Raw genomic sequence first — 57,671 nt, 5'->3', positions numbered from 1 at the left:
AATCCCAAGTCCTTCAATATCAATTTAATGGTATTCCAAGTCGATTCTTTCAATGATTTGAGTGTTTTCCGAGCTACGACAGCCCGGATGTTATCGAAACGGATACAACTGCTTATCAACCATACACTCCCCAGATAACTTTTGCCCCCGCCCGCAGAGCCGCCCCCCAGTATAAGTTGAGGTAGGTTCTGATTCAGGCATTTAATGCATTGTGGTTTATATTGTGGGTTCCGGTTAATATCATATCCGATCAATACTTGCTGGATTCCTGCACCGTATAGAGGACAAAAATCAGGTTGAAGTAGTTTCCATAACTCGTATTGACGAGGCGATGGCTTAAAATCAATGCGGACAGATTTAGGCGGTTTTAGTTTGTTACTCGCCATTACACTATCTCGATTGTTATCTCTTTCTGATTATTGAGTTTTGTGTTTAGTTTATCGGAAGTAAATCTCGATTGAAGTACTTTTCCTTTTACTGTATTGAAGCCTACGATCAGGCAACCTGCACTGTCTTTCTCATTAATGCCTGAATGAATTAATATCCCTATAAAGTGTGGTACACAGTATTGATCAAAAACGAAAAGTTTGACTACTCAGGAACGATAGTTCTCACAGTAGCACTCATCAGTTTAATTTACCCACTGACTCAAGGGCGGGAGCACAATTGGCCTTTTTGGTGTATTCTATTGCTGATACTTTCGGTTTGTTTGTTTTATTACTTCATTAAAGACCAGATAAAGAAAACCAGGACAAATAAGTCGCCTTTGATTGATGTCAGGTTGTTTAAATACAGCAACTTCAATCTTGGCCGGGCTTTTATATGATGCTCGATTCTTTTTTTCTGATGTTAAGTCTCTTCTTTCAGGATGGGCTGGCTATGAATGCCATAGATGCCGGTACTGTCATTGTGGTGCAGGGAGTAGGATTAATGGTATCGTCGGTGCTTGCGATCCGGTTTATAGCTAATCATGGAAAAAGGATACTTCAAGCAGGGGTAATTCTGATTATCATATCTATAGTCTTGCAGATAGTTGCTTTTAGGAATGAGTCTATTTCTTACGGGCTTATATGCTTTTTGCTGGCTATACATGGTTTTGGTGTAGGGCTAGTATTGCCTTCGATTGTGAATGTGGCATTGAGAGGTATTCCATCTGAATTTTCCGTAGCGAAACAATCACCTAGCGGATAACACTTTAGATACAGTTAATTTCATTGCTATGTATTTTATTGTACATTAGCATCCTATTTAAAAAAAGGTTTTTTCTACATTATTGATAGTATGCAGGATAACTAAAGCCTTCCCGATCATTTTTTTTATGCGATAATATGTAGAAGTATGCAAAAAAATATGTGATCTTTTGTTTCTTAAACAGGGAAGACTTTTTTATCTTTTGATCTGTATTTTTATTTTACATTGTTTTATACTCCCAAGTGTATATAAAAAACGTTTTAAACTAATTCAAAATTACTTTAAATAAAGCTAAATTTAACGCATGGATATCAATAATTGCTAATATCAGCATAATATATATGATATACACATTATATAATAGCTTATATAGCGTATGCCTATTATCGTATCAATAATATTTATGATAACACTTTATTTCCGGGATTACACAATAGTGAAAAACTATTAATCTATTTTAAAAGGTTTGCCTCCTCGATTATTTTAGATAATAAAAATCAATTGACTCGACAGATATAAAAATGCATACTTCCACATATTATCAAGTAATATTTAACATAGGCATATGAAACAAATAGACAATCTCACCTCAAATAAAGGGAGTATCACAAGAGTCGATTTACTCCCTTTTATATGCTTTTTAAACACCCTTTAAAGCAACTTCAGCTAAAGAGTGACTAAGTTTATGTTTTATCAGCGACTAGCTGAAATAAGCCGCATTATTGTTTACCAACCAAAAGTGAATAAGTCACATGTTATCAAAGCACAAATAAAGATAAATTTATGTAGAATGCTCTAATTCATGCTACTTATATTTATCATTAGACATACAGGCAAGTTAATATAATATTCGATTCTTACTATAAATGTCTATTTTTTCAGAAGGCAGCCATGGAAAGGCAGAGAACTCTACCCAAGTAATATTCATTGACCATCGGGTTAAGCTTACATTTACACCTTATTCAACGAATATCTATGGTTAAAAATCTAAAACAAAAACGAACTCTAATTGTTATATTTATGTTTTATAAACGATCTGTAGATATTGTTTATATATATATTTAATTACAATGTTATTTCAAAGATAGGTAACCTTATCAACATCCGGAGTAAATCATAAATATGAAAAAAATTATAATCATTGGCTCTGGATTTTCCAGCCTTTCTGCCGCTTGTTATTTAGGCAAAGAAGGTTATCAGGTAACAGTTTTAGAAAAAAATGAAATGATCGGAGGTCGAGCCAGACAATTGAAAACACAGGGCTTTACTTTCGATATGGGTCCTACATTCTATTGGATGCCCGATATATTCGATTCGTTCTTTGGTGATTTCAATAAAAAAACATCCGATTATTATAAGCTGATACGGTTAGATCCCGGCTATGAAGTTTACTTCGGCAAAAATGACTCTTTGTCTATTTCGGCAGATTTGAATAAAATATACCAACTATTTGAAAAGGAGGAAGCCGGAAGCAGTGAATTTTTACAAAAGTATTTGAAAGAAGCTCATTTCAATTATGATGTAGCCATCAATAAAGTTGTTTATAAACCGGGAAAGAGCATATTTGAGTTGATTATGCCTGCTACTGCTATGCGTGCATTCCAATTCCTACAAAGCATCAGCAGCAAGATCAGAAAAGGTGTAAAAAGCCCTAAGCTCAGACAACTCTTAGAATTTCCGGTACTTTTTCTGGGAGCAAAACCCGATAAAACACCGGCCTTTTATTGTTTTATGAATCATGCCGATATGGTATTGGGCACGTGGCACATACAGGGAGGAATGTTCGAATTGGTAAAAGCGATGAAGCAATTGGCAGAAAGCTATGGCGTAACAATAAAAACGAACAGTCCCGTCGAAAAAATAAATGTGGAGAATGATTTAACAACAGGAGTTACAGTAGATGGCGTATTTTATCCGGCAGACTTAGTAATATCGGGAGCCGACTATCAGCATACCGAAAAACTTCTCGAAAACAAATATCGCAATTATAGCCAAGAATATTGGAAGCAGCGTGTGTTTGCACCGTCTGCCCTGATGTATTATGTGGCACTCGATAAGAAACTGAAAAATGTATCTCATCACACATTATTCTTCGACTCTAATTTCGAGATACACGCTTCGCAAATATACGACAAAGCCGCATGGCCCGACGATCCGTTATTCTATGCCAGCTTTCCCAGTATCACAGATGCCACTGTTGCCCCTGAAGGCAAAGAGGCAGCCATCTTTTTAATACCTATCGCTCCCGGATTGAAAGATTTGGAGGAAATCAGGCAACTGTATTTCGATCGGATAATAGAACGTCTCGAAAGGCTGACTAACCAATCGGTAAAAGAATCGATCATCTTTCATCAGAGCTTCACAACAAGCGACTTTGTTCGTGATTATAACGCATATAAAGGAAATGCTTATGGTTTATCAAATATATTATCACAAACAGCTTTCTTAAAACCCAAAATGCAAAACAAAAGAATAAGAAACTTATTTTATACAGGACAGTTAACCGTTCCGGGTCCCGGAGTACCTCCGGCAATTATTTCAGGTAAAATTGTTTCAGGATTAGCAAATTCTTATTTAAAGGAAACAGGTTATGGAAAAACTATTTAACCGAATCTCGTTCGAGACCAGTAAAATGGTAACCAAGCAATACAGTACCTCTTTTGCTATAGGAGTCCGTTGCCTGGATGAGTCTATAAGAGATGCAATATATAGTATATACGGATTTGTAAGATTTGCCGATGAAATAGTCGATACATTTCATAAGTATGATAAAGAACTTTTACTCGATAATTACGAAAAGAGCTACTACGAAGCGTTGAGAGATGGAATTAGCCTAAACCCTATACTTAATTCGTTTCAGCAAACAGTAAAGGCTTATTCTATAGAAGATGACCTGATACAATCGTTTCTGAATAGTATGCGAAGCGATTTAAGAAAGCAAAAATTTGACGATCAGGAAATCAACGAATACATCTATGGTTCGGCAGAAGTTGTAGGGCTTATGTGTCTGAGGGTTTTTGTAAAAGGCGATAAAGAATATTATGATGAACTCAAACCTTATGCCATGCGATTGGGAGCAGCCTTTCAGAAAGTCAATTTCCTAAGGGATTTACAGCATGACACAGAAGAACTTAAAAGGACTTATTTTCCGATACTCAAACATCAACCGTTGAATAAAAAGACAAAAGATATAATATTACAAAATATATACAAAGATTACGAACAAGCGATGATAGGTATAAAAAGATTGCCAAATGAATCAAAACTAGGTGTGTATACAGCTTATCTGTATTACCTTAAATTAACTGAGATGATTGAAAAGACAAAGCCCGACGAACTAATGAAGAAACGAATCAGTGTACCTAATCATCAAAAACTATTTCTGCTTTGCAGAGCATACATAACGACGAAATTAAACTAAAAATATGGTAATTCTTGTCAATGAAAACGACGAAACGATTGGATATATGTCGAAACTTGAGGCACATCAACAGGGGTTGTTGCATCGTGCGTTTTCAGTACTAATATTTAATTCGAAAGGGCAACTATTACTTCAACAACGTGCAACCGGAAAATACCATACGCCGGGCAAGTGGACCAATACCTGTTGCAGCCATCCTTATCAGGATGAAACACCCGAAGAGGCGGCTCACAGAAGGCTCAGGGAAGAGATGGGAATAGACACGGCACTACAATTTTTATTTAAGTTTCAGTACAAAGCCCCTTTTGACAATGAATTGACCGAGCATGAAATAGATCATGTTTTTATTGGATTTACGGATGATGTACCTTTGATAAACAAAGAGGAAGTAAACGATTTTAAATATATGTATCTGAATGACATCAGAGAAGATATAGTAAGAAACCCCGACGGATACACCCCGTGGTTTAAAATTATCATAGAAGGATACCATGAATATATAGAAAGGCACTTGGTATGAATATAGCAATTATAGGATCGGGTATTGGAGGGCTGGCTTCGGCTATCCGCTTGGCAAATAAAGGGCATAAGGTAGTGGTTTACGAAAAAAATACAACTGCCGGAGGTAAAATAGCCGAAATAAAAGAGAGAGGCTATCGTTTCGACACAGGCCCCTCGTTGTTTACACTACCCCATCTGCTGGAAGACCTTTTTGCTGAAAGCGGTGAGAATCTGAAAGATTATTTGCCCTATGAATTACTTGATAATAATTGTAAGTATTTCTTTCCCGATGGTATGGAGTTCAACTTTTACCACGATAAAGAAAAGCTAAAGGCAGAAATTGAATCGAAAACAATTGAAAAATACGAACATATACAAAAGCGTTTACTGGAATCGGAGGAATTATACAATGCAAGTGCCCCCGTTTTTCTGTTTAACGATTTTCACAAATTATCGAATTTCAATAAGCCTCCTTTCAGGAATATAGTATTCAAATTGCATAAGCTGAATTTTACCAGAACAATGCACGAGGCAAACCAAAAATCGTTTAACGACAAAAGGCTGGTGCAACTGTTCGACCGATATGCAACCTATAATGGTTCTGACCCGTATAAAGCTCCTGCTACGCTGAATATGATTGCCCATCTCGAAAATAATATAGGAGCTTTCTTCCCCAAAATGGGAATGTATGCCATTGTGCAAAGCCTGTACGAACTGGCAATAAAGAAAGGCGTAGAATTCAGATTCAATAGTTTAGTTACTGAAATTGTGGTTGAGAATAAGAAGGCAACAGGCATTCGGGTAAACGACAAGATACATTCATACAATACAATTGTATCGGACGTTGACGCTAAATATCTGGCTAATAATATGCTGAATCATCCATTGAAGAAGCGGTTGAACAATGCCGTGCCTTCTTCGTCGGCTATGATATTTTATTGGGGCATAAAAAAAGAATTCAGCGGTCTCGATGTGCATAATATTCTCTTTAGCAATCGGTATAAAGATGAGTTTACCCATATCTTTAAAAGCAAAACTATAATTGACGACCCTACGGTATATATATTTATCAGTTCGAAGGCCGTACCATCCGATGCCCCGAAAGGCTCCGGAAATTGGTTTGTGATGATCAATGTCCCTGCCGACTGCGGTCAGAATTGGGACAAGCTGATAAGTGATGCACGGAAGAATATTATAACAAAAATAAATAAGGCTTTAAACACCAATATTGAGGAGTATATGGAGTTTGAACGCATCGGGTCGCCACTCACAATAGAGAAAAACACGCTCAGCTACGGCGGTGCTTTATACGGAACGGCATCCAATTCGATGTTCTCCGCTTTTTTGCGACATCCTAATTTGCTTAGCAGCATAAAAAATCTATACTTTGTAGGAGGAAGCGTACATCCGGGCGGTGGTATTCCGCTTTGCATTGCCAGCTCCGAGATAGTATGCAAAGAAATACCCGCTGCAACTAAAATTTAATAGTTACAAGTTATAAGTTTTGTTAACTGTTAACTGATAACTGATAACTGAAATGACAAGTATGAAAAATAAAGTCTTACAGAAAATGATTTCGGAAGAAGAGCTGCCAAAGACCTTCTTACGTTTTTATTTTGTCGGCTTGTTACTATTTATAATACCTTACACCCGGGAATTATTTTTCAGCATTACTGCTTTTACACTTATATTGGTTATTGCCTGTATACTTTTCCATCATAAAGAGTGGAATAAATCTACTGTCTTAGTATTTGCTTTCATTGCTTTCAGTTCGTTCTTTCTCGAAGTGGCAGGCGTCAATTCAGGTCTTCTTTTTGGTGAATATCAATACGACGTAAGTTTGGGATTGAAATTGTGGAATACCCCTCTCATTATCGGACTCAATTGGGTATTTCTCGTATATGCTTCGCAGTCTATTATCTCTCGTTTTACAACTAACGCATATCTCAGAATAGCAGGTGGAGCTTCGCTAATGATTGGCTATGATTTAATATTAGAATTGGCTGCACCTCCGATGCAGATGTGGCATTTCAAGACATTCTATCCGCCTGTCGAAAATTTTGTAACATGGTTTGTTGCCGCATTATTTTATCACAGTTTGTTAGTCTCATGTAAGATTTCGGTCGATAATAAATCCGCAGGAGCCTTGTTTTGGATTCAAATGCTATTTTTCGCCATCATCAGTATTTTTAGCTTATTGTTCATCCAATGATAAAAGCCAATAAAACATATCTGGGAGTTCTGTTCTTTGATCTATATGCAAAAATACAACTCAAGAGGTATTTTAGAGAAATCACAGTAATAGGTGATTTTGAAGATAATGGGAAGCCCGTTCTCTTAATTGCAAATCACTTCTCGTGGTGGGATGGTTTTATACAATTGTGGCTTAACAAGAGAGTTTTCAAGCGAAAACTGTATGTAATGATGCTCGAAGAACAGCTCCGAAAATTTATGATCCTTAATAAAGGAGGAGCTTTTTCGATCCGAAAAAGCAGCAGAGATATTGTTGAAAGCTTGGCATATACAACTGATTTATTAAAACACAAAGAAAATGTATTGCTGATTTTTCCTCAGGGAGAAATACAGACACTGTATACACACGATTTTGTTTTTGAGAAAGGACTGGAATATATTTTAAAGAAGCTGAACGGAGAAGTACAAATCGTTTTTAATGTAAATTTGGTGGATTACTTCTCTTATAAGAAGCCTTCATTGAATATCTACTTCACACCGTATACTTTGGGGGACACGATAGACATCGAAACTATTCAGCAAGACTTTACCCGTTTTACGCACGAATGTATTAAAAACCAGACTGAGAAATGATATATATAGGATATGCCATATTGTTTTTAGGGTTCATAAGACTACTCGTATCTGCCGTAAATCTGTTGACAAATGTGTATCTCCCGCAGGGCGTTCGTCTTGAAAATCATCCGAAAGTTTCGATACTGATACCTACCCGAAACGAAGAAGCAAATATAGGTAAACTGTTAGCTGATATTGAGAATCTATCCTACACTAATTATGAAGTAATCGTATACAACGATTGTTCGACCGACAATACTGTCAATATTGTAAAACAGGCAATGCATAACAACCCCAATATAATACTTATAGAGGGAGGAGAGTTAGAAAAAGGATGGCTAGGGAAAAATTTTGCCTGCCAAAACCTGTCTTTAAAAGCCACAGGAGAGTACTTTCTATTTTTAGATGCAGATGTAAGGGTAAAGCATCAGTTGATAGAGCAATCGGTTTATTTGATGAAGAAACAAAAGCTAAAGCTATTGTCTATCTTCCCCAAGCAAATTATCAGCAGTAAAGAAACGCTGCTCGCCATTCCTCTGATGAATTGGATATTATTGAGTTTGTTACCTCTTATATTGATTCGCTGGTCAAGCTGGACTTCTTTTTCGGCTGCCAACGGGCAATTTATGTTCTTCGAGGCACAAGCTTACAAGCAGCTAGCACCACACTCGATTCATAAGGCAAACAAGGTGGAGGATATTGCTATTTGCAGGTATTACAAAAAAAAGAAAATGCGTGTAAGTACTATTCTTGGCAACGAAGATATACAATGCAAAATGTATAACACGTTAGATGAATCTATTGATGGGTTTTCGAAAAACGTATTCGATTTTTTTGGTGGAAGCATTGTAACAGGGTTATTGTTTGCCGCTTTCACTACCTTATCTCCTGTAATACTGTACTTTTTGCTGGGAGGCTACGCATCGGCAATGTACGTCTGCTCTATCGTTCTGATAAGAGTGTTTATATCAAAAGCGAGTAAACAGTCTGTGAAAAGCAATCTCTTATATATGGTGCATCAGCACTTTATCTTTTTGAAAATTATGTGCATCGCTTTGTTACATCGCAAACATAAGTCGCTGACATGGAAAGAACGCGATATTTTTATCGACTAGCTTACATTTTTTTCTTTAGATTTGGTAACAACTCGTTCTTAACATAAGAATAATTGGGTTCTTTAGCCAATATCTTATCGTAAGTTTGTTTTGCACTCTTAAAGTCCTTTTCTTCCTCTTGTATTTCGGCTATCTTGGTAAGCAGGCTTAAATACAACCAATTTTGTTTTAGTAGTGTAGGATTGTTCTCGAAAAGAGATACTGCTTTTTTGTAATACTCTTTTGCCTTTGCCTTATCGCCGCCAAAAGCGGATGGGGAATAATACAGAACATTTGCCTGTTCTATATTTCCTTGAATATTATCTCCGTCTATGGCAAGTGCTTTTTTAGCATTTTCGCCGCTCGATTTGCCGATAAAAGGTGCTTTGTAAGGCGATAATCCTATCTTGAAACCAACCAAAGCTGCCTTATAGGCATATACGTCGGCAACATTTGGACTCAACTTGGTTAATTCATCCAAAATGGTTTCCATCTTATCGACATATATTGCTGCCTCTTTCTTTTTTTTCACCCCCAGATTATAACCAATGTAGCCATAATAATAATTTACAAGTTCCAGTTTATCGGAGACAGAAGTTAATTTGCGAGATTCAATATCCGTTATAATAGTTTTCCACTCTGCCATATTTCCGGTTATAAAGGCATTATAAATAGCCTCTTTATTATTTGTGGCATTTATGGATAAGGACATAAATAGTACTACTAGTACTGAATAATATTTATTTACTGTCATTCTTGATTTTATTGAGTACTTACTTATACATTCAATGCAAATTAGATACTTTATTTTTCATTTACTTTTTTGATAAGAGCTCTAAGCCTGTCTGCATAAAATATACGTTGTATACCATACAATATGAGTGAAAAAGCGAAAACAGTAATAAGAAACCCACTCGCAAATACAGGGTTAGTAATAAGCATGAAACCTAAAATTACACCTAATATGGAAAGAAATAACATTAAGCCCCAATTTCTTACACCATTGCGTTGAAGTTCTATAGCCGAGCCAATACTCAGGATGGAATGAAAGAGAATCCAGAATCCTACAAAAAACATAAGGACTAAAATACTGGCTACAGGCATTGACAAAAGCAGAAGACCAAACAATAGGTCGATAATACCACTTATAAATGTCCAACCCCAACCGTTAAGTGTTTTTCTGTTAAGTAAGGCAAAAGCCAATTCAAACAAACCGCTTATAATAAAGCTAAAACTAAAAATAAGAGATAATGTTAACAGCGTTTTCTCTGGACTAACAGTAGCCCACATACCTAGTAATATGGCTATAATACCTACAATCAGCGATGTCCACGAATACTTAACTGATTGTTTCTCCGATTTAAAAGCATCATTTTTCATAAAGTTTCAATTTTTATATTTTATAAAGAGTAAACAAATCGAGTCTGTTATTTGTTTTTGTTCTAAATATTTATTTTTCAACTTATTACTAAACACTAATGTTCTATTTCTTAAACAAATCAAGCAGGTGAGAAATTCAGAATTAATATATGAAAAGAATATATATTAGATGATTATCTTTGTGTTAGCACAAAAAACATGAAACAATGAATAATATAAAATGTCAACGTATTGAATCTGATGATGTTCTCAAAGATTGTGCCGAGGTGCTTGTCAAAGCATATAACAGTGAACCCTGGAACGATAATTGGACAAAAGAAAAAGCACTTGAAAAATTGGAGTGTTTCTACAATTCTCCAAGGTTTATAGGGCTTATGGTATGGGAAGAAGATAGTCTTGTGGGATGTTGTATCGGAAATATAGAGCCGTATTATATGGGGGATTATTACTATGTCAAAGAGATGTTTGTGTCGCCCGAATATCAGAATAAAGGAATCGGTCGAAAATTAATGGAGTCTATAAAAAAAGAACTAAATGAAATAAACATCAAAACGATTATACTATTTACGGGTAAAGATTTCTTTCCTTATAGATTTTATCTGAAGTCAGGATTTTCTGAAATGGAAGAGATGCGTATGATGAGTTTTGGAGAAACCGAATAATGGGCACACGTATATTAATAACCGGAGCAACCGGGAATGTAGGAATTGAAACCATAAATTTTTTGTTCCAGTATTTATCAGATGAAGAGATAATTGTAGGAGTAAGAAATGTAGAGAAGGCTCGATGCCTTTATCCTGAATTGAAAAACCTGATGTACAGGTATTTTGATTTTGAAGATGCCGATAGCTACAAATCTGCATTTGAAGGAATAGATATATTGTTTTTACTGCGCCCTCCACAGATCGCAAATGTAGATAAAGTATTCCTTCCGATGATTGAATCTGTTTGTCAATGTGGGATTAGTAAAGTAGTTTTCCTTTCTGTTCAAGGGGCTGAGAAAATGAGTTTCATTCCTCATGCTAAAATTGAAAAACTAATTCGGAAAAATAACTTGCAATATGTTTTTTTGCGTCCTTCTTACTTTATGCAGAATCTCACTACTACACTTGCTGACGATATTAAGAACCGAAAAATAGTTCTCCCTGCCGGTAAAGCAAAATTCAATTGGGTAGACGTTATCAATATCGGCGAAGTGGCAGCAAAAGTTTTATTGGATTTTAGACGGTACTGCAATCAGGCTTTGGAGATAACAGGGAGCGAAAACTTGAGTTTTGACGAAGTAGTGTCGATTATAAATTCGACATTAAACACCGACTTAAAATATGAAAGTCCGAATTTAATTCGTTTTTTCTGTTATAAAAAAAGTCAAGGTGTAGTCGCACCTATGGTTATGGTGATGATAATGCTCCACTTCTTACCGCGATTTCAGAAGCCTCCTCATATTAGTAATAATTATCTGAAAATTATGGGTAAAAATCCGACCCTTCTCTTAGAATTTGTAAGTAGGGAGAACCTTTTTAAGTAGTTCAAAAAGAATCTTCAGATAGAATCATGGAGTCCTTTCGCACACGACGCAGGTGTTCTTAATAATGAACTTCTGAAAGGTATTGCCGACAAATACAATAAGAGTGTAGCACAGGTGATTCTGCGTTGGTTGGTTCAACGTGATGTTGTGGTTATCCCAAAATCGAAGTCAAAAGAACGTATTATTGAGAATATCAGTATATTCGATTTTGAACTTACTGCCGAAGATATGGCTGCGATTACTACACTTGGCACAGGAAAAAGTTCAATTTTTGATCATCACTATCCTGCAAGCATAAAAGGGATTTGTGAAGCTAAATTCAATATTTGATGATAATTCTATCCCACCCAATATATAAGAAATTTGGTGGGATAGTATAGTGGTTTATATACTCTTTTTTGTAATATCCTTTATTCTTAATAACAGTAAACGTACAAGCGACACGCTTTGCTCTGATAGTGTTTAAAACAGACATCTTTTTTCCTTTGATAATTTTTCTGTCGTAATAAATTCTAAATTCACTTTTTTTATTTTGGATGGCTGATAATACAGCTAAATGTAACAGAGCTTTAATTTTTTTATTTGATAAAAGTGGTACTTGACTACTGTCTGACAAACATCTAAATGGTACAACACCTATATGAAAACAAAATTTTCGACTGCATGTAGATCTTGTCAAAGCTTGTGTTTCCAATATCATCATAAAAGCTGTTTTATGCCCAGTGCCTTTAATGCTCATTAATAAATTCATCTGATGATGTAATAATTCACCGTTAATTACTATAGATTCTATTTCTGTCTTGATTGATTCGATAGCTTTATCAAGTTACTTTATAAGGGCAGATAACCGTTTCGCTTTCATTTTATAGATACTGTCAGTGATATATTCTTTCTGATCTGAGAGTTGGACTTGAAACTCTCCATTTGTTCTATTATTAGAAGTATTAAAGAGCATAGCGTGGAACATATCATTACTTAATGATACCGAAAGTAAGATATAAAAATGCCATAAATATGGTATTTCCCAGTCATTATCAAACCCTAACTTTGCATCACATTAAATGTGATTGATAATGAATAATTTATTCAATAAACGGGAACGTTTTAACCTGTATTCCCAAAAAGTATTTTCGCACTTTGAATCGATTAATTCTAGACCTTCAAATATTTTTGCTTTTCAATAAAACATTAGAAAGAATGTTTATCTTTGGTGTAGAGTTATTTGAACAAATGAAAAATAAAGCAGATCAAAGTCAGAGTTCTATTACTAAACCATTACCCATTGGATTTTAGCCATGTTTTAAAATGCTGATATTTAGATGGTTGTTTTAAAATAAAAGAAATGTGGCAAATGTATGACGTGCTACATGAGTGGATAAAGTCCGCTTTAAACCACATAAATCTGCAATTTCCTTCAGGTATTCGTTCATCTTTTGGTTGGTGGAGACAGGGAACAACCTTCCACCATGCAATTTACCTTGTTTACTGTATTTATCTATAATTGCTAATGGTATATCCAAAAGCATAACATTTACTTTTTCGTTCGTTTTCTTCTGTTCGGTCATTATCCAAAGGTTCTTATCGAATGATCTTCGGATTTCATCTTCTTGGAGCTTCAGCACATCGCTGTAAGAAAGACCTGTATAACAACAAAATATGAAGATATCCCGCACTTGCTCCAACCTTTGGGTGGAGAATTTTTTATTGTAAATCAGGTTTATTTCTTCCTGTGTCAACACTTCCCGATGTACTTTTTCTGTATGAAATTTAAAATTGGCAAAAGGGTTTATCTTTATTTCAGCTCCCAAGTTGACACAGAAATTGAATACAGACCTGAACCGCTGAATAAACTTCATGGCTGTATTATTACTGCAATCATGATCGTTACGCAGTAAGAGGTAAAATTTCTCAACGAATAGGAAATCTATTTCAGGAAGTGGAATATCAGATAGCTTATATTCCTTTTTAATAAACTCCTCAATACGTTCTTTGGTCAGTTCATATCTTGAGTAAGTTATCTGACTGGTAGTTTTACCTACTTTGAGTTTGTACTGCTCATTATGTAAGGTAAAATATTGAAGAAGTGTTTTTCTTTCAGGATCAATACCAAATAGAATATTTTTTATAGTTTCGGGCAAAGCATATCCTTTTGTATCCATCAGTTTATTATAGATTTTGTCCATTTTTGTCCGCAGGTTGTCCAAGAGCCTGTTCAGATTAGTCGCATCTGCATTACGACCTTTTACTTTGCCTAGTTTGGTATCCCATATATCCGGATTGACTTCCAATTTTGTATTGAATTGGGTTATTTGACCATTTACGGTTATCCTCGCCATGATCGATACAAGTCCGTTACTGTTCGGGCGATTTTTTCTGAGGTAGAAAAGTGTTCTAAAAGTTGCCTTCATAATGTTTACCTTTTTGTTTGTAAAAATACTTTATACTTTCATAAACATCGTGGACAAAACAGAGGCAATAATCGACAAATCAAGGACTTATTTAATAAATCGTTACCATTTTTTTACCGATATATCGGGTAACGATTTGGTAACGATTTTTTGTCCGAATTTGATATTATACTGTCTTAGAGGTGTCTTTACAGAAAAGAAAAAACCTCTATAAATCATTAATTTATAGAGGTTTGTCTTGTTTTGGCTTTGAACTGTCTTTTAGTTCTGTTCCGTTAAGTGATCCGGCTAGGATTCGAACCTAGGACCCTCAGCTTAGAAGGCTGATGCTCTATCCAGCTGAGCTACCGGACCATCTTTTGCTTAATAGCGAGTGCAAAGATAGTATTTTTTGAATAAATAAAAATAATTTAAGCGAAAAGTTTCACATTTTGTTTCTACGAAAGGGACTAAAATAAGAATATGTAAATTTAGGAGGCTTTAAATCAGTAGGTAAGCTACTTTTTTCTAAAAGATCGAGACCATATTTCTAAGATATCACTAAGTGACTACAACTCAAAAATGTTATTGAAGATTGTAATATGTCTTTCAATTCCTCAAAATATGGCTTTTTAAACAAATTATACCTTAAAAAGCTTTATTAACCAAACAAAATATTTTACTTTTGTGTTGCCTTTCAAAAAAGGTAACTATTTGAATTTAAGCACTTATAAATATAATTTATACACACATAGATAATGGTGTTGCAATAGATTAAGAATCAATAAAATACAAGATATACCTATACATTAAAACAAATTTAAAAATCATGGCTAATCAAAAAGAAAAGCTTTTTTCAAATTTTCCTCCAGTCTCTACCGAAGAGTGGATGGCGAAAATCACTGCCGATCTGAAAGGTGCTGACTTTGAGAAAAAACTCGTTTGGAGAACAAATGAAGGTTTTAACGTGAACCCGTTTTACAGAAATGAAGACATTGAGGGTTTAAATACGCTTGAATCTCTTCCCGGTGTATTCCCTTACGTTCGTGGAACTAAAAAAGACAACGACTGGTATACACGCCAAGACATTAATGTTATAGACTTTAAAGCAGCAAATGCTAAAGCCCTAGATGTTCTGAACAAAGGTATCACTTCTCTTTCTTTTGCAATAAAGAGCGAAGACGTAACAGCAGACAACATCAAGACATTATTGAAAGACATTTGTCCTGAAGCAGTAGAACTGAATTTCTCTACATGTCATAAGAAATCTGTGGAATTAACTAAGATCGTAGCCGATTACTACAAAGAACTGGATGTAGATGTAATGAAATGTTTTGGCTCTATCAATTATGATGCATTCAAACCTTTATTAAAGAAAGGTAAAGATTGTGGCGATTGGGTAGAACAGGCAGCAACTATAGTGAAAGCTTCGGCTTCGCTTCCGCGTTTCCGCGTACTAAGTGTAAACGCTCATCTTACAAGTGATGGTGGTGCATACATCTATCAGGAATTAGGATATGCGTTGGCTAATGGAAATCAACTATTAAGTAAACTTATCGAAGCTGGATTAGATGCCGCACTTGTTGCTAAAAAGATCAAATTCAATTTTGGTATTAGCGGCAACTATTTCATGGAAATAGCTAAGTTCAGAGCTGCACGATGGTTATGGGCTGAAATTGTTGATGCTTACCAACCACTTTGCAACCACGACTGTCCTAACAAGTCAGAAGGAGGTTTTTGTCGTTGTGCTGCTAAAATTTATACACATGCTCAAACATCTATGTTTAATAAGACTATTTATGATGCGCATGTAAACTTACTTCGTACTCAGACAGAAGCAATGTCTGCAACTCTCGCAGGCGTTAACTCTCTGACTGTACGTCCGTTTGACGAAACTTATAAAGAATCGGATGACTTCTCTGAAAGAATTGCCCGTAATCAGCAATTACTTCTGAAAGAAGAGTGTCATTTTGATAAAGTGACTGATCCGTCTGCAGGTTCTTACTATATTGAAAATTTAACTGTTTCAATAGCTGAACAAGCTTGGAAGTTATTCCTTGAAGTAGATGAACTAGGATTCTACAACGCATTGAAAGCTAACACTGTTCAAACTGCGGTAAAAGCTTCGGCTAACAATCGAGTTAAAGCATTGGCTACTCGTCGTGAAGTGCTATTGGGAACTAACCAATATCCTAATTTTACTGAAGTTGCTGCAAGCAAAATAATGAAAGAAACTTCAGGTTGTGGTTGTGGATGTTCTTCGGAAGGTGCTCCATACGAAGCATTACCTGCCGATCGTCTCGCTACTTCATACGAAGAACTTCGTCTTGCAACAGAAAAATCGGGTAAAACCCCAACTGTATTTATGTTAACTATCGGAAATCTGGGTATGCGCCTTGCACGTTCTCAGTTCTCAGCTAACTTCTTCGGTTGCGCAGGATATAAAATTGTTGACAATTTAGGATTTGATACAGTAGAAGCCGGTGTAAAAGCTGCTCGCGAAAAGAAAGCAGATATTATTGTACTTTGTTCAAGTGATGATGAATATGCAACACTTGCTCCGGAGGCATACAATTTAGTGAAAGGAAAAGAAATCTTCGTAGTAGCAGGTGCTCCTGCTTGTACAGAAGAACTTAAAGCTCAAGGTATCGAAAACTTTGTGAATGTAAAAAGTAATGTACTTGAAACATTAAAAAGCTTTAGCTCTAAATTGGGAATCTAATAAATTAATAGCGAACAGCATAAAAAAAATAGTATGAAACCAAATTTTAAAAATATAGACATCAAACAATCCGGATTTGCAGCGATAGACGCGGCAAAATGGGTTGCTGATAACGGTATCGAGGCTACTTGGAAAACACCTGAACTAATCCCGGTTAAGCCTGTTTATACAAAAGAAGACCTTGAAGGCATGGAGCATCTGAACTATGCATCGGGTATTCCTCCATTCTTACGCGGACCATACTCTGGTATGTACGCTATGCGTCCTTGGACAATCCGTCAGTATGCAGGATTTTCTACAGCAAGCGAATCAAATGCATTCTACCGTCGTAACCTTGCATCAGGACAAAAAGGCCTTTCGGTAGCATTCGACCTTGCTACACATCGTGGATACGACGCAGATCATCCTCGTGTGGTTGGTGATGTTGGTAAAGCCGGAGTATCTATTTGCTCGGTAGAAGATATGAAAGTACTATTCGATGGTATTCCATTGAACCAAATGTCAGTATCTATGACAATGAATGGTGCAGTACTTCCTATTCTTGCTTTTTATATCAATGCAGGATTAGAACAAGGTGCTAAGCTGGAAGAAATGGCTGGTACAATTCAAAACGATATTCTAAAGGAATTCATGGTGCGTAACACATATATCTACCCACCAGAATTCTCAATGCAAATCATTGCTGATATATTTGAATATACATCTCAAAAGATGCCTAAGTTCAACTCTATCTCTATTTCGGGCTATCACATGCAAGAAGCAGGTGCAACAGCAGACATCGAGTTAGCTTATACACTTGCCGATGGTATGGAATATCTTAAAGCAGGTATCGATGCAGGTATCGGAGTAGATGCCTTCGCTCCTCGCCTATCGTTCTTCTGGGCAATCGGAATGAACCACTTCATGGAGATTGCTAAAATGCGTGCAGGACGTTTGTTATGGGCTAAGATCGTTCAAAGCTTTGGAGCTAAGAATCCTAAGTCGCTTGCACTACGTACTCACTCTCAAACATCAGGATGGTCGTTGACTGAGCAAGATCCATTTAATAATGTTGGCCGTACATGTATCGAAGCTATGGCTGCTGCTCTTGGACATACGCAATCACTTCATACTAATGCATTAGATGAAGCTATTGCATTGCCTACAGACTTCTCGGCGCGTATTGCTCGTAATACCCAGATATATATCCAAGAGGAAACTCAAATATGTAAAGAGATTGACCCTTGGGCAGGTTCTTTTTATGTAGAAACTATGACTAACGAACTTGTTCATAAAGCATGGGATCTGATCCAAGAAGTTCAAAAACTTGGTGGTATGGCAAAAGCAATCGAGACAGGTCTGCCTAAGATGCGTATCGAAGAAGCTGCTGCTCGTACGCAAGCTAAGATTGATTCGGGACAACAAACTATTATAGGTGTTAACAAATATCGCCTAGAGAAAGAAGATCCGATCGATATTCTTGATGTTGATAATACTGAAGTACGTCGTCAACAAATAGAACGTCTCGAAGAACTAAGATCTAAACGTGATAACGAGGCTGTGAAGAAAGCACTTGCTGCCATTACAGAATGTGTTAAGACAAAAGAAGGTAACTTGCTAGAGCTTGCTGTTGAAGCAGCTCGTGTTCGTGCAACATTGGGAGAAATCTCTGATGCTTGCGAAGAAGTAGTGGGTCGTTACAAAGCAATAATTAGAACTATTTCAGGCGTGTATTCATCAGAAACTAAAAAAGACCCTACGTTCCAAGAAGCTTGTGAACTAGTGGAACAATTTGCGAAGAAAGAAGGTCGTCAACCACGTATCATGATTGCCAAAATGGGGCAAGATGGTCACGACCGTGGAGCTAAAGTTGTTGCAACAGGTTATGCTGACTGCGGATTCGACGTAGATATGGGACCATTGTTCCAGACTCCGGAAGAAGCTGCTCGCCAAGCTGTTGAGAATGATGTGAATGTTCTTGGTGTTTCATCTCTTGCTGCCGGTCACAAAACACTTGTGCCTCAAGTAATGGAAGAGCTTAAGAAACTTGGTCGCGAAGATATTATTGTAATTGCCGGAGGGGTAATTCCTGCACAAGATTATGATTATCTTTACAAAGCTGGTGTTGCTGCCATCTTTGGACCTGGAACATCTGTGGCAAAAGCTGCTGTTCAGATGATGCAGATTTTACTAGCTGAGTAAAATAATGTAAATACTATATATAGGAAGGTCGCTCCCAACGGAAGCGACCTTCTTTGTTTTCTATAAAACTTATAGAATAATCTTTATGTTAAATCTATAATTTCAAATACGTGAAATAATATTTTTCAACTTTTTTCGCTAATAGCTGAATATTTAACATATCCGAAGCCTCCGATATATCTTTTATAGAGCCATCATTATATAATATATCGATACTATCGTCTACTTCATTATACATATTGGATGAAATAACATCACACGACAACAGATAAGAAGCCTCATGTGCATCGATCTTCAATGACTTCATGTATTGATCTATATATTGCTGTGTACGCTCCAGAGATTGTGGTTCGTTCGTTATTTCTATTTTAAACAGTTTTCTGTTGATCAGACAAGAACTAAGTTTAGATAAGACCTTGTCTTCGTGGTTAGACCAGACTTTGAGAGCGCACCATATATCGTTATCATCAAGATTTACGAAATGATTTAATACATCTTTATGATGTTGAGCAAAAAATGATTTATTAACCTCGTTCTCTAAAAAATATTGAAGATATGGCGATGCAAACAATGTTGTTCCATTACTTGATAGTTCCTTGGCTCTGGTGAAAGTTTTTATAAGCATCTTTTCAGCAGCTACGGCTGTTTTATGCAGATATACCTGCCAATACATCAATCGACGCGACATCAGAAAGTTTTCTATCGAATAAATACCTTTCGATTCAACGACCAATTTATCATTACGCAAATCAAGCATTTTAATAATACGGGCCGAACCAATATTTCCTTCAGTTACACCGGTAAAAAAACTATCGCGACGCAAATAATCGAGCCTATCCACATCCAACTGTCCACTCACTAGCTGATGCAAGAACTTTTTAGGGTATTCATTCTTGAAAATGGAGATACAAATATCTAATTGGCCATCTAATTCTTCATTTAGCCATTTCATCAACTCTAATGAAAATTCTTCGTGATGTATGCCATTGGTTAGTGTAAATTCTAATACATGAGAAAATGGACCATGCCCCACATCGTGTAGAAGGATACATGCCATCGCTCCATTGGCTTCCTCTACAGTTATTTCGTGTCCTTTAGCTCTTAGATTATGAATAGCTTCGTCCATCAAGTACATAGCTCCAATAGAATGATGCAAACGTGTATGCTGCGCACCAGGGTATACAAATGATGCTAACCCCAATTGTTTTATGCGGTTTAACCTTTGCAGAAAGGGGTGCTGAATGAGACTGTATAAAAAATTATTAGGTATTGTTATAAAGCCAAATACAGGATCATTTATTATTTTTTTCTTATTGCTCATTATTCAGGAACGTTATTTTTTAGGATGATCAAAGATAAAGATATTTTTTCTGATTTGTGCCTATTCGTTTTTATTCAGATTAATTACGAATTATATAAAAATAGTAAATGATTTATATGAGTACTGATAATCTTCTTTATTAAATTTGTGGAAAAATTAATAGATAATATGGAAATCTTTGAAACCTTTCTCCTACCCAGTGCTTGGATAGCATTGTTGACTTTAAGTTTTCTCGAAATAGTTCTAGGTATCGATAATATCGTATTCCTATCTATTGTTTCGTCTAAGCTCCCGGCAAATGAGCAACCTAAAGCACGTGCCGTAGGTCTTACTTTAGCCATGCTTTTCCGTATTGCATTATTGTTCTGTATATCTTGGCTAATGAAATTGACTAAGCCTATTTTTACATTCGATCTCGAATGGTTAAGTGGTTATATATCAGGTCAAGGTATTATAATATTAATAGGTGGATTATTTCTTTTATACAAGAGTGTAACTGAAATTCATCACAAACTGGAAGGTGAAGAAGAGGGTGCACATGGCAATGTTCGTAAGCATAGTTTTGCGGGAGTTATTGCTCAGATTGTGGCATTAGATATAGTATTCTCGTTCGATAGTGTTCTTACCGCCGTAGGGCTCGTTAGTTTCAATGAGTTTGGTTATGTAGGTGCTATGACTATCATGGTCACAGCCGTTGTTATAGCCGTTCTGATTATGCTTTTATTCTCCGGCCCTGTTAGCAAGTTCGTAAATGAGCATCCGACTATACAAATGCTAGGATTATCTTTCCTTATACTAATAGGGGTGATGCTATTAGTTGAGGCTGCACATTTGTCTGACCTGTCAATATTTGGAAGTACCGTAGGTGAAATTCCTAAAGGGTATATCTATTTTGCTATTGCATTCTCATTATTGGTAGAAGTGTTAAATATGAAGCTAAGAAGAAAATCGAAGCCTGTAAAGTTACACGATTCTGAATTGATAGAGAAGGAAGAAGAAAAGTAAGAATTATATACATGATAAACGTTGGTTATTTGTATCGAAAAATATAAATAACCAACGTTTCTTTTTTTACATTGTTTTCCGAAAGCTAAGATAACTTCTTTACTATGTTCAACCAATAACGGTTAAAATCCAAGATACTTCTTTGAAAAAGGTAAAGATATCTTGCGGCAAATCCATATGAATGCCATCGAAAGCAGCAGCGATAAAACGGTTTCAATCAGCCAATGTATATGTGGATTGACAGCCTTAATAACAAACAGTAAGAAATATGTATCTACTGCCTCAAACATCAGTAGAAGGCAGACCACACAGTAAACGATCCACGAAAACTTTCGATTACCCATTGCCGCCGGAAGGTTATATCCCAGATCGATTACCATATAATAGGTTTCAGCATAAAGTACAGGTACGAGTAAAAGAGCAATTACAGCCAACATTTTCCAAGAAAAGCCAAAACGATATCCTTTACCATAAAATACGCCAATTACGAAGTAGAGAATCCAGAAAGGAAAAAGCCCACCATAGATAATGAGAGAAAGATTGATCTGGGCAATGTAAACAATGTAATAAAGAACAACAGTACTAACAAAGGAAATTGCAAAAGCTATCCAAAGCCCGACTACTTTTTTGTTAGCTAGACATTGCATTATTGGTAAAAGAAAATAAAATTGAATAATCACAGCAGCAAAGTAGAACACACCTTTGGCACAGACCAAATAATATAGGATGTTGTCTATGATGTTTCCATCTTTACAGATCAACCAACGTTTGGTACAGACCTCAATAAAAGAGTTGTTTATTCCCAAACTCTTGCAAACTCCCCAATATAGAAATGGAAGTGAGAATATAAGGCAGGGAATATAAACGCGCGCCACTTGCTTACGTAAAAATTGCCTATATTTTGCAAATGACGAAACATCCTTGTTGGCCAGAAAGAAACCCGACAAAGCAAGAAACATAGGTACGCAACAGCCGATAAGTTGGCGGATAAAAATATTGATGTCGAACATTGTTATACCTGTTTCTTTTAGGTAATCTTGGTAAGACCAAAAGGCATGGATACCTATTACACCGATAATCGCGACCCCACGAAGGAAATCATAATACTCAATTCGTTTGTTCATAACGATATAAAATTAATTCGACCGCCAACAATAATTTGCAAATATGAATTTTGAGAAAAAGACAAGTGAAAAAGGAATATGTCTGGCTCACAATATATAGATTTAACTAGTTAAAGATAAAAATAATAAAGACATACCAGTATGTTTTTATTATTTATTTTAACACAGGAAAACTTATCTGTATATAGCGAAAGACAAATTTAGAAAGAGGTGCTTTTTCTCTATGTACATAGTGATTCTTCAAAATATATTATACGAGAATCCGACATTCAAGAAGGGTGTCATCGGTTGTTTAAACTTTATGTAAGGATCACCATCTATACCTTTTCGGTTAGTGCCGTAAAGACCTCCACTGATTAATGCAGATCCTCCACTCCGTGCGATCAGATAGAAGCGTTTGTTTATAATGTATTCATAAACAATTTCGGGCTTAATGACTGTTCTATTAAAGAAAGAGACTTCCGGTATACCTTTCATCCCCGGCTTCATATAAAAGTGTTCACTTCCCAGTGATGCACCCATAGAGAAACGATGATTATTAGGCTGATAGCGAATATAAGATCTGCTAGGTAATGTGAGATCGATACTCCAATCGGGAGTGAATTGATGTGTATATGCGATAATGGGTATTACCGGTATCTTTTCGTAAAGTGTCATGCCAAACAATCCGGCACTAAAGCTGGTTGTGGGTGATTGTTTAAATATCATTATGGCTGAAAATATGCCTTGTGCTTTTCCGAATCCTTTATTCCATCCGTCACCAAAGGCGGTTGCGATCAAGATTAGAGGTTTACCTGCAATTCTTGTACGATAGGTTCCTGCCAGTATCCCTTCGTAGTAGTTATAGCCATCATCGTTTTGCGAAAATATAGCTGATTTACCTCCGTTTACATTATTGTTTGCTTCGAACTGATAAGAATTGAATTGTCCGTTAGCATAGAGAGAGAAGTTCTTGAGCAATAAGACAGGAACTGTTACTGAAAATTTCACTGTATTTATGTGGCGGAACTCTCCGTTCTCTATTTCTTTGCCATTTTGCATCAACGTATAATCGTGGAAGGGTGTTTTCTCCCAATATAAGTTGAATGTACGAGCTTCCGAGAAATTACGTGCAATATATCTTCTGACTCCTTGCTTCACACTATCGGTTGGAGTTTGGGCGGTGGTGGTAGTTGTTAGTATTAACAGAATTATTAAACAGATTGCTGATTGTCTCATTGAATTTTTAGTAGTTAGTATACAATAGGTGTTCACTCATTTTTTGTGTGGCAAAGTTCATATTTATTCACTCTCCAATCTGTCACAAATGACTGTTATTATATCCAAAAGGATGGAATAGTATATAATAAAAGAAATAAGTAGATATATTTGTTGAACTAAAAGTCGTTTTTATGATAGATAAGATTAGGGATGTAAAAGCCAAAACTGTTTTAGATCATTCTTCAGCAGATTCATTGTCGGATAAGTTTTTCATTTTTGAAAGTTATGGCAAGGATACCGAAGGACCCACTCGGGCAATTGCCACCGATTATCCTGTCAGGTTAGATATTATGATTGCTGTTGTTTGTCAGGAAGGTTCGTTAAGTACCAATGTAGGTTATAGTAATTATGTAATCCGTAAAAACGATTTTATAATTATACATCCTCAGAAAGTATTTCAGGTAATGGAAGTAAGTGACGATTTTAAATCCAAAGTTATATGTCTGAAACCCGGATTTTTTGATTTTAGCAGCGACCAGTATAATTTCAATGTGAAGAATATGTTAAGGGAATATCTCTGCTATTCTTTACCTCCTTCCAAGATGGAATTATTCTCTGTTCTGTTCCGTTATATGGAGGATGTAATAGGAGATAAGAATAATATATATCGTAAGCAGATGGTATATAACTATTTGAATATACTTTTCTGTGAAGTTTCTAATTTGTTATTAATCGAGAATGAAAATAACAAGAAAAATGTTCCAAATCCGAGTGAAGAGATTTTCCGTAAGTTTATGAGAGACATTGAAACTAACTTCCAAAAAGAAAGAAATGTTGGTTTTTATGCTCAGAAAAGTCATTTAACACCTAAATATTTTTCAACAGTTATATTTAAATTGACTGGTAAACACGCTAAGGAATGGATTGACGAATATACTATCCTCGAAGCTAAAGCCATGCTAAAATCAACTTATGTAAACATTCAACAGTTAAGTTATGAATTGAATTTTGCGACGCCATCACATTTCGGCAGATATTTTAAGCATCATACGGGTGTTTCACCACGGAAATATCGTAATGATTAAAGGATATCTCCCTTCTTTAATAGAAGAAGGGAGATATAGACTGTAATAGATCATATTACTTTTAAAAAAATGGATTTTATCGGGTCGACATGCAAGTCAACAACAGTACATTGTTCTCCATTAATATCCTGCAATTTATATTTTGCTTTGCTTATTTCTCCTGTATGAGGATTCCATAATTCAAGTTTTTTTGTTCCTTTTATTACAACTTGTCCATCAAAAGCTGTTGAAATTGGATTTGCAAAAAAGTACACATCGTTCTTCCCTTTTTTATGTATATAATGGAGTACTTGTTCCGATGGAAAATTTACATCGTAGGTCTGTCCGGAATATTTCAGAGCACTAAGCAATGTGCTTTTATCAGGTTGTTGAACAAAAAATATTTTTCCTCCTTTATTATTTGCCGAAGAAATGCCATTAGGTAGTATTTCGGCCATTATTTCTCTCACCCTCGAATCTTTATTGAATTGCGCAGCCCTTTCTGGAAGTTGAGTTGTAAAGATAATCGTTCCACCAAGATCATAAAAAGCCTTGATTTTTTCTAAGTTGTCTATATCGATCACTAAAACTGAAGGTATAATTAAGACTTTCATAGATATACTCTCCTTTTTGTAAGGCATTATTAATTGCTTATCTTTTATAATACACCTTTCGGAAAGAACTTCGGGATGTAAATAGATATGGTCTAAACCAATTTCATTAGATAGTAAACGGCTTACTTCCAAATAATCCATATCAGGAATTTCAACTCCTCCTTTATAATGTCCCAATGGACCATCTAAATAATTACCTGCTTGCATAGCAGCAATTGGATAAAGTACGCCGACATCGGCAATTACTTTATCTTCATTTTGCAATACTAAGTTCAGGCGCGAGAGGTATTGATTGAATACAGGTAAAGAATCTCGGTAGATCGGATTGCGGTGCGAAAGTTCAGGAAGAAAAAATACACCTCTGGTTTTGTCGTTATACCATACTGCATGAGGAATAAGTACATTGATTCCTTTTGAATACTGATCCATAGCAATACTAAATATCTCATCCCACGATATATTACCCATATCTCCGTATGTTTCAGACATAATTAAGTGATTATCCCAATTATACGCCGCAGAACTTACTATTTTATAGAATTTTTCTGCCGGCCTGTTCCCTCCTATCTTATCAATACCGGGAATTTCCTGATATTTAAAGCACTTCATTAGATCTCCCGATGTATTTACCGGATTTACAATCTCTTCATTATCTTGATGTCCTGTTGCCTTCACATTATGTGCTCTCGCCCACTCACTAGATTCTTTAGGATAACTTTCTGCAAAAAGTTGAGTTCGAAAGCCAAAAAGATAATTACGGGCAGCAACTGTTTCCTTCCCTATATCGTACCACAATGCGGGGTAATAGATAATAGGATCGAAGTCGTAGCAATTCTGAAACTGCGCACGATATTTTGGAGTCCATATTCTACCTTGCGCCCTGTACATTGTTATTTCGTCGAAGAATGTTCCTATAACTGTTTTGCCGAAGTGCTCTCCAAATCTCTTATAATATTGCTCCTGCGTCATACTTATGTATTTTTTTACTGACTCAGCGTCTAAATAATCAACATTCGGGTCACCATCTTTTACTATATAAAAACACATAACTTTCCAGTTCCCTTTAGGAACATTCCAATCAAGCAAATTATTTTTAATGAGGGGAGAAATATTGATACGTTCCAGTGTTTCTATATTCATTGCAACTACACCTTCTATTATTCCTGTATCGGGCAAGGCTAAATGAAATGGGGAAGGTCCTGCAACTTCTTTCTCTAACTTGTCAAGTCTCTTGATTGTATGATCAGGGTATTTATTCATAAAACGAGGGGTATCATCACCATTAATGGCTCCGCCACTTCCACTCGGAAAACCGTATTCGTCATAAATATCCAGATATACTCCTAAGTCTTTCGCTTTATTAATAGCAGCCTTATATACCTCAAAATATTCTTCGGATAAATATTCTGGTTTGAATTTTTTTCCAAAAGGAAGAATTGAAAACCCTCCGTAACCGCACCGATTGACAAATGCAGTCATTTGCTCTTCGATACCTGTACGTGTTACTGTTGTATCATTCCAAAACCAGAGAGGTTTTGGTTTGTATTGCATGGACGGATTTTTGAAAGATTCTTTTGTCAGATAATTACTTTTAGATTGATTGTCATCCGCAATGATTCTTTGTCCGATAAATAAGGATATCACAATCATCAATAGGCTAAGACTCGTGTTTTTCATTTCAAATTATTTTCTAGATGGAACAGGATTTCGATTGTTGATAAAGATAATCTACCTTTTACTATTTAAGTTATACTAATTGATCAATATATTTTGAATTATGACATTTATAGTAATGAAAAACAAGTGTCATATTTCTTTTTTCTAATGCTCAGTATGCAGTTTTATTTTCATAAATCATTTTTTTTTGATACTTTTAGAAACGAAATAATCTATTTAGTTGATAAACTAATAGAAATTGTATATAACTAGCTTTCGTATCCATACTTAAAAAACAAGCATAACATAGCAGATGACTCATTTACCTGATTTTATAAGTGACCTAGCCATCATCCTCATTACAGCAGGGATAGTAACTATCATATTTAAAAGACTGAAACAACCAGTTGTATTAGGATATATAGTTGCCGGATTTTTCGCAAGCCTTCATTTCAAAAGTTTAATCGAAAGTATAGTAAAGAAAACAACAGGTATATCAGAGAATGTTATAGCTGAATTTTTTAATCAGCTACCCGAAGTTTCAGATATGGCCAATGTCACTATCTGGGCCGAAATTGGGGTTATCTTCCTTCTATTTGCTTTGGGATTAGAATTTAGTTTCAAAAAGTTAATGGATGTCGGAGGTACAGCTTCTGTCGCAACGCTTATTAATCTGGGTTCAATGATTATTATAGGCTATGTTGTCGGTCAGTTTATGGGATGGTCTAAAATGGATAGTATATTTCTCGGTGGAATGTTGTCGATGTCATCTACTACCATTATTATAAAAGCATTTAACGACATGTCGCTCCAGAAGAAGCGGTTTGCCGGAATTGTATTTGGCATGCTTATCGTCGAAGATCTTGCAGCTATACTTATGATGGTATTGCTATCGACTTTGGCTGTCAGCAAGAATTTTGAAGGTACAGAGCTCGTTAATAGCATGCTTAAGTTGGTATTCTTTATGCTGATATGGTTTTTGGTCGGTATTTATATCATACCAACCATGTTGAAAAGACTAAAGAAATACCTTAATGATGAAACCTTATTGATTGTAGCGATTGGTTTATGTTTAGGGATGGTTTATTTTGCATCCAGTGTAGGATTCTCTGCTGCATTAGGAGCTTTCATTATGGGATCTATTTTGGCTGAAACTATAGAATCTAAGCATATAGAACATTTGGTTGAACCATTGAAAAATCTTTTTGGAGCAGTGTTCTTCGTATCAGTAGGTATGATGATAGATCCTCAAATAATTATTGCGTATGCTCCTACAATACTCCTACTTACGATAGTCGTTCTTATAGGACGCGTAATATTTGCAACGATTGGAGTTCTTGCGTCAGGGCAAGGTTTGAAAGTAGCAATACAATCAGGATTCAGCTTAGCGCAGATTGGTGAATTCTCATTTATTATCGCTACCCTAGGTATGAGTCTGGGGGTAATAAGCGAAAGATTATATCCTATGATTGTGGCAGTATCGGTTATTACTACATTTACTACACCTTATCTGATTAAGGCCGCAGATCCTGCTTATAATTGGCTTGAAAAGCGAATACCTGCTAAATGGGATAAACTTATACAAGGCTATGGAGCATCCAGCTATAAAACCATCAGTAAAGAAAACAACTGGAAGAAATTATTAAAGAGCATCATTTTTAATGTAATTATATACTTTACGATAAGTGTAGCTATAATGCTTATCAGCTACGAAATAGTCACTCCTTTCATTATTAAATATACATCAAGCATCTGGGGAACTGTTTTAGACGCATTGATTACTCTTACATTGATGGCTCCTTTTATGAGAGCTCTCATAATGAAAAAGAACAGATCTACCGAATTTAAAAGTTTGTGGAGAGCAAATGATCTTAATAAAGGAATACTCATATTCATTATTGCTTTACGTATCATTATATGTATTGTATTGATTTCTATGACGATTATACCTTTATTCCAACAAGTGTCTCCTATATGGTTAGTTCTCATTGCTACGGTGCTAGTAATTGCTATAATCTTCTCTAAAGGTTTTAAAACACAGTCTCGATTACTCGAAGCTCGTTTTCTTGCAAATTTGCACAGAAAACAAATATTAGATGAGAAAAAGGCCGTCCTGCTTCCTACAGTTGCGAATGATCTCCGATTGAAAGAAATACATATAGAAGAAATTGAAATTCCTCAATCATCTCATAGCATTGGAAAAACTTTACGTGAATTGAATTTCAGGCAAAAGACTGGAGTTAATATTATCTCTATAATAAGAGGTACTCAGAAGATTAATATACCCGATGCAGAAGAACGTCTTTATCCATTTGACGTAATAGTTGTTGCAGGTTCGGATGATGAAATTCAAAAGCTTATTCAATCACTGGAAGAGCGTAAGCAAGATGCTATATTGAAAGAGTTAGAAAATACGCAACACCATATTGATTTATCTCAGTATACTATAAAAAAGAAATCTCCTCTTATCGGTAAATCTATTATTGAATTAGGCATAAGAGAAAATACCGAATGCATGGTAATTGGATTGGACAGAGATAATCAATCTATTACTGATTTTAAACCAACCTTAACTTTCGAAGAAGGAGACGTCCTTTGGCTTGCCGGAGAGACGGATAAATTAGCTTTATTCGAAGAAAATATTAAGGCTTCAGTAAATTCTTGAAGAAATAATTAGAAATAAATATAGCATTATTTATTTTCATCATTATGTGACCTAAATCTCTTGGTTACAATGATATATTACTATCTAAAATCTATTATTAATTTGATAATGAGATAGATTGCATTTAAATAAATTTCGACAAACCACTTTTTTTTCTTACCTTCGCCTCGATTGTAAGAGAATCTTATAATTATTCAGGCTTGGTCATATCACTTTATTCTTGTCAAAAATCGTTTGGCAATGACCTATCGGAAAGTCTGAATTCTATTTATTAATAAAGCATAACGTCCGAGGACTCTGATAATCATTTGAGATGATTTGTCCCGTTATATCAGTTATGCACCTTAGTGTTTCAATTTCGATTTAACACTTTTGTAGTTCCTATTATATCTTACATGTAAGGTATAAGTGGATTTAGCAAACATATATCAATATGTTGAGAAAATTATTTTGTACTTATTTCTTTATTCTTTCGGTATCTTCTTTTACTTACGCTGACGAACCGGAAAAAAAAGATTTTCTTCGGATTGGCGGTGCTGTTCGTTTCAACACTGTGATTGAGAATTATGAGTCGAGTAATGATGCGCTTAACACATATATAAAAATGGATACTTGGTATCTGGCATTTGCTGCTCATAAAAAAGGATTTGATCTTAGTTTTCAATATCGTTTCTACCCCGAATCTAAGGTTCACTTTCTCCATCATGCTTATATTGGTTACCAAATTGACGAAAAATGGTATGCTAAATTGGGAGTATTTCAAAAACCATTTGGTATAGGTGATTTTGCGTCGCATTCGTGGTGGTTTCAGATTCCATATTATATGGGACTCGAAGATACTTACAATACTGGGTTGGGATTTAGCTATAGATACAACAAATTGACTTTCGAAGCCGCTTATTTTCGTCAGGCAGCACCAAAAGGGTTTATGCCATCTAATGTGGAAGATAACGCTGTTGGTAACAGCCGATTTTCTTATGCTGTCGTCCCTACTACTGGCTATGCAAACGGTGAATTGTTGGAGGCTAATATCCGGGAATTGGATCAATTTAATACTCGTATTCGTTATCAAATAACAAATTACTTAGAATTGGGTTTATCAGGACAATTGGGAAGTATCTATAACAAAGAACTAAACGAGAGAAATTGGGGTTTCACATGGGCTGCACATACTGTAGTAAATTATGGCAGATGGAATTTCAAAGGACAGATTATCGGATATGACTATAATGCAAAAGCCGATAATGGAGAGAAACTAGATATTCTGCAAATGGCTGCTTACGGAGCAGCCTACGATGTGGCTACTCAAGGCAAAATATATCTGGCAGGATTATCTTATATAATACCGATAAACAAGCGATTTGTTAAAAGTATTCAGCCATATATGGATTATTCCATCGTAGATAAAAGCAAGAAACAATATTATTCCACCCAGCATTTTATACCGGGAGTATTGATTGTATCAGGACCTGTTTATACACATATAGACTATGCTTTAGGGAAAAATCAACCGTGGCTGACGTCCAATTTTGGAGAAGGATTGGGCGAAGGGCAGAGTGATGCGCGATGGAATAGCCGCTTCAATATAAACATGGGTTATTACTTCTAACACGATCAAGCTATTTACAATAACACAACTATAAATATAAAATATATCTGAACATATATAATTTAAAATATGAATAAAATTGAGATAAAAAATTTGTACCTAATTTTTGGGCCGGCTAAGAAGCTAGCTATGAAAATGTTGAAAAGCGGAAGGTCTAAAAAAGAGATCCATGCTAAAACCAAATGTACGACAGCAGTAAACGACGTAAATCTGACCATTAATGAAGGTGAAATATTCGTTATTATGGGACTATCTGGTAGTGGTAAATCATCCTTGTTGAGATGCTTTAATATGCTTAATGTACCCACTTCTGGTTCGATATGTATAGATGGGGAGGATGTTACTAAAATGGATAAAAGTTCTTTATTAGATCTTCGCCGTCGTAAGATAGGAATGGTTTTCCAACATTTCGGTTTGTTGCCTCACCGTACTATTTTAGATAATGTGGCTTTTGGTTTGGAAACACAGGGTTTGTCGTTACAAGAAAGGAATAAAAAAGCAGAAGATGTTATAAAATTGGTTGGTCTTTCGGGATATGAGAACTCCTACCCTCACCAATTGAGTGGCGGAATGCAGCAGCGTGTAGGTATCGCCCGAGCAGTGGCTACCGATTCGCAGATCTTACTTATGGACGAAGCCTTTAGTGCTTTAGACCCATTAATAAGAAATCAGATGCAGGATGAATTGATAGAGATACAACAAAAACTTAAAAAGACGATTATATTTATTACTCATGATTTAGATGAAGCGCTAAAACTGGGTAACACAATCGCCATAATGAAAGATGGTGTAATTGTGCAGCAAGGTACATCGGAAGATATCTTAATGAATCCTGCGGATGATTATGTGAAAGCTTTTATCGGCAATGTCGATATGGCAAAGATTATAACGGCATCATCTATTCAGGAACCATTCAAAGCCCGTATACAACTTGGTAAAGATGGGCCCGCCTCGGCTCTGCGATTGATGGAACGCTTCCGTGTAATCTTTCTTCCTGTTGTCGACAAAAATAATTGCTTTAGAGGATATATACGGGAGAAAGATGTGCTTAAGAAAATAGAACTCAGAGACCAGGATATGGAATCTATTCTGATTGAAATACCAAAAGTACAAGAAGATAATTCCGTTTCGGATTTATTACCCTTATTTATCAATCAGAAATATCCTTTGGCTGTAGTTGATCAGCGCGACCGACCGGTGGGTTACATTCGTCATTCTGATGTAGTGTCTATGGTTACAGGATATGATAATGACGAAGTACAAACAATAATAGAAAATGCAAATTAAGATTTGCAATATTCAAACAGTCTCTAAAGACTAAATAATTAAAATATGGAAAGATTAAATATAGGAAAATATGTAGAGCAGTTTGTCGATTGGCTATCAGATGTGGGAACTCCCATTTTTCGGCAAATTACGATTATAATAGAAAATTGTGTAGATATATTACAAGAGGTGATGTTAGCGATACCTTTTTATGTGATAATATTATTATTTGCATTAGCTGCTTTTTTTATTAAAAGTAAAACGATTAAAAAATGTAAGATTACGAAAGAGAATGCAAATAATCTTTTGGGATTGCCTCTCTTTTGTATATTAGGGCTTACGCTTATTTATTTAATGGGATTTTGGGAAGAAACTATTGTAACATTCATATTGGTAGTTGTTGCAACACTGATTATTTTGTTGATAGGTATTCCACTGGGTATATGGTGTGCCCGCAATAAGAAAGCATACGCAGTTGTAAGGCCTATTCTCGATTTTATGCAGACAATGCCTGCTTTTGTATACCTTATTCCGGCTATTTTATTTTTTTCTGTTGGGAATGTGCCCGGAGTAATAGCAACAGTAATATTTTCTCTCCCTCCTGCTGTTAGGATGACAGCACTAGGTATAAAAGAAGTACCTAAAGAGATTGTAGAAGCTTCGGTTGCTTTTGGTTGTACTAAAGGACAAACATTGTGGAAAGTACAAATCCCACTGGCTATGACAACAATCTTGGCAGGTGTTAATCAGGTAATCATGCTTGCCTTATCTATGGTTGTTATCGCATCAATGGTCGGCGCAGGAGGACTGGGCGAAAGTGTATATGCAGGGATTCAACAAGCAGATGTTGCCCTTGGGTTCGAAGCCGGTTTATGTATTGTTATCTTAGCTATAATATTAGATCGGATGACACAATCGGTGGGTCAAAAGAAGGAGGTAGCAAAATGATGAAAAAATATCTATTATTATTGTTATTGCCTCTTTTCATTCTTGCTTCGTCGTGTGAACGTCGAACCAAACAAGATGTGTTAATATTATATCCTAACTGGGCAGATGGTATTTCGTTCACTTACCTGGCTAAGGTGATGCTGGAAGATAAAGGATATACTGTAAGGCTCAAAAGATTGGAACCGGGACCTATATTCGCTTCACTGTCACGTGGAGATGCAGATATTTATATGTGTGCATGGTTGCCTTATACACATAAAAATTATTGGGATCGCTACGAAAAGAAACTCGATGTATTAGGTACTATTTTTAATGATGGTATTACAGGTCTGGTTGTTCCCACCTATGTAGATATAAACTCAATTGAAGAATTGAATGAGAATAAAGATAAATTCGGAGAAAAAATATATGGTATAGCTTCCGGCGCAGGTATTTATAAGAATACAGAGATCGCAATTGAAGAATATCGATTAGACTTCAAACAAATGGCATCATCCGAAACGTCTATGATAACAGCATTAAAGAAAGCTGTAAACCATAGTGAGTGGATTGTAATAACAGGATGGAAGCCCCATTTTATTTGGTCGGATTTTGACTTGAAACCTTTAGCTGATCCTAAAGGCGTATATCCAACTGATAGAATCGAAACTATATCTCGAAAAGGTTTTGCTGAAGACAAACCCGAATTAGCAAGTTTCTTCAGTAAGTTTTCGTTGGACGAAAAGTTAGTAAATGAATTAATGAATGATGTTGCTATTGATCGAGATCCTGAAGTGGGAGCTAAGAAATTTTATGATAAACATAAAAGTGAGCTGAACTTTTTTGACTAATATAAAATATACTTCGGATAATTAAACAATGTAAAATCGTCTAATTATCCGAACTTTTATTAGCTAAAGACTGATTTATTCAACGTTTCTTCATCACAAAATCAGCCAAGAAAGATTCTCTATAACTGTTTCCAATCGATATCTCGTATGATTTTAGAAAAATATCATTATTGTCGAACGAGTCTATGTGTTGGCTATTAATTATGTACGATTTGTTTACCCTCAGAAATGTACTCTTAGGCAATTCCTCATGGATTGTTTTCAGATTCATCTTAGTGATTATCCGTTGATCTTCGAGCTGGACGATAACATAATCTTTCAATCCTTCAATAAAGAGGATATCTTTAAAGTTGACTTTAAAAAACCGGCGTTCTGATTTGATGAAAATATATTCATTCTCTATATTTTCTATATCATCTTTCTTATTTAGTAATAAAGCCTGATAAGTTATTGCCTTATTTACAGCTTTCTCGAATCTATAAAACTCTACAGGTTTTATCAGGTAATCTATCGCTTCGACTTCGTAGCTATTCAGCGCATATTCGGCATAAGCGGTAGTAAAAATAACTAATGTGCTTTTGGGTATATTGCGGGCAAATTCAAGACCTGTTATATTGGGCATCTGTATATCCAAAAATATCAGATCTACAGGATTAGCTTCCATAAATTCTGATGCAGAAGTTGCACTATTGAAGCTGCCAACTAATAGCAGTTGAGGTATCTGATCGACTAACAATTTTATTCCTTTGCGAGCTAACGGCTCATCGTCTACTATAATACAGTTCATAATTTTAAATGCAGATTTACAGTATAGGTTATTTCTGTTTCATTAAACGATAAAGAGTAGTTTTCATTGTATAATAACTCTAATCTTCTCTTTATATTGGATAACCCTAGCCCACCCTGTTCTTTTTTTATCGGAATTGCAGGTTTGGAATTTTCACAAATAAACGAAAGTTCGTTATTTTGGACTTCGAAGTACAAGTGAACATAAGACAGATTATTACTATCGGGATTGTGTTTCACCGCATTCTCTACAAATGGAATAAAGAGTAAGGGCGGTATTTGTATATTATGGATATCACCTTCTTTCGATACAATATATTCAAAATTATCACGGCGAATTTTCTCTAAATCTAAAAAACTTGTAAGGAACTGGATATCTGCACTGAGAAATACTTCGTTGCGTGTACTATCATTTAGTTGATATTGTAGCATATCATTTAACTTTACCAACATCTGCGATGCTTCGCCAGGATCTTCTTTCATTAATATATTTGCGTTATTAAGCATGTTAAATAGGAAGTGTGGGTTGATCTGATTCTTTAATTGTTGGAGTTCCGATTGCATGGTGGTCTCTTCCAGTTCGGTGATTTGTTTGTCATAGAGTGTCCATCTGCGGAATAATTCTACACTGGTAGTACCCACAACGATAAGTGAAAGAGTTACAAACGCAAACGCAATATTAATTATAGAAAGTGAGTCCTCAAGCCAGGCATCATCTTCAATAATTCTATAATATTCTGGTATAGAGTTTAGTGATATTGCTAGACCCAAAAGAGCAATGGAGATAGCAATTGCGAATAAAATGGCATATCTAGAAAACAGGTTCTTCACTAGATACCTTGGAATCAATAGATATATGTTAATATATATGGGAAATGCAAATGCGGGCAAACTAAGAATAAATGCATAGAAAAGTCCTCTTCCCTTGAAGCCTGAAAATACATTTAGATAAGCAAAAAGTACTAATACAACAATCAGACATAGGTATCTAAAATATTTGAATTTAGGATTTACCAGCAAATTGGAGAGTACAGCAGTCTGCCCATTATTCTTTATAGACATAATTGTAAACTGTTTATATTATTAATATCATTTTGTTCTATAATTAATTTATAATTTTTCCCGTACAATAATTCTAGTCTTCGAGATAGATCATCTGGCTCTATTTCTTTTTGTTTAGTGCTAGCCAAAGGATATATGCAACTGAAATAAAGCATATCTTTTTTTAATTCAAAAATGATTTCAATAACAGGATCTCTATCTAATTTATTGACGGTTATATATTTAATTGCTTTTTCGACTATGGGAATAAAAAGAAGAGGCGAAACCAATGCCTGATTCGTATTTCCATTAGCAATTACAGTAAAATCAAAGTTATTGCTATGTACTCTCTCCAAATTAAGATAATCTTTAATGAAAGAAATATCAGCACTTAGTAGTACCTTATCTCTTGTACTGTCATATAATTGATACCGTAATAGATGGCTCAATTTATGTAGTAGCAATGATGCATTCTCCTGATCTTTTTTTGCTAAAACATTTGCTTTATTAAGCATTCGCGAAAGAAAATCAGGCTGAATAAGGCTTTTGAGTTCTTTGAGTTCTGTTTCTAATTTATCTTTTTCCAACTGTTTAATTTGCTGATCGTGTAACATCCATCGTTGTAGAAATACGGTAAATGAAAAAGCAAAAAAATAGAAAGCAATTGCAAGTGTGTTTGCAATAAGAAAAGCAATAAACTGGGAATCTGATTTGAGAATTCGATCTGCTACTTGGAGGTTCTGCTCCGTCCTATAGGTTAAAGTAAGAGTAATAGATAGCGTGAGAAATATAATTCCCGAGAAAGAAAGAATATATGCCTTAAACTTATTCTTGAATAATAATTTCGGTATTAAAACATAAATATTTAGGCATATTAAGCCCCAGAAAGTTAGCGTGAGGAGTATAAATAAGTATGTAACCAAATTATAATCCATTATCTGATTAAGATCAACGAGAAATCCATGCAATAGTATTGAAGATAGGATGATGAGAAGTATTAGATGTCTGACTATCCTGTATCTGGGACTAATCAAAAATCTACTCCAATACTCCCCACTGTATAGCTGTTCTTTGTTCTTTGGCATTAATTCTGTATTATTCTATGATGCGTGCTAAAGTAGTAATATATCCTGTAACGGTAGAATTTCTTATCTTAAAATCCATATTTTATTGCTACGGCCACATAAGGAGCAACAGAAAAGTGAGGGTCATGTTCTCTTTCTTTGAAAAATGCTTTTAAGCTTCGCTCTTGAAAATAGGCTGCACGATATGCTGACACACCGGCTGTGATTGGTACAGATAATGATTTACTAATCTTAAATTCGGGCTGAATACCTGCCACTACATATTGGTGGGTAAACACCATATCTTTACCATCTTTCTCAACCAAAGCCATCATTCCACTCATTTCCCCTACTACTTTCAGATTCAGATACCTATTAAGTTCCATTCCGGCCGATATTTCTATTGCATCTATTAACGAGATTCTTACCTGATAACGACCTTCGGTTCTCCAGTTGAGATAAAATGCAGGAAATACCATTGGGTAGCCGAATGCATTGTTCAAAGCAAGACCGCCACCAATATCTAAAGTAGGCTTTAAATGTCTAATAAAAATAACACCCCCGTGTCCCATAACATGTTTGAAACGTATATTTGATATTTTGGTGTCGTCTGTAAATACACCTACTCCAATGCTGGCTAACATAGACCATTTTTCGCTGATAGGTCTCATATGCATCAAACCTATCTGAGCATTCAAAATTTCGGGCGTGTAATATTCTTTAGATAGTCCTTTACCTCCTAAAGAAGCATAAGAGCCACCTAGACCGATAGCCCATGCCGTTGGACGATTGTTTTCGTTTAATTTCGTTGAAAGAGGTATCTTAAAACCTGCCTGGATAATTTTGGCATCTCCACTCCCTTCTGTCTTTTCGTTATTTTCGTCTTTGTAATTAGAAGAACCTATATATTCTGTTCTTACAAATGCCTGTGCATTAGCTTCAATGCTAATTATTAATAGTAAAATAGAAATAAATGCTAGTTTCATTGTGCTTTTTAATTGAATGTTTCGACGAAAGTAGATTGTTTTTGATAGTTAATGTGTGATAATATACTTTCGCTGTTATATAGTATACAAAGCATTGTATTCGGTATAGATTTATATTTCGATGACGTACAATAATCCTTAAAATAGATTCAATTCTACTTAATAACCTATTTATTTCATATAGTTAAAATCTAAAATAATTACCTCCGTGTGATAAGTTAAAATATATCAGCACTTATGGACGTAACATATTTATGTCATTCATTAGTCAGATAAAGTATTTCTATAATCTGAAATTAATTTTGGAGGAAAAACTTACAGTTTTAAAAGAGGAATTGGGTGCCATAAAATATGGATAGAATCTTTACGCAAATATTCCACTCTTATAAGTGCCAGTGGTGAAAAAGAAAGGCTTTCTTTTTTCGAGAAACAAAAAGAAATTATTGAGAATATGATATAAAAGATAAGCCCTTTATTCAATCGAATAAAGGGCTTTCTTCTTATGATACAGAATTACTTGAACTCTTTGTTGAGTTGTTTCACCCAATCATTTATTCGCTTATCTGTTTTATCAGATTGATTTTCCATATCTATTACCAAACCTTGGAATTTTCCATCCTTCAATGCTCGTGAGTGAGCGAAGTTATAGCCTTCCGACGATGTGAATCCAACCAGCTTTGCTCCTATCGATTCGAAAGTTTCAGCTAATATTCCGACTCCATCTACAAAATTGTCGGGGTATCTTACCTGATCTCCTAATCCGAAAATAGCAACTTTTTTACCGTTTAATTTTAGAGACGTTAATTCGGGTATAACTTCGTCCCAATAAGTCGGTAATTCGCCATCGAACCAAGTCGAAGTCCCAACTATCAAATGGTCATATTTTTCGAAATCTTTCTCCCATGCATCCTCCACTGGTATTATATCAATCTTTACAGGTTCGAATGCTTTTTGAACCCTTTCAGCTATAGCTTTTGTTTTGGTTGTACTTGTTCCATAAAACAGTCCAATCTTTTTCATAGTTGACTATATTTTATAATTTAATATTCCAGTAATTTCTTTGCGGCCTCATAAATACGTTCTTCTCGTGGCAATATAGCCTTTTCCAGAATCGTATTAAAACCTACAGGTGTAAAGGTAGCACCTACACGTTGAATGGGTGCATCCAGATAGCGAAACATTTCGGTTCCTATCATAGCTGCCAATTCAGCACCGAATCCCGAAAATACTTTGTCTTCATGAACTACAAGTACTTTACTGGTTTTCTTTACCGATTCGAAGATAGTTTCTTTATCTAAAGGTATTAACGAGCGAATATCTATTACTTCTATATTTAAACCGTCTTCTTTGGCAATCTGATCGGCCACATTCAAACAAAAATGAGTAGTATTACCATAAGTAACAATTGTCAGGTCATTACCCTCACGGCGAATGCGTGCCTTCCCGAACGGAACTTCAAAGTCATCGGGTATTACTGTAGATGATTCTACTGCATTGTATAGTGATTTTGGTTCTAAAAATAGAGTAAATCCTTCCGATCGCATACTTGTGCGTAACAGCCCTGCTGCATCATCAGCAAAAGATGGGTAAACTATACGTACGCCGGGGAATGTAGATAATGCACCTTCTATATTTTGAGAATGGTATATACCTCCACCGATATATCCGCCTGAAGCTAACCTTAACGTAATATTCGGTGAGTACTTACCATTGCTTCGCCAATAGTCGTGTGTACATTCTACAAACTGTTCCATTGCCGGCCAAAAGTAGTCAGCAAATTCAGCTCCTTCTATCACAATCCGTATTTTAGAGTCGAATCGGCTCATTCCATTTGCTGTACCTACAATATAGTCTTCGGCAATAGGTGCATTAAATACACGTTCTTCGCCAAATTCTTGTTGCATACCTTTCGATACATTGAATACGCCTCCTTTTTCTTTGTTAGCCATATCTTGTCCCCAGATAAAAGTATCGGGGTTGTGTCGGAATTCAGCTTTCAATGTTTCGTTAAGAGCCGTAACAAGGTTTTTCTTCTCACCTTCTTCGTTATGTGTTCCATCCACATATTTCTTAGGTAAATATGGATCGGGAATAACAAAATCGTAGATACTTTTCGGATCGGGATCAGGTGCAGCCAATGCTTTACGATTAGCGTCTTTCAAGTCTTTTTTAACTTCTTCTTCTATTTCTTTTAGTTCAGCGTCAGTGAAGCGTTTGTAGCGCAACAGCATGCGTTGAAATTTGAGTAATGGATCGGCAGCTTTTACATAAGCCAATTCATGTTCATCTCTATACAATGTTTGTTTGTCGGAGTTGGAGTGAGAACCTATACGTACGCAATTTGCCTGTACGATAACAGGGGTTCTGTTTTCGATTGCATATTCGCGGGCAAAAGTCATAGCATTCATCGAGTCGAATACATCTTTACCATTGCAATGTACAATTTTAAGATTCTTAAAACTTGCAAAGTTATCTGCTACCTTACGGTTTGCTGTCTGATCTTTTTTAGGAACAGAGATACCATAACCATTGTCTTGTATGACAAATATTACAGGTAGGCGTTCGTTCGATGCGCCATTTATAGCTTCGTATACATAACCTTCGGATGTTGCTGCTTCACCATGCGATGTAATGGCAACACCTCCACTTTTATAGTAAGAAATTGCTCGTGCCACCCCTACTGCGTGCAAATCGTGATTGCCCGTAGCCGAGGATACATTTTGTATACCCCATTCAGGTTTTGCAAAGTGATTAGACATATGGCGTCCGCCGCTGGCCGGGTCCGTAGCTTTAGATATTCCGTTTAGTATTATTTCTTCGGCTGTCATTCCTGCCGATAACACTGTAAGCATATCTCTGTAGTATGGGAACAGAAAATCTTTTCCTTTTTCGAAAACTTGTCCCATAGCCAATTGTATACCATCGTGTCCCGCATAAGGAGCGTGGTATGACCAGCCTAGCGATTGCAATAGATATGCAGGTGCTTTTTCGTCAATAGCTCGTCCTAGTTTCATCAGATAGAACCATTTTTTCAGGGTTTCTTTATCTGTTGTTTTTATATCGAATTTCTTCTTCATAATTATTTTATTTAAGCATGCTTAATTATTAAGCATTCCAATTTTCTAAATAATCGGCTATACGACGTAAAAAGTTTCCGCCTAACGAACCATCTATTACACGATGGTCGTACGATAAAGACAGATACATCTTTTGTCTGATAGCTATAACGTCACCTTCCGGAGTTTCAACCACAGCAGCTTTCTTTTCTATTGTACCCACTCCTAAAATAGCTACTTCGGGTTGATTTATAATCGGAGTTCCGAACAAACTCTTGAACGAACCGAAATTGGTAATAGTAAATGTACCGCCTTGTATATCGTCCGGCATTAATTTATTAGCACGTGCCTTACTTGCAGCAGCAGAAATAGCCGAGGCAAGACCGCTAATACTTAGCTTATCTGCATCTTTGATAACCGGTACAATAAGATTACCGTCGTTTAACGATACGGCAATACCTACATTGATACGTTTTTTAAGGATAATATTATATCCGTCAACCGACGCATTCACATTCGGGAAATCCCTCAATGCTTTGGCTGTGGCTTCTGCTATAGCCGGCATATAAGTAAGACTGATTCCTTCACGACGTTTAAATTCATCTTTATTTTGTTCACGCCAGCGTACCAGTTTAGTTACATCTACTTCCACTACATTGGTAACATGCGGAGATATTTTCTTAGATGCGACCATACGGTCTGCTATTATGCGGCGTATAGGATCCATTGCAATCACTTCATCGCCAACTGCTGTTGCAACTGGACTAGCAGGTTTCGGTTGACTGCTTTGTTGTGGCGCAGATATCGCCGCAGGTTTTTCTGCAGTTGCCGTTTTTTGTACAGGAGTAGGTGTTACACCTTGTTTCTTTTGGTCGATATAATGTTCTATATCCTTTTTGCTTAAACGACCCAGATAACCGGTTCCGGTAATTTTATCCAATTCCTCATTAGAAAGCTTAGCTTCTTTAGCTTTTTGTAAAACTACAGGTGAATACCATTTTTCATCATCTCCTTTCACATTTTTGGCTGGTGTCTCAGCAACAAGAGTTTGTTTTTCTTCGACTTGTGCCGGAAGAGCCTCTTTCACCTCTTCTTTCGGGCTTTCGGCAGTGCTATCACCTGTGTCTTCTCCTTCGAGTTCTATCACTGCGACAACTATACCTACAGCTACAGTATCTCCTTCTTCGAAAAGAATTTTAGCTACCTTTCCGGCTACCGGCGATGGTATCTCTGCACTTACTTTTGCTGTATTTACCTCGAATAAGACATCATCTTCATTGATGATATCCCCTACTTTAACAGACCACGACATTATGGTTCCTTCTGTAATACTTTCGCCCAGTTTGGGCATTTTTATATCAAATGTTGGCATAGAAATTATATTTTAGGGTTTATAACCCGTTTATAGTGCTATAATGAATTTAGTGCTTATTATGCTAAAGCAGTAAACAAGGTCTATGACCTTTTATTAACAATTAAACAATGACAATTCGGATAAAGTTTTCACACTTAGACTATTTTAGAGAATAAGAATTGAAATTCCATTCGGGTGTCAGATATTTAGCCTCTTTTAGGTTTTGAATATTTATAATATCTTTTTTATCAAATGCATATATCTTATTTTCTTCATTCTTTTTTGTGAAATAATCTAATATGAATTTCTTAAAATCATTTATATCAAAAGAATTCGGTACATACTTGCTGATATTGGTTACAGGACTTTTCACAGACTTTACATATACCTTTTTGCTGGCCTTATCTTTATTCTCAGCTTCTTCCGGATCACCTTCTAAGGTAGCTACAAGGCTACTCAGATCGGAAGAGAATAGTAAAGTCGCATGAAACATAGCTCTGCCTTTATGCACACATTGAGCGCTCCCCGATACTTTCAGACCATCTATATTTATTGCTCTGCGTGCATCCGATTGAGCCGCGATACCGAGTTCAGACAAAAGGTCTACGATCTCTTGTGTGAATTTATCGAAATTAATATTGCTATTGGTTTCAATAAATGTAAGATTGAGATTTCCCATGTCATGAAATACAGTTCCACCACCGGAAAAACGGCGTACCACTTTAATGTTATTTTTCTGTACAAAGTCGAGATTAATCTCAGCCGGTACATTTTGGTGTTTACCTAAAATAACGGACGGTTCGTTTTGCCAGAGCATAAAAATATCTTCCGAAAAATTCTTTAATAGATATTCTTCAGCAGCGATATTGAAATACGGATCAACGTTTGTATTGTTTATACAGAGCATTATTAAGGTATATCAGGCAAATAAAGATTCGTGAAAAATTTCGCTAACTGTTGGATGCGGGAACACTTGTTTACTAAAATCGTCAACTGTATATCCTTTTTCGATAGCGATACCTGCAATAACAATAAGCTCGGAAGCGGGATTACCAAGCATATGGCATCCGATAATACGTTCGTCTTTGTCGATAATCAGTTTGCAGAGTCCGTTTCCAATTTCATTTTCAGCAACAAATCGCCCCGAATAGGCCATAGGTAGCTTTAACACATCGAAGGCTATACCATTTTCTGTCAGTTCTTCTTCTGTTTTACCCACTCCTGCAATTTCAGGATTGGTATATACAACACCCGGAATAGCTTTATAGCTCATACTATCGTCTACGCCTAAAATGTGATTAATCGCTACTTCTCCTTCGCGAATAGCAGTATGGGCAAGTAGAGAGAAACCTGTTATATCTCCGGCAGCATATACTTGCGGATGACTTGTTTGCATAAACTCGTTTACTTTCACTCCGTTTCGTAGTAGTTCGATATTCAGTTTATCCAAGCCTACGCTACTGATAATAGGCTTGCGTCCTACACTTACAAGTGTTTTTTCAGCTTCGATGGTAATTGTTTTATTATCTTTTTCTACAATAACACCCTTAGGAGTAACTTCTACAACTTTTGTTTTCAGATGAAAATCAACACCTTTTTTTGTATAATCAGCCCTTAGCATTGCAGAAGTTTCTTTATCCATGGCACCCAGTATCTCAGGCATCATTTCAATTACACTAACCTTTACTCCCATGCTATTGAAAAAAGAAGCGAACTCAATACCAATAACCCCACCACCGATAATGGCAAGAGATTTAGGTAGTTCCTTTGACTCAAGAGCTTCTTTCGATGTCCAGTACTGAGTCTCAGATAACCCCTTGATTGGTGGTATAACTGTTTCGGAACCGGTACATACTAATACATAAGTTACTTGATATGTATCTTTACCACATGCGATGGATATATTTCCATCTTTCTCTCCTGTAATAGAGGCTTCACCCTCTACAATAGTAACTCCGCCTCCTGTCAATTTCATTTTGACACCTGAGGTTAATTTCTTAACAACCTTATCTTTGCGGTTGATAATTTTGCTTAAATCAAATGTTGGATTGCCTTCTGCAGAAATTCCGTATTTGGCTGCACTTTTTATATTATCTAATGTTTTAGCTGAGTACAATAGCGTTTTGGTGGGAATACACCCTTCGTTTAGACAAACACCCCCTATTGCATTTTTTTCAAAAAGGATAGTCTTCAAACCGTTAACAGCAGCCTTTTCAGCAGCATTATACCCAGCAGGACCACCTCCAATAATAGCGATATCAAATTCCATATTTAGTACTTATTGGTTAAATCTATTACATAGAACAAATAATAGATGCAATTGGTTTACAGAAGTCGCTAATATATTTTAGTTTCAGTTTATATAATGTTCTGTTTACTCATCCAAATGCAAAAAATAACCAGACCTGCAATGTATTGCAAGTCTGGTTGAAAGTAGTGTATAAGTTATATAGAAAGAAAAAAAATGTTTTTTAACAGTATAGATATTTCACCCCTACTTGTTTTTTATCTTCGACCATGCATTCGCGGATGGCTCTCGCAAACATGTTATTAATCTTGTGTCCCGGGCAATCTGCTATAACTTTTCCTTTTATAAATTTACCTACTAAGGCTATATCGCCTATTATGTCCAACAATTTGTGTCTAGCAGGCTCATTAGGATATATAAGGGGTTTGTTCATAATGTATCCTAAGTGTGCAGCATTTTTTCTTTTCACACCCAATAGGTCGGCTAGAGAATCATAATCTTTTTGATCGATTGGATTATCGTAAATAACAATCGCATTATCGAGATCACCTCCTTTTATAAGATTGTTCCGCAATAAATATTCTATTTCTTTTACGAAGACAAAAGTTCTGGCAGGAGCAAACTCTTTTGTGAACTCCGACAGGTTTTCCATGCTGGCATCCTGGTTTTTAAGAAAGCATGAGTCGAAAGATATGCGCGATTGGATACTGAACGAATTATCGGGGATGAGTATCAAAGACGATCCTGTTTCTTTATCTATTACTTTTATTTTTCTTTTCTTGAGATCAAGATACTCCCTTTCAGCATCCTGTTCTATAATTCCTACTTCCTTTATTTTAGATACATACATAATCGAACTGCCATCTAAAATAGGGAATTCGGGTGCATCTACATCAATGAGACAGTTATCTATTTCGCTGGCGTAAAGTGCTGCAAGAGCATGCTCTGTTGTGCTAACTTGTATTCCATTGACACATAGTACTGTTCCCCGTTGAGTCGCTGATACATTTTCAGCTAAAGCATCTATTATTGGTTGATCGAAGATATCAGTACGCCTGATTTTATAGCCATGATTCTCTGGGGCAGGATTGAAAGTAATACGTATATCTAAGCCTGTATGTAGACCTTTTCCTTCGAGAGAAAAGCTGCTTTTTAGTGTTCGTTGTTTGATCATAACTATATGGTGAATTAATGAAAGTGTATACTTGATTTATTTCTATTTTATTGATATTTATTCGTGAACGATCGTTCATTATTATATGAAAAAATTATACTTTTATCAAAGTGAATAAATAATCCATAACTTCTTTTCGCCTATCTATATCCCTCATTATGTCTAAGGCAAATTTTGATTCATCAAAATCCTGATCAGAGGTTTCCTTTAGACATGCATTTACAAACAGGGTGCTCATTATTTTTATATCGATATCTGCTCTTATCTCTTTCGATTCTATACTGTTTTTTAATACTATCTCCCAATTGTTTACAATACGTGAATAAATTTCTTTAAAGCGGGTAACAAAATTAGGATAATGCTTAGCTGCTTGTATAATTAATGCCGTATAGTTTAGAAATGCTATATGTGTAACACCAGATTTTATAAAAACAGTAGCCATCAATTTTTGTCGGCGATGCATAGTTTCAATAAATGTTTCCGTGGTTTTTTGCACATCGACATTTTGCGATATTCTATCATATACTTTGAAAAAATACTCATCTATTACTGCTAAGAAAAGTTCTTCCTTGCTTTCGAAATATCTGTATAACACGCCTCTTGACATGTTCAGTTCTTTTTGTAAAACTGAAATAGATGCGCTGTCGTATCCTTTTGTCATAAAGACGTCGAAGGCATTTCTTAATATGTACTCTCTACTATATTTCATAAATAATATCTATAAATGAACGATCGTTCACAATGCAAATGTGAGAAAATAAAATCATTATTGAAGGGCAAAAAGCGTTAAAAAATGTTGTGTATTTCACCTATTGGGGATATCTTATTGTTTTTCAGTTAGATATTTCCAAAATCTTTTGGGCATATGTTGGCGCTGAAGTTTTAGGTTGATACGTTCTTTGATAGTCATCGCCTTAAAGTAGCCTTTCCATAGATCCTGAAATAATTTCTCGTCTTCTGCCATCAGCGATTCGTCCAGTTTTCCGCTTAAAATATGATCGTCATCAGTCAATGTAATCTCCACAGTGGTCTTTAAATCATAGTAATAACCGTATTTACGTTTCAGATCATAAATTACCCACTTTTGATCCGAAAACCGATCGGTAAAATGATCTATCGCTAACGGAAGCGCATTATAGAGAGGGACGATGGGGGCAAAATAAATATCGTCAGCTGCTTTTTGAAAACGTATGAATTGCTTTAAAGAGTGTTGTTCCTTGTCTACTTTCTTTGCAAGTTGATGAACTTCTAAAATATCATTGTCTCCAAAATTCATTTCTATAGATACCGATGACTTATTATCGAATGCCTTACGAATATATCGGAATATAAGGTCGTCGCTACCATCTAACTCTGATAGCCATACGTACGAAAGCATATTACACGCAGATTTTGATAGCTTTTCGTGTAAAGCCTTCCATACTCGAGATGCTTTGTCACTCTGAGTCATTACAGTATAACTTTCTTCCATAAACATTGGTGCAACATCACCTTCCACCAACAATTTATCAGGGAATATTTTTCGACTATAAGCATCAAAAACAGCAGTTAATAGGCCTTCGAATGTTTTATCGTAGAAGAATACTATCATATCAATCGGGAAAAATAATAGCTAATTGTCGCTGATCCTGATCGCCCTTATGCTTCTTGGGCTCTGTAAGTATTTTTCGTACATATTCAGGAGTTGCTTCATGCACAGTGTACATCGGTAACTCGTTACAAGTGATAAAATACTGTGCCTTTTTCATCACGATCCCCATTTTCTTAAGCTGCATCGCATTCAGTTTGCCGTATCTTCTCGAAGTTACGATTAACTGTGCTGACTTAACACCAATACCGGGAATGCGGAGTATTAAAGCATAATCAGCCTTATTGACATCGACGGGAAACATTTCGGGATGTCGTAATGCCCACGAAAGTTTGGGATCTATTTCTAAATCAAGATTAGGATAGGCATCATCAACTATCTCATTGGCATTAAACTGATAGAAACGCATCAGCCAATCAGCCTGATACAATCTGTTTTCCCTTACCAATGGCGCTTGTTTGATCGCAGGTAGGCGGTTATCATAACTATTGACAGGAATAAACCCTGAATAATACACCCTTTTCATACTAGGTCGCCTATATAGTGCTGATGATACACTTAGGATATCTTTATCACTCTCCGATGTGGCACCTACAATCATCTGGGTACTCTGTCCCGCAGGAACAAATCGCGGAGCTGAACGGAATTTGCGGCGATCTTCTAAACTTTGCAACATTCCCTGCTGAATATATTGCATAGGTTTGTAAACGCTTATATGATCTTTCTCGGGAGCTAGCAACTTGAGATTCTGTTCGGTGGGTATTTCTATATTTACACTCATACGATCAGCGTATAGGCCGGCTTCGTTAACGAGTTCCTGACTAGCACCTGGTATGCTTTTCATATGGATATACCCATTATAGCGATAAGTGGTACGAAGTTCTTTAACTACTCTCACCATACGTTCCATCGTATAATCGGGATTATTTATTACTCCCGAGCTAAGGAAAAGACCCTCTATATAATTACGACGATAAAATTCGATAGTTAATTCGACTAGTTCCTGTACAGTGAAGGTCGCACGCCGAATGTCATTACTTCTCCGATTGATACAGTATGCACAATCATAGATACAATTGTTAGTCAGCATTATTTTCAGCAAAGAAACACACCTTCCATCTTCGGTGAAGCTATGGCATATACCCATTCCACCTACAGTATTTCCAATACTACCCGCTTTATTTTTTCGGATAGTACCACTGGAAGAACAGGAGACATCGTATTTTGCCGATTCTGCCAGAACTGTAAGTTTTTCGAGTACGTTATCATTCATCTACTACAAAGAAAAGTATTTCAAATGATAGAATCTGCAAAAGAAATCTTAAAATATAGTATTTTGTTGAAAAGAATTTTCCCTGACAAAAAAGGAAATAATCAACTCGTAATCAGATTATTTAAAAAATGTATACACATAATGCTTCATAGTCTCAATATTTGTATTTATATTTGCAACAATAAAACTTTACGATTTGTTAACTAAACTACGTCTTATATTATGTATATAAAATATATTTATTAACACCTTCCATTATTAACAATTTTAACATTAAATTTTATGAAAACAATCTGTTTAAGAGCGGTTACATTTATAACCTCTCTGATTTTACTAAGTGGATGCGACGATAACACTCAGGAAAATAATTTCCAGAATAACAATGAAGTGAGATTCGAGTCTGCAATGACCATAGATAATCAAGAAAAATCAACTAAAATTACACAAGATGAATTGAATCCGGATAAATCCAAATGGGAGGTCAATGATAAAATTGGTGTTTTAGTTGTAAATAAGGAGTCTACAGAAATCTTGAGCGAATATAAAAATTTACAATTCAGGGCATTGGAAAGTAATAATGCTACAGCTTTCGAAGCAGTGGGTGAGAAAATTTATTATCCTGAAGATGGAAAAAGGTTGGTATTTAAAGCCTATTATCCATTTATTGATAATAATGAATGGCAGGAAAACGAAGTAGCGATAGATCTAACAGATCAGACGGATTTGAGCAAGCTGGATTTACTGTATGCCACTGCCAATAATGGAAACAATGGATATGCGACAGCCGATCAAAATACTCCGGTTTCTTTGGTATTCAAACATCAGCTTTCGATGCTAAGCATGTCTATCGCATCGTCGGATAACAGTAGTTTAGAAGTTAAGATCCAAAATACTCCCGGCAAAGTATTATTTGACGTGAAAACCGGTCTTCTGAAAACCGAAGAAAGCAGCAAAGAATCTACGTTCAGCATACCTCTGAATAAAAAGAACAATAAGTATGAGAGTGTATTGTCTTCAATAGAATCGGATAATGCTGTGTTGATAATTAAACAAGGAGACAAAGAATATAAGCACGAATTGTCGAAAACCTTTGCAACGCTGAAAAAAGGGAAAAAACACAAGCTCAATATAACCATAAAGAACGGTATGCTTGCTAATGGAAATATTGAAGAATGGGGCGAAGAAAACGGAGAAGATGTAGTATTGGGTAATGAAGATATCAACGATAAAGAAATCCTGCTGAATCTGCTAAAGGTTAACAACGAACTATTGCAGGCAGAAGGAAAGAAGTTGACTGTTTGTGTTTTGAAACCAGCCGGACCTACCAGTGTCATGCGCAGTATAGAAGAGGCTAACTGGGCTGAAGAAAATGATGTGACAAAATGGAAGGGCGTAGTATGGAAATTGATAGCCGGCAAACTAAGAGTGGTAGAAATAGACTTTGATAATACAAATATTAAAAAATTATCATCGGACTTTAACAAACTTTCCGAATTGGCAATCATTGACCTTTGTCACACAAATATAACAGACATAAGCCCTGTTTCCGGAAGCATGGGGCTGAAAATTCTATCTATGCAAAATTGCGATATGATGGAAAATATAGAATTGCAAGACCTTCCTAGTTTGGAATTGATCGATTTTGAATTTTGTCTAGCTATTAAAAAAGTGAATCTCAATAATATGCCAAAACTTGAGACGTTGGACTGTACATTCCTTAGAACACTTATTGAAGTTACTATGACGAATATGAATACAATAGAATATATTAGTTTTCTCGAATGTGATAATTTGGAAAAGCTATCCCTAAATAATATGAATAATCTCAGAACAATTGATTTATCTACGACAAATATTAGTGATCTATCTTTTTTATCTAAATTGAAAAGCCTTAAAGAATTCTATTATTTTACTGTTAATACTTCGAGAACCATAACTATGGAACCCCTAGTCGACCTTGACAATCTTGAGTTTTTAGCAATTGGCGGAGCGAGAATAAATGATATTTCGGGTTTATCCGGTTTGCATACCCTTAAATATTTGGATATAAAAGGCTCAAAAGTAAGTAATCTAACCCCTCTGGCTGGACTGAATAATCTTGAGAGTCTGATTGTCGGAGCTTCGCAACTAAACGACATATCTTCGTTGTCAGGACTTCCTAAACTGAAATCATTAAGTATGTATTATTTGGCAAATACAATCGATTTATCTCCAATATCGGGATTAGCAAATTTATCGTTGACATTATATAATTCTTCATCTGTTAACGATATTTCATTTGTTTCTGGATTAAGTAATTTAAAGGCATTGCAGGTTACCGAGTTCAATAATCTGAGTTCTATAAATTTGTCTGGCATGACAAATCTAACAAGTTTGAATATAGGGCAGTGCGCATTATTAACAAATGATAATATACGTATTTGCGGAGTTATAGACTGGGAAAATATACATTTATCGCCGTCCTTGGCTACATATAGAGCTAACATATTTTGTCACTAATGTGACCGTTCGAATTTTTTGGTAAATAGAAAAAAACAGGGTTTAAGTTTTATACTTGAATCCTGTTTTCATATTTGTAAGCAAAAGATGATGTTTTAACAATCTTTATGTATATTTGTTTTTATTATAAATTAGATAAGTAATATAGAAATGAATGAATTGAAATTTAAAGCCCACCCTTGGCATGGTATCAGCATTGGTAAAAATGCACCTGAAGTAGTAACTTCATTTATTGAAATAGTACCTACTGATACTGTAAAATATGAGGTGGATAAAGAAACGGGTTATTTGAGTATCGACCGTCCTCAGAAATATTCCAATATAATACCAGCCTTATATGGTTTTATTCCTCAAACATTAAGTGCTTCGAGGGTTGCAGAATTAACGAATATTCAGCTGAATCGGACTGATATAGAAGGAGACGATGATCCTATTGATATCTGCGTTCTGACAGAAAAGGATATTACACATGGCGACATTATAGTGAAAGCACGCCCTATAGGTGGATTTAGATTATTAGATCATAATAAAGCGGACGACAAGCTTATTGCTGTTTTGGATAATGATGCTATCTATGGCGAATATAAAGATATAAATGATGTTCCGCGCAGTGTTATAGAACGTCTGAAACACTATTTCACCACTTATAAAGATTTGCCGGGGGATAAAGAGCCTCGCTGCTTATTGACAGGGGTATATGGTGTAGATGTGGCTTATGAAGTAATTGAGCGATCTATTCAAGATTATAACGAGTTTGTCGGAAAATGACATTTAGGAAAAAGAATATATTGATTCTCCTTATATCGGCCATTTTCATCACTATTATACCTTTAGTGTACAGTTATTATGAAGCCAGGAATATCCGGCTGATAAAATTGACATTTACTCACAAAGATATCCCGGAGGGATTTGTAGGTAAGAAAATAATATTCATATCAGATATACATTGCGACCGGTACTTTACAAGTGAAGATGTTGCCAAGCTAGTCAATAGAATAAATGAAAGAGAACCTGACATAATAATAATCGGGGGAGATATAGTTTCTAAAAACCCTAGGTATCTCCTACCCTTTTTTGTTGAAATAAAGAACTTAAAGAGTAAGTCTGGCACTTATTTCGTATTAGGAAATCACGATCATTGGGAAGATCCTGTACTTATCAGTCAGCAAATGACAGAATGTGGTTTTCATTCATGCGACAATCAATCGTATTGGATTAAAGTGGGTAATGACAGTATAAAGATTGGTGGTGTCGGAGATTTCTGGGAAGATGTGCAGATTATAGGGAATACGACAGACGATGTCAAGATTCATGATTTTTGTATTCTTATTTCTCACAACCCCGACTATTTGGAAGTACTAGATAGCGATCATGTAGATCTTATGTTATCGGGTCATACACATGGTGGGCAAATCACATTTTTTGGTTTATGGGCTCCTATTATGCCTAGCACTGGGCATCCCGAATATATGCAAACAGGAAACAAATATAGATATGGCTGGCTAAAAAAGAATAATATATCTCTGTATGTCACATCAGGTATTGGTATGGGAGGTTTTCCCTTTCGTTTCTTTGCCCCTCCTGAAATAGTAGAAATTACATTAAAAAAATAAGTTCATAGTTTTGACATGCTATGAACTTTTCCGTTATATTGCTAGGTAGAATAATCACCCATTCTCAGTTTTACGCATATAAACATTGTAATCATCACTACCCGACGAACTTTCAAATATTTGTAAATCAAAATATTTAACGACACTGATCAAATGATTAAATATTTCGGTCGAGATGGCTTCGTACTCAGCCCATACTACTGTGTCTGTAAATGTATATAGTTCTACGGGCAATCCTTCTGGGGTCGGGGCTAACTGGCGAACCATTAATGTCATCGTTTTATTAATTTTAGGATGATGACGCAGATAATATATGCCATATTGCATGAACAGGTCATTATTCGTAATTCTTGGTCCGATAACTAATGGCGAGGAACCTTCTATCTTTTTATTATTTTTCTTATGCTCTGCTATAAATTCACCTAGCCCATCTATGTGTTTAAATTTATCTAACTCATCATCATTTAGAAAACGAATGTCAGATTGTTTTATATATACAGCTTTCTTAATACGTCTGCCACCTGACTCTTGCATACCCCGCCAGTTTTGAAACGAATCTGAAATCAGAGCATATGTTGGTATTGTAGTTATTGTTTTATCGAAGTTCCTAACTTTTACAGTGGTAAGTGTAATCTCTTCAACTGAGCCATCTGCACCATATTTATTCATTGTAATCCAGTCTCCTATCTGCACCATGTTGTTAGTCGAGATTTGGATACTGCCTACAAACCCCATTATAGAATCTTTAAACATCAGAAGTAAAACGGCAGAAGCAGCTCCCATTGCTGCAAAGAATGCCATAGCCGATTTTCCTGTGACTATCGAAAAGATTGCAACTGCTCCAAATATAAAAAGTACGATTTGGATAACTTGCATATAGCTTTTCATCGGTTTATTATGAAAAGCAGGTTTTTCTTGAAGTATATCTCCAAATGATTTTATTACAGCCATAACAGTCCATATAACCATGAATACCATGTAGATATCAGCTATCTTCAAACAAGGAACTATCAGGCTTTTAAAATTGAAAAAAATAATAGGTATAACACTCCTTACAAAGGAGTATGGTACAATAAGAGCCAGATAATGAGGTAATCGATTGTTAATTCCGTATTTGAAGAAAGATATGGATGTTACTTTAGTAATACGCTGAGATACAAATATCAAAAGTTTCCTTACCAGTAGCTGCAAAAGATAACTTGCGGTAGCTACTATTATTAACAGTACTACCAACTTAGTATAAATAATCCATTGCTCAGCAACCCCCAATTTAGTGAGTAACTCTTGCATCCATGAATTTATAGAGATTATTATATCATCAAAATCTGTTTGAACTTGTTCGGCTTCCATTATATTATTTTTTCGTATCTATTCGTACAAAAACTTTATTCTTATCGAAATAACAGTTGAGTGTATCGTCAGTATTATATAAACGAGAGCTACCCACATATGCCCAATTAGCTCTTAAATAAACCTTGCATAAATATACATCATCAGGTTGAACCCTTTGGTCTACGGGTACTTCCTCATACGATATAGGTTTTAATATTTCAATATTTGTTTTGATATTGTTTTTCTCGTCATTATATCTGATGTGTTGCTTTACAGACTTACCCATTTCAGTTAAAGTGTGATCGTAAGCACCACCACACGAAAAGAATATGAATCCAAGTAGGATAGAGAAAATATATTTATACATATCAATTAATTTTAAAGTTTTATCAAAAGTAACGATTCTTAGCCAGAACAACAAGCCCGACTATACTTCATAGAGTACATAAATGATAAAAATACATAAAGAAAAAAGTTTAAAATGATTACTATCCTAGTGTATTTTTATACTTTAGCGTTTATATTTAAATGCTTTTTCAGTAATATGGAAGATTTTAAGTCGGAAAGGTTTTCAATACGTAAAAGATTAAGATCTTTTAGATATGCTTTTGATGGATTGAGAATCTTGTTTAGAGAGGAGCACAATGCCCGTATACATTTGGTCGTATCGGTTTGTGTTATTCTTATGGGAGTTGTGTTTAACATATCGGTTGCAGAATGGCTGGCTATATGTATCCTGATTGGATTGGTATTTAGTTTAGAAATAATAAACTCTGCAATTGAGAATTTGTGCGACTATATAAGCCCGCAAAGGCATGATATAATAAAGAAAGTAAAAGATATGGCTGCGGCTGCTGTTCTGGTTGCTACAATTATGTCTGTAGTCTGTGGCTTAATTATATTTGTTCCAAAATTATACAATCTTATATGTCAGTAAATAAATAATTTAGATTAAGTTAATATGAGAAAACTGTTTATTCTAATTGCTTTACTTACTTTCTCTTTCGTTCTTAATGTTAACGCACAAGAGAAATTACCTATCGATCCTCAGGTCAGATATGGTAAGCTAAGTAATGGCTTGACGTATTATATTCGTCAAAATGCGTATCCTGAGAAAAGGGCTGATTTCTATATAGCTCAGAAAGTAGGTTCGATGCAAGAAGAGGATTCTCAGATGGGACTTGCTCACTTTTTAGAACATATGGCTTTCAATGGAAGTAAGAACTTTCCGGGTCGAAAAGCTATGCTTGATTACTTGGAGAAAAATGGAGCAAAATTCGGAGCAAATGTAAATGCATACACCTCATTCGACGAAACAGTTTATAACCTATCGGATATACCTGTGGTGCGTGAGGGTGTTGTCGATTCCTGCCTTCTGATATTGCATGATTGGTCTGGCTTCATTACTTTAGATAATGAAGAAATAGACAAAGAGCGTTCTATCATAAAAGAGGAATGGCGTACAAGAGGTAGCGCACAAATGCGTATTTGGGAGAAGCAGCTACCTATCCTATTTAAAGATAGTAAGTATGCTAACCGTCTTCCGATAGGAACAATGGAGGTTGTTGAAAACTTTGAACATCAAACATTAAAAGATTATTATCATAAATGGTATAGACCAGATCTTCAGGCCATCATTGTAGTTGGAGATATTGATGCAGATAAGGTGGAAGCAAAGATAAAAGCTATGTTTGCTGATATTCCTGCCCCTGCTAATCCGGCCGAAAGAATATATTATCCGGTACCCGACAATGAAGAACCCATTGTAGCTATTACTACCGATCCGGAGGCTGTCAGAACACAAGTTACGCTGTATATAAAGCACGATGTATTGCCTGCTGAACTAAAAAAGACAAACATCGGATTAATCATGTCTGTCATGCAAGAACTTGTATCTAAAATGTTTTCAGATCGTTTAAGTGAAATATCACAAAAAGCAGATGCACCTTTTGCTGTTTCTATTGCTTATGATGGTCCTTATTTTGTCTCTAAAACTAAAGATGCCTGGACAACGATAGCGCTTAGTAAAGAAGGGCAGATCGATGCTACATTAGCGACTCTTATACGAGAAAATGAGAGAGTGAGTAAATTTGGATTTACGGATGCTGAACTAGAAAGAGCCAAGGCTACACTGCTTCAAAGGTATGAAACTGCATATAATAACCGTAGCAAAGAATTGAATGATTCCTATATAAGAGAATATGTAGAAAGTTTTACAGATGGCGATGCAATACCGGGTATTGAATTTGAATATAACTTTGTAAAACAATTTGCACCTATGGTAGATGCCGATGCCATTAATCAATTTATCAGACAAATTATAACTGATAAAAATATTGTTATATCGGTAACAGGTCCCGAGAAGGATGGTATTATCTACCCTTCTGAAAGTGAATTACTGAATATATTTAAAATAGTTGAAGCAGAAAATATAACTCCATATGCTGAAACTGTATCAAATGAACCTCTTATAAGTCAATTACCTAAAGCAGGAAGCATTGTTGATACAAAAACTGACGAGAAGTTAGGTTCTACCTCATGGACATTGTCGAATGGGATGAGGGTTGTTCTTAAAAAGACTGATTTCAAAGATGATGAAATATTAATGTCATCCATAGCTTATGGAGGAACTTCTATTGTTCCGGACAATGATATGCATAATGCAGAATTAGTAGGTGCAGTTCCTCATATTGGTGGTATTGGAAATTTTAGTGCTACGGATCTGAAAAAAGTATTAGCCGGAAAATCAGCTAAGGTTGGTGTGAATGTAGGTAGATGGGATCAGAATATTAGTGGATCATCAAACATTAAGGATATTGAAACATTACTTCAATTGACTTATCTGTACTTTACAGCTCCGCGTAAAGATCTGGATGCATATACATCATTACTCGATATGATTAAAAACCAGTTGAAGAATATGAAAACTGAACCTTCTGCTATTTTTTCTGATTCAACAACATACGCTATGTACGGAGATAACCTTCGAACAAAAGAATTGAAACTAGAAGATGCCGAGAAACTTAATTATGACCGTACAATAGAAATTTATAAAGAAGTATTTGCTAATCCGGGCTCATTCGTATTTACGTTTGTAGGCAATGTAGATGAAGTCGCAATGAAACCATTAGTAGAGCAATAC

General features: G+C 35.6%; 48 protein-coding genes, 1 tRNA gene and 2 pseudogenes (2 of these 51 running past the window's edge). 25 read left to right on the top strand and 26 right to left on the bottom strand.

Annotated features, from left to right (window positions below; genetic code table 11):
* Nucleotides 1-386 (bottom strand): annotated as a pseudogene (locus tag G7Y57_RS07985) (phage portal protein) (its annotated part extends 91 nt beyond the left edge of the window); the annotation flags it as partial.
* On the bottom strand, nt 386-550 hold the full coding sequence (locus G7Y57_RS17885) for a DUF5675 family protein (RefSeq protein ID WP_221412116.1): 165 nt from the start codon (nt 548-550) through the stop codon (nt 386-388). The pseudogene G7Y57_RS07985 and the gene G7Y57_RS17885, both read right to left, overlap by 1 nt.
* A 296-nt stretch (nt 551-846) precedes the next feature.
* On the opposite strand from G7Y57_RS17885, the gene G7Y57_RS07980 reads away from it, so the two are divergent.
* The 8 genes from G7Y57_RS07980 to G7Y57_RS07945 all read left to right on the top strand — a co-directional run bounded on the left by G7Y57_RS07980 (nt 847) and on the right by G7Y57_RS07945 (nt 9,036).
* Nucleotides 847-1,191 (top strand): multidrug efflux MFS transporter, encoded by a 345-nt coding sequence (locus G7Y57_RS07980; RefSeq protein ID WP_165021987.1) that lies wholly within the window; start codon nt 847-849, stop codon nt 1,189-1,191.
* A gap of 1,122 nt (nt 1,192-2,313) precedes the next feature.
* On the top strand, nt 2,314-3,798 hold the full coding sequence (locus G7Y57_RS07975) for a phytoene desaturase family protein (protein ID WP_165021985.1): 1,485 nt from the start codon (nt 2,314-2,316) through the stop codon (nt 3,796-3,798).
* On the top strand, nt 3,782-4,612 hold the full coding sequence (locus G7Y57_RS07970) for a phytoene/squalene synthase family protein (RefSeq protein WP_165021983.1): 831 nt from the start codon (nt 3,782-3,784) through the stop codon (nt 4,610-4,612). The genes G7Y57_RS07975 and G7Y57_RS07970 overlap by 17 nt, the downstream gene beginning before the upstream one ends.
* Before the next feature lie 4 nt (nt 4,613-4,616).
* Nucleotides 4,617-5,132 (top strand): isopentenyl-diphosphate Delta-isomerase, encoded by a 516-nt coding sequence (idi, locus tag G7Y57_RS07965; protein WP_165021981.1) that lies wholly within the window; start codon nt 4,617-4,619, stop codon nt 5,130-5,132.
* Nucleotides 5,129-6,598 (top strand): 1-hydroxycarotenoid 3,4-desaturase CrtD, encoded by a 1,470-nt coding sequence (gene crtD / locus G7Y57_RS07960; protein WP_165021979.1) that lies wholly within the window; start codon nt 5,129-5,131, stop codon nt 6,596-6,598. The genes idi and crtD overlap by 4 nt, the downstream gene beginning before the upstream one ends.
* Nucleotides 6,599-6,659: 61 nt before the next feature.
* The gene (locus G7Y57_RS07955; protein ID WP_165021977.1) at nt 6,660-7,325 is read left to right on the top strand and encodes a carotenoid biosynthesis protein; all 666 of its coding nucleotides are present in this window, start codon (nt 6,660-6,662) and stop codon (nt 7,323-7,325) included.
* Nucleotides 7,322-7,939, top strand: coding sequence for a lysophospholipid acyltransferase family protein (locus G7Y57_RS07950; RefSeq protein ID WP_165021975.1), 618 nt, complete (start codon nt 7,322-7,324; stop codon nt 7,937-7,939). Before G7Y57_RS07955 ends, G7Y57_RS07950 begins: the two co-directional genes overlap by 4 nt.
* The gene (locus G7Y57_RS07945; protein WP_165021973.1) at nt 7,936-9,036 is read left to right on the top strand and encodes a glycosyltransferase; all 1,101 of its coding nucleotides are present in this window, start codon (nt 7,936-7,938) and stop codon (nt 9,034-9,036) included. The genes G7Y57_RS07950 and G7Y57_RS07945 overlap by 4 nt, the downstream gene beginning before the upstream one ends.
* Before the next feature lies 1 nt (nt 9,037).
* Here G7Y57_RS07945 and G7Y57_RS07940 read toward each other — a convergent pair whose 3' ends face one another.
* Together G7Y57_RS07940 and G7Y57_RS07935 are read right to left on the bottom strand one after the other, a co-directional pair.
* The gene (locus G7Y57_RS07940) at nt 9,038-9,769 is read right to left on the bottom strand and encodes a tetratricopeptide repeat protein (protein ID WP_165021960.1); all 732 of its coding nucleotides are present in this window, start codon (nt 9,767-9,769) and stop codon (nt 9,038-9,040) included.
* A 50-nt stretch (nt 9,770-9,819) separates the two neighbouring features.
* Nucleotides 9,820-10,395: an HdeD family acid-resistance protein gene (locus G7Y57_RS07935; protein ID WP_165021956.1), complete on the bottom strand. Its 576-nt coding sequence runs from the start codon at nt 10,393-10,395 to the stop codon at nt 9,820-9,822.
* Nucleotides 10,396-10,601: 206 nt separating this feature from the next.
* Here G7Y57_RS07935 and G7Y57_RS07930 point away from each other — a divergent pair, with 206 nt between their 5' ends.
* Genes G7Y57_RS07930 through G7Y57_RS07920 form a run of 3 tightly spaced genes read left to right on the top strand, consistent with a single transcriptional unit; the run spans nt 10,602 to nt 12,253 of the window.
* A complete protein-coding gene (locus G7Y57_RS07930) occupies nt 10,602-11,057 on the top strand; it encodes a GNAT family N-acetyltransferase (RefSeq protein WP_165021953.1) in 456 nt (151 codons plus the stop codon).
* On the top strand, nt 11,057-11,923 hold the full coding sequence (locus tag G7Y57_RS07925) for an NmrA family NAD(P)-binding protein (RefSeq protein WP_165021950.1): 867 nt from the start codon (nt 11,057-11,059) through the stop codon (nt 11,921-11,923). Before G7Y57_RS07930 ends, G7Y57_RS07925 begins: the two co-directional genes overlap by 1 nt.
* Before the next feature lie 18 nt (nt 11,924-11,941).
* A complete protein-coding gene (locus G7Y57_RS07920; protein ID WP_165022029.1) occupies nt 11,942-12,253 on the top strand; it encodes an aldo/keto reductase in 312 nt (103 codons plus the stop codon).
* Here G7Y57_RS07920 and G7Y57_RS07915 read toward each other — a convergent pair.
* From G7Y57_RS07915 to G7Y57_RS07905, 3 genes are all read right to left on the bottom strand, one after another.
* Nucleotides 12,243-12,674 carry a transposase gene (locus G7Y57_RS07915; protein WP_165021946.1) on the bottom strand — a complete coding sequence of 144 codons (432 nt, stop codon included), beginning with the start codon at nt 12,672-12,674 and terminating at the stop codon, nt 12,243-12,245. The two genes, G7Y57_RS07920 and G7Y57_RS07915, sit on opposite strands and share 11 nt — an antisense overlap.
* 577 nt (nt 12,675-13,251) lie before the next feature.
* Nucleotides 13,252-14,331 (bottom strand): site-specific integrase, encoded by a 1,080-nt coding sequence (locus G7Y57_RS07910; RefSeq protein ID WP_165021943.1) that lies wholly within the window; start codon nt 14,329-14,331, stop codon nt 13,252-13,254.
* Between the two features lie 280 nt (nt 14,332-14,611).
* A tRNA-Arg gene (locus tag G7Y57_RS07905) sits at nt 14,612-14,685 on the bottom strand.
* A 454-nt stretch (nt 14,686-15,139) separates the two neighbouring features.
* Between G7Y57_RS07905 and mutA the strand changes: the two genes are divergently transcribed.
* Together mutA and scpA are read left to right on the top strand one after the other, a co-directional pair.
* Nucleotides 15,140-17,032 carry a methylmalonyl-CoA mutase small subunit gene (mutA, locus tag G7Y57_RS07900; protein WP_165021940.1) on the top strand — a complete coding sequence of 631 codons (1,893 nt, stop codon included), beginning with the start codon at nt 15,140-15,142 and terminating at the stop codon, nt 17,030-17,032.
* Nucleotides 17,033-17,065: 33 nt separating this feature from the next.
* Nucleotides 17,066-19,213, top strand: coding sequence for a methylmalonyl-CoA mutase (gene scpA / locus G7Y57_RS07895; protein WP_165021937.1), 2,148 nt, complete (start codon nt 17,066-17,068; stop codon nt 19,211-19,213).
* Between the two features lie 94 nt (nt 19,214-19,307).
* Here the strand turns inward: scpA and G7Y57_RS07890 are convergent, their stop codons facing one another.
* Nucleotides 19,308-20,534, bottom strand: coding sequence for an HD domain-containing protein (locus tag G7Y57_RS07890; protein ID WP_165021919.1), 1,227 nt, complete (start codon nt 20,532-20,534; stop codon nt 19,308-19,310).
* A gap of 168 nt (nt 20,535-20,702) precedes the next feature.
* Here G7Y57_RS07890 and G7Y57_RS07885 point away from each other — a divergent pair, with 168 nt between their 5' ends.
* Nucleotides 20,703-21,539, top strand: a complete 837-nt coding sequence (locus G7Y57_RS07885; RefSeq protein ID WP_165021915.1) for a TerC family protein — start codon at nt 20,703-20,705, stop codon at nt 21,537-21,539.
* Nucleotides 21,540-21,661: 122 nt separating this feature from the next.
* On the opposite strand, the gene G7Y57_RS07880 is transcribed toward G7Y57_RS07885, so the two are convergent.
* Together G7Y57_RS07880 and G7Y57_RS07875 are read right to left on the bottom strand one after the other, a co-directional pair.
* On the bottom strand, nt 21,662-22,663 hold the full coding sequence (locus G7Y57_RS07880; RefSeq protein WP_165021913.1) for an acyltransferase family protein: 1,002 nt from the start codon (nt 22,661-22,663) through the stop codon (nt 21,662-21,664).
* Nucleotides 22,664-22,903: 240 nt separating this feature from the next.
* Entirely contained in the window at nt 22,904-23,881 is a 978-nt protein-coding gene (locus G7Y57_RS07875) for a hypothetical protein (RefSeq protein WP_165021912.1), read from the bottom strand.
* A gap of 173 nt (nt 23,882-24,054) precedes the next feature.
* Between G7Y57_RS07875 and G7Y57_RS07870 the strand changes: the two genes are divergently transcribed.
* A complete protein-coding gene (locus tag G7Y57_RS07870; RefSeq protein ID WP_165021910.1) occupies nt 24,055-24,948 on the top strand; it encodes a helix-turn-helix domain-containing protein in 894 nt (297 codons plus the stop codon).
* A 50-nt stretch (nt 24,949-24,998) separates the two neighbouring features.
* Here G7Y57_RS07870 and G7Y57_RS07865 read toward each other — a convergent pair whose 3' ends face one another.
* Nucleotides 24,999-27,218, bottom strand: coding sequence for a glycosyl hydrolase (locus tag G7Y57_RS07865; protein WP_255491373.1), 2,220 nt, complete (start codon nt 27,216-27,218; stop codon nt 24,999-25,001).
* A gap of 292 nt (nt 27,219-27,510) precedes the next feature.
* Here G7Y57_RS07865 and G7Y57_RS07860 point away from each other — a divergent pair, with 292 nt between their 5' ends.
* The 5 genes from G7Y57_RS07860 (at nt 27,511) to G7Y57_RS07840 (ending at nt 34,515) form a co-directional block, all read left to right on the top strand.
* On the top strand, nt 27,511-29,862 hold the full coding sequence (locus tag G7Y57_RS07860; RefSeq protein WP_165021908.1) for a cation:proton antiporter: 2,352 nt from the start codon (nt 27,511-27,513) through the stop codon (nt 29,860-29,862).
* Between the two features lie 433 nt (nt 29,863-30,295).
* Nucleotides 30,296-31,471 (top strand): hypothetical protein, encoded by a 1,176-nt coding sequence (locus G7Y57_RS07855; RefSeq protein WP_255491372.1) that lies wholly within the window; start codon nt 30,296-30,298, stop codon nt 31,469-31,471.
* 69 nt (nt 31,472-31,540) lie between these two features.
* Nucleotides 31,541-32,758 carry a glycine betaine/L-proline ABC transporter ATP-binding protein gene (locus tag G7Y57_RS07850; protein WP_165021906.1) on the top strand — a complete coding sequence of 406 codons (1,218 nt, stop codon included), beginning with the start codon at nt 31,541-31,543 and terminating at the stop codon, nt 32,756-32,758.
* 45 nt (nt 32,759-32,803) lie between these two features.
* A complete protein-coding gene (locus G7Y57_RS07845; RefSeq protein WP_165021904.1) occupies nt 32,804-33,685 on the top strand; it encodes an ABC transporter permease in 882 nt (293 codons plus the stop codon).
* Entirely contained in the window at nt 33,682-34,515 is an 834-nt protein-coding gene (locus tag G7Y57_RS07840) for a glycine betaine ABC transporter substrate-binding protein (protein ID WP_255491371.1), read from the top strand. The genes G7Y57_RS07845 and G7Y57_RS07840 overlap by 4 nt, the downstream gene beginning before the upstream one ends.
* A 79-nt stretch (nt 34,516-34,594) precedes the next feature.
* On the opposite strand, the gene G7Y57_RS07835 is transcribed toward G7Y57_RS07840, so the two are convergent.
* The 13 genes and pseudogenes from G7Y57_RS07835 to G7Y57_RS07775 form a co-directional block, all read right to left on the bottom strand.
* Nucleotides 34,595-35,302 carry a LytR/AlgR family response regulator transcription factor gene (locus tag G7Y57_RS07835; protein ID WP_165021902.1) on the bottom strand — a complete coding sequence of 236 codons (708 nt, stop codon included), beginning with the start codon at nt 35,300-35,302 and terminating at the stop codon, nt 34,595-34,597.
* Entirely contained in the window at nt 35,299-36,363 is a 1,065-nt protein-coding gene (locus G7Y57_RS07830) for a sensor histidine kinase (RefSeq protein ID WP_165021900.1), read from the bottom strand. Before G7Y57_RS07830 ends, G7Y57_RS07835 begins: the two co-directional genes overlap by 4 nt.
* Nucleotides 36,354-36,929 (bottom strand): histidine kinase, encoded by a 576-nt coding sequence (locus G7Y57_RS07825; RefSeq protein ID WP_165021898.1) that lies wholly within the window; start codon nt 36,927-36,929, stop codon nt 36,354-36,356. Before G7Y57_RS07825 ends, G7Y57_RS07830 begins: the two co-directional genes overlap by 10 nt.
* 566 nt (nt 36,930-37,495) lie before the next feature.
* Nucleotides 37,496-38,392: a DUF6268 family outer membrane beta-barrel protein gene (locus G7Y57_RS07820; protein WP_165021896.1), complete on the bottom strand. Its 897-nt coding sequence runs from the start codon at nt 38,390-38,392 to the stop codon at nt 37,496-37,498.
* Between the two features lie 513 nt (nt 38,393-38,905).
* Entirely contained in the window at nt 38,906-39,412 is a 507-nt protein-coding gene (locus tag G7Y57_RS07815; RefSeq protein WP_165021894.1) for a flavodoxin, read from the bottom strand.
* A 20-nt stretch (nt 39,413-39,432) separates the two neighbouring features.
* Nucleotides 39,433-41,469: a thiamine pyrophosphate-dependent enzyme gene (locus G7Y57_RS07810; protein ID WP_165021892.1), complete on the bottom strand. Its 2,037-nt coding sequence runs from the start codon at nt 41,467-41,469 to the stop codon at nt 39,433-39,435.
* Nucleotides 41,470-41,497: 28 nt separating this feature from the next.
* Nucleotides 41,498-42,820: a dihydrolipoamide acetyltransferase family protein gene (locus tag G7Y57_RS07805; RefSeq protein WP_165021889.1), complete on the bottom strand. Its 1,323-nt coding sequence runs from the start codon at nt 42,818-42,820 to the stop codon at nt 41,498-41,500.
* Nucleotides 42,821-42,962: 142 nt separating this feature from the next.
* Complete coding sequence (locus G7Y57_RS07800; RefSeq protein WP_165021887.1) at nt 42,963-43,709, bottom strand: biotin/lipoate A/B protein ligase family protein; 747 nt, start codon at nt 43,707-43,709, stop codon at nt 42,963-42,965.
* A gap of 12 nt (nt 43,710-43,721) precedes the next feature.
* Complete coding sequence (lpdA, locus tag G7Y57_RS07795; RefSeq protein ID WP_165021884.1) at nt 43,722-45,071, bottom strand: dihydrolipoyl dehydrogenase; 1,350 nt, start codon at nt 45,069-45,071, stop codon at nt 43,722-43,724.
* 253 nt (nt 45,072-45,324) lie between these two features.
* Nucleotides 45,325-46,224, bottom strand: a pseudogene (locus tag G7Y57_RS07790) (UDP-3-O-acyl-N-acetylglucosamine deacetylase); the annotation flags it as partial.
* Nucleotides 46,225-46,318: 94 nt separating this feature from the next.
* Complete coding sequence (locus tag G7Y57_RS07785; protein WP_165021878.1) at nt 46,319-46,933, bottom strand: TetR/AcrR family transcriptional regulator; 615 nt, start codon at nt 46,931-46,933, stop codon at nt 46,319-46,321.
* Between the two features lie 114 nt (nt 46,934-47,047).
* Nucleotides 47,048-47,815 (bottom strand): TIGR03915 family putative DNA repair protein, encoded by a 768-nt coding sequence (locus G7Y57_RS07780; protein ID WP_165021875.1) that lies wholly within the window; start codon nt 47,813-47,815, stop codon nt 47,048-47,050.
* A gap of 1 nt (nt 47,816) precedes the next feature.
* Nucleotides 47,817-49,085: a putative DNA modification/repair radical SAM protein gene (locus G7Y57_RS07775; protein WP_165021872.1), complete on the bottom strand. Its 1,269-nt coding sequence runs from the start codon at nt 49,083-49,085 to the stop codon at nt 47,817-47,819.
* 282 nt (nt 49,086-49,367) lie between these two features.
* On the opposite strand from G7Y57_RS07775, the gene G7Y57_RS07770 reads away from it, so the two are divergent.
* The 3 genes from G7Y57_RS07770 (at nt 49,368) to G7Y57_RS07760 (ending at nt 53,197) form a co-directional block, all read left to right on the top strand.
* Complete coding sequence (locus G7Y57_RS07770; protein WP_165021869.1) at nt 49,368-51,584, top strand: fimbrillin family protein; 2,217 nt, start codon at nt 49,368-49,370, stop codon at nt 51,582-51,584.
* Between the two features lie 150 nt (nt 51,585-51,734).
* Nucleotides 51,735-52,352 carry an inorganic pyrophosphatase gene (locus G7Y57_RS07765; protein WP_165021866.1) on the top strand — a complete coding sequence of 206 codons (618 nt, stop codon included), beginning with the start codon at nt 51,735-51,737 and terminating at the stop codon, nt 52,350-52,352.
* On the top strand, nt 52,349-53,197 hold the full coding sequence (locus tag G7Y57_RS07760; RefSeq protein WP_165021862.1) for a metallophosphoesterase: 849 nt from the start codon (nt 52,349-52,351) through the stop codon (nt 53,195-53,197). The genes G7Y57_RS07765 and G7Y57_RS07760 overlap by 4 nt, the downstream gene beginning before the upstream one ends.
* 54 nt (nt 53,198-53,251) lie before the next feature.
* On the opposite strand, the gene G7Y57_RS07755 is transcribed toward G7Y57_RS07760, so the two are convergent.
* Together G7Y57_RS07755 and G7Y57_RS07750 are read right to left on the bottom strand one after the other, a co-directional pair.
* Nucleotides 53,252-54,547 carry a mechanosensitive ion channel family protein gene (locus tag G7Y57_RS07755; RefSeq protein WP_165021859.1) on the bottom strand — a complete coding sequence of 432 codons (1,296 nt, stop codon included), beginning with the start codon at nt 54,545-54,547 and terminating at the stop codon, nt 53,252-53,254.
* 4 nt (nt 54,548-54,551) lie between these two features.
* The gene (locus G7Y57_RS07750; protein ID WP_165021856.1) at nt 54,552-54,896 is read right to left on the bottom strand and encodes a hypothetical protein; all 345 of its coding nucleotides are present in this window, start codon (nt 54,894-54,896) and stop codon (nt 54,552-54,554) included.
* Nucleotides 54,897-55,073: 177 nt separating this feature from the next.
* Here G7Y57_RS07750 and G7Y57_RS07745 point away from each other — a divergent pair, with 177 nt between their 5' ends.
* Complete coding sequence (locus G7Y57_RS07745) at nt 55,074-55,466, top strand: diacylglycerol kinase family protein (protein ID WP_165021853.1); 393 nt, start codon at nt 55,074-55,076, stop codon at nt 55,464-55,466.
* 24 nt (nt 55,467-55,490) lie between these two features.
* Nucleotides 55,491-57,671: the 5' portion of a M16 family metallopeptidase gene (locus tag G7Y57_RS07740; RefSeq protein WP_165021850.1), read on the top strand. 624 nt of this gene lie beyond the right edge of the window; the window shows 2,181 of its 2,805 coding nt (coding positions 1-2,181); it begins with the start codon at nt 55,491-55,493; its stop codon lies beyond the right edge, outside the window.

Source organism: Dysgonomonas sp. ZJ279 (genome assembly GCF_011039205.1).
GTDB lineage: Bacteria > Bacteroidota > Bacteroidia > Bacteroidales > Dysgonomonadaceae > Dysgonomonas.
The sequence above is the reverse complement of the archived record's forward strand: the minus strand, read 5'-3'. Positions and strand labels throughout refer to the sequence as shown.

What these genes read in the sequence shown, in the direction of transcription:
- G7Y57_RS07870 (WP_165021910.1), top strand. Translation starts at nt 24,055, where the DNA reads ATGATAGATAAGATTAGGGATGTAAAAGCCAAAACTGTTTTAGATCAT.
- idi (WP_165021981.1), top strand. Translation starts at nt 4,617, where the DNA reads ATGGTAATTCTTGTCAATGAAAACGACGAAACGATTGGATATATGTCG.
- G7Y57_RS07880 (WP_165021913.1), bottom strand. Translation starts at nt 22,663, where the DNA reads ATGAACAAACGAATTGAGTATTATGATTTCCTTCGTGGGGTCGCGATT.
- lpdA (WP_165021884.1), bottom strand. Translation starts at nt 45,071, where the DNA reads ATGGAATTTGATATCGCTATTATTGGAGGTGGTCCTGCTGGGTATAAT.
- G7Y57_RS07835 (WP_165021902.1), bottom strand. Translation starts at nt 35,302, where the DNA reads ATGAACTGTATTATAGTAGACGATGAGCCGTTAGCTCGCAAAGGAATA.
- G7Y57_RS07950 (WP_165021975.1), top strand. Translation starts at nt 7,322, where the DNA reads ATGATAAAAGCCAATAAAACATATCTGGGAGTTCTGTTCTTTGATCTA.
- G7Y57_RS07765 (WP_165021866.1), top strand. Translation starts at nt 51,735, where the DNA reads ATGAATGAATTGAAATTTAAAGCCCACCCTTGGCATGGTATCAGCATT.
- G7Y57_RS07915 (WP_165021946.1), bottom strand. Translation starts at nt 12,674, where the DNA reads ATGAATTTATTAATGAGCATTAAAGGCACTGGGCATAAAACAGCTTTT.
- G7Y57_RS07810 (WP_165021892.1), bottom strand. Translation starts at nt 41,469, where the DNA reads ATGAAGAAGAAATTCGATATAAAAACAACAGATAAAGAAACCCTGAAA.
- G7Y57_RS07750 (WP_165021856.1), bottom strand. Translation starts at nt 54,896, where the DNA reads ATGTATAAATATATTTTCTCTATCCTACTTGGATTCATATTCTTTTCG.
- G7Y57_RS07805 (WP_165021889.1), bottom strand. Translation starts at nt 42,820, where the DNA reads ATGCCAACATTTGATATAAAAATGCCCAAACTGGGCGAAAGTATTACA.
- G7Y57_RS07875 (WP_165021912.1), bottom strand. Translation starts at nt 23,881, where the DNA reads ATGAGACAATCAGCAATCTGTTTAATAATTCTGTTAATACTAACAACT.
- G7Y57_RS07840 (WP_255491371.1), top strand. Translation starts at nt 33,682, where the DNA reads ATGATGAAAAAATATCTATTATTATTGTTATTGCCTCTTTTCATTCTT.
- G7Y57_RS07885 (WP_165021915.1), top strand. Translation starts at nt 20,703, where the DNA reads ATGGAAATCTTTGAAACCTTTCTCCTACCCAGTGCTTGGATAGCATTG.
- G7Y57_RS07780 (WP_165021875.1), bottom strand. Translation starts at nt 47,815, where the DNA reads ATGATAGTATTCTTCTACGATAAAACATTCGAAGGCCTATTAACTGCT.
- G7Y57_RS07820 (WP_165021896.1), bottom strand. Translation starts at nt 38,392, where the DNA reads ATGAAACTAGCATTTATTTCTATTTTACTATTAATAATTAGCATTGAA.
- G7Y57_RS07925 (WP_165021950.1), top strand. Translation starts at nt 11,057, where the DNA reads ATGGGCACACGTATATTAATAACCGGAGCAACCGGGAATGTAGGAATT.
- G7Y57_RS07850 (WP_165021906.1), top strand. Translation starts at nt 31,541, where the DNA reads ATGAATAAAATTGAGATAAAAAATTTGTACCTAATTTTTGGGCCGGCT.
- G7Y57_RS07860 (WP_165021908.1), top strand. Translation starts at nt 27,511, where the DNA reads ATGACTCATTTACCTGATTTTATAAGTGACCTAGCCATCATCCTCATT.
- G7Y57_RS07775 (WP_165021872.1), bottom strand. Translation starts at nt 49,085, where the DNA reads ATGAATGATAACGTACTCGAAAAACTTACAGTTCTGGCAGAATCGGCA.
- G7Y57_RS07970 (WP_165021983.1), top strand. Translation starts at nt 3,782, where the DNA reads ATGGAAAAACTATTTAACCGAATCTCGTTCGAGACCAGTAAAATGGTA.
- G7Y57_RS07955 (WP_165021977.1), top strand. Translation starts at nt 6,660, where the DNA reads ATGAAAAATAAAGTCTTACAGAAAATGATTTCGGAAGAAGAGCTGCCA.
- G7Y57_RS07945 (WP_165021973.1), top strand. Translation starts at nt 7,936, where the DNA reads ATGATATATATAGGATATGCCATATTGTTTTTAGGGTTCATAAGACTA.
- G7Y57_RS07975 (WP_165021985.1), top strand. Translation starts at nt 2,314, where the DNA reads ATGAAAAAAATTATAATCATTGGCTCTGGATTTTCCAGCCTTTCTGCC.
- G7Y57_RS07845 (WP_165021904.1), top strand. Translation starts at nt 32,804, where the DNA reads ATGGAAAGATTAAATATAGGAAAATATGTAGAGCAGTTTGTCGATTGG.
- mutA (WP_165021940.1), top strand. Translation starts at nt 15,140, where the DNA reads ATGGCTAATCAAAAAGAAAAGCTTTTTTCAAATTTTCCTCCAGTCTCT.
- G7Y57_RS07980 (WP_165021987.1), top strand. Translation starts at nt 847, where the DNA reads ATGTTAAGTCTCTTCTTTCAGGATGGGCTGGCTATGAATGCCATAGAT.
- G7Y57_RS07830 (WP_165021900.1), bottom strand. Translation starts at nt 36,363, where the DNA reads ATGTCTATAAAGAATAATGGGCAGACTGCTGTACTCTCCAATTTGCTG.
- G7Y57_RS07745 (WP_165021853.1), top strand. Translation starts at nt 55,074, where the DNA reads ATGGAAGATTTTAAGTCGGAAAGGTTTTCAATACGTAAAAGATTAAGA.
- crtD (WP_165021979.1), top strand. Translation starts at nt 5,129, where the DNA reads ATGAATATAGCAATTATAGGATCGGGTATTGGAGGGCTGGCTTCGGCT.
- G7Y57_RS07890 (WP_165021919.1), bottom strand. Translation starts at nt 20,534, where the DNA reads ATGAGCAATAAGAAAAAAATAATAAATGATCCTGTATTTGGCTTTATA.
- G7Y57_RS07770 (WP_165021869.1), top strand. Translation starts at nt 49,368, where the DNA reads ATGAAAACAATCTGTTTAAGAGCGGTTACATTTATAACCTCTCTGATT.
- scpA (WP_165021937.1), top strand. Translation starts at nt 17,066, where the DNA reads ATGAAACCAAATTTTAAAAATATAGACATCAAACAATCCGGATTTGCA.
- G7Y57_RS07935 (WP_165021956.1), bottom strand. Translation starts at nt 10,395, where the DNA reads ATGAAAAATGATGCTTTTAAATCGGAGAAACAATCAGTTAAGTATTCG.
- G7Y57_RS07910 (WP_165021943.1), bottom strand. Translation starts at nt 14,331, where the DNA reads ATGAAGGCAACTTTTAGAACACTTTTCTACCTCAGAAAAAATCGCCCG.
- G7Y57_RS07855 (WP_255491372.1), top strand. Translation starts at nt 30,296, where the DNA reads ATGTTGAGAAAATTATTTTGTACTTATTTCTTTATTCTTTCGGTATCT.
- G7Y57_RS07815 (WP_165021894.1), bottom strand. Translation starts at nt 39,412, where the DNA reads ATGAAAAAGATTGGACTGTTTTATGGAACAAGTACAACCAAAACAAAA.
- G7Y57_RS07785 (WP_165021878.1), bottom strand. Translation starts at nt 46,933, where the DNA reads ATGAAATATAGTAGAGAGTACATATTAAGAAATGCCTTCGACGTCTTT.
- G7Y57_RS07760 (WP_165021862.1), top strand. Translation starts at nt 52,349, where the DNA reads ATGACATTTAGGAAAAAGAATATATTGATTCTCCTTATATCGGCCATT.
- G7Y57_RS07800 (WP_165021887.1), bottom strand. Translation starts at nt 43,709, where the DNA reads ATGCTCTGTATAAACAATACAAACGTTGATCCGTATTTCAATATCGCT.
- G7Y57_RS07865 (WP_255491373.1), bottom strand. Translation starts at nt 27,218, where the DNA reads ATGAAAAACACGAGTCTTAGCCTATTGATGATTGTGATATCCTTATTT.
- G7Y57_RS07755 (WP_165021859.1), bottom strand. Translation starts at nt 54,547, where the DNA reads ATGGAAGCCGAACAAGTTCAAACAGATTTTGATGATATAATAATCTCT.
- G7Y57_RS07930 (WP_165021953.1), top strand. Translation starts at nt 10,602, where the DNA reads ATGAATAATATAAAATGTCAACGTATTGAATCTGATGATGTTCTCAAA.
- G7Y57_RS07940 (WP_165021960.1), bottom strand. Translation starts at nt 9,769, where the DNA reads ATGACAGTAAATAAATATTATTCAGTACTAGTAGTACTATTTATGTCC.